General features: G+C 37.4%; 44 protein-coding genes, 1 pseudogene, 4 riboswitches and 1 other annotated feature. Of the genes and pseudogenes, 26 read left to right on the forward strand and 19 right to left on the reverse strand.

Annotated elements, in window-relative coordinates; translation table 11 throughout:
* Positions 1-600, reverse strand: a 600-nt coding sequence (locus BALCAV_RS11345; RefSeq protein WP_040323929.1) for a CPBP family intramembrane glutamic endopeptidase, incomplete at its 3' end; no start/stop codon positions are given.
* A gap of 31 nt (positions 601-631) precedes the next feature.
* Here BALCAV_RS11345 and BALCAV_RS11350 point away from each other — a divergent pair.
* Positions 632-1,063 (forward strand): SRPBCC family protein, encoded by a 432-nt coding sequence (locus tag BALCAV_RS11350; protein ID WP_003324714.1) that lies wholly within the window; start codon positions 632-634, stop codon positions 1,061-1,063.
* 57 nt (positions 1,064-1,120) lie between these two features.
* On the opposite strand, the gene BALCAV_RS11355 is transcribed toward BALCAV_RS11350, so the two are convergent.
* Both BALCAV_RS11355 and cbpB read right to left on the reverse strand, forming a co-directional pair.
* Positions 1,121-2,092: a DMT family transporter gene (locus BALCAV_RS11355; RefSeq protein ID WP_003324713.1), complete on the reverse strand. Its 972-nt coding sequence runs from the start codon at positions 2,090-2,092 to the stop codon at positions 1,121-1,123.
* A gap of 120 nt (positions 2,093-2,212) precedes the next feature.
* A riboswitch (FMN riboswitch) is annotated at positions 2,213-2,362 on the reverse strand.
* A gap of 125 nt (positions 2,363-2,487) precedes the next feature.
* The gene (gene cbpB, locus BALCAV_RS11360; protein WP_003323892.1) at positions 2,488-2,934 is read right to left on the reverse strand and encodes a cyclic-di-AMP-binding protein CbpB; all 447 of its coding nucleotides are present in this window, start codon (positions 2,932-2,934) and stop codon (positions 2,488-2,490) included.
* A 164-nt stretch (positions 2,935-3,098) separates the two neighbouring features.
* Here cbpB and BALCAV_RS11365 point away from each other — a divergent pair, with 164 nt between their 5' ends.
* The 6 genes from BALCAV_RS11365 to cysC all read left to right on the forward strand — a co-directional run bounded on the left by BALCAV_RS11365 (position 3,099) and on the right by cysC (position 7,600).
* Positions 3,099-3,335, forward strand: coding sequence for a hypothetical protein (locus tag BALCAV_RS11365; RefSeq protein WP_003323893.1), 237 nt, complete (start codon positions 3,099-3,101; stop codon positions 3,333-3,335).
* Between the two features lie 288 nt (positions 3,336-3,623).
* Positions 3,624-3,770 (forward strand): YezD family protein, encoded by a 147-nt coding sequence (locus tag BALCAV_RS21640; RefSeq protein WP_003323894.1) that lies wholly within the window; start codon positions 3,624-3,626, stop codon positions 3,768-3,770.
* A gap of 140 nt (positions 3,771-3,910) precedes the next feature.
* Complete coding sequence (locus tag BALCAV_RS11370) at positions 3,911-4,603, forward strand: phosphoadenylyl-sulfate reductase (protein WP_040323930.1); 693 nt, start codon at positions 3,911-3,913, stop codon at positions 4,601-4,603.
* 30 nt (positions 4,604-4,633) lie between these two features.
* Positions 4,634-5,779 (forward strand): sulfate adenylyltransferase, encoded by a 1,146-nt coding sequence (sat, locus tag BALCAV_RS11375; RefSeq protein ID WP_003323896.1) that lies wholly within the window; start codon positions 4,634-4,636, stop codon positions 5,777-5,779.
* Between the two features lie 27 nt (positions 5,780-5,806).
* Entirely contained in the window at positions 5,807-6,883 is a 1,077-nt protein-coding gene (locus BALCAV_RS11380; RefSeq protein WP_003323897.1) for an inorganic phosphate transporter, read from the forward strand.
* A gap of 111 nt (positions 6,884-6,994) precedes the next feature.
* Positions 6,995-7,600, forward strand: coding sequence for an adenylyl-sulfate kinase (cysC, locus tag BALCAV_RS11385; protein ID WP_003323898.1), 606 nt, complete (start codon positions 6,995-6,997; stop codon positions 7,598-7,600).
* Between the two features lie 88 nt (positions 7,601-7,688).
* Here the strand turns inward: cysC and BALCAV_RS11390 are convergent, their stop codons facing one another.
* The 4 genes from BALCAV_RS11390 to BALCAV_RS11405 all read right to left on the reverse strand — a co-directional run bounded on the left by BALCAV_RS11390 (position 7,689) and on the right by BALCAV_RS11405 (position 11,580).
* A complete protein-coding gene (locus BALCAV_RS11390; protein WP_003323900.1) occupies positions 7,689-9,479 on the reverse strand; it encodes a S8 family peptidase in 1,791 nt (596 codons plus the stop codon).
* A gap of 341 nt (positions 9,480-9,820) precedes the next feature.
* Positions 9,821-10,360, reverse strand: a complete 540-nt coding sequence (locus tag BALCAV_RS11395) for a GNAT family N-acetyltransferase (protein WP_003324345.1) — start codon at positions 10,358-10,360, stop codon at positions 9,821-9,823.
* The gene (locus BALCAV_RS11400) at positions 10,357-11,157 is read right to left on the reverse strand and encodes a divergent polysaccharide deacetylase family protein (RefSeq protein ID WP_003324344.1); all 801 of its coding nucleotides are present in this window, start codon (positions 11,155-11,157) and stop codon (positions 10,357-10,359) included. The genes BALCAV_RS11395 and BALCAV_RS11400 overlap by 4 nt, the downstream gene beginning before the upstream one ends.
* A gap of 120 nt (positions 11,158-11,277) precedes the next feature.
* The gene (locus BALCAV_RS11405; protein WP_003324343.1) at positions 11,278-11,580 is read right to left on the reverse strand and encodes a MerR family transcriptional regulator; all 303 of its coding nucleotides are present in this window, start codon (positions 11,578-11,580) and stop codon (positions 11,278-11,280) included.
* 343 nt (positions 11,581-11,923) lie between these two features.
* On the opposite strand from BALCAV_RS11405, the gene cobA reads away from it, so the two are divergent.
* From cobA to BALCAV_RS11420, 3 genes are all read left to right on the forward strand, one after another.
* Positions 11,924-13,393 (forward strand): uroporphyrinogen-III C-methyltransferase, encoded by a 1,470-nt coding sequence (cobA, locus tag BALCAV_RS11410; protein ID WP_003324342.1) that lies wholly within the window; start codon positions 11,924-11,926, stop codon positions 13,391-13,393.
* 5 nt (positions 13,394-13,398) lie between these two features.
* The gene (locus tag BALCAV_RS11415) at positions 13,399-14,085 is read left to right on the forward strand and encodes a sirohydrochlorin chelatase (RefSeq protein ID WP_052044370.1); all 687 of its coding nucleotides are present in this window, start codon (positions 13,399-13,401) and stop codon (positions 14,083-14,085) included.
* Positions 14,086-14,170: 85 nt separating this feature from the next.
* Positions 14,171-14,800 carry a precorrin-2 dehydrogenase/sirohydrochlorin ferrochelatase family protein gene (locus tag BALCAV_RS11420; RefSeq protein ID WP_003324340.1) on the forward strand — a complete coding sequence of 210 codons (630 nt, stop codon included), beginning with the start codon at positions 14,171-14,173 and terminating at the stop codon, positions 14,798-14,800.
* A 73-nt stretch (positions 14,801-14,873) separates the two neighbouring features.
* Here the strand turns inward: BALCAV_RS11420 and BALCAV_RS11425 are convergent, their stop codons facing one another.
* Positions 14,874-15,509, reverse strand: a complete 636-nt coding sequence (locus BALCAV_RS11425; RefSeq protein ID WP_003324339.1) for a hypothetical protein — start codon at positions 15,507-15,509, stop codon at positions 14,874-14,876.
* Positions 15,510-15,615: 106 nt separating this feature from the next.
* Here BALCAV_RS11425 and BALCAV_RS11430 point away from each other — a divergent pair, with 106 nt between their 5' ends.
* Both BALCAV_RS11430 and BALCAV_RS11435 read left to right on the forward strand, forming a co-directional pair.
* Positions 15,616-15,906 carry a hypothetical protein gene (locus BALCAV_RS11430; protein ID WP_003324338.1) on the forward strand — a complete coding sequence of 97 codons (291 nt, stop codon included), beginning with the start codon at positions 15,616-15,618 and terminating at the stop codon, positions 15,904-15,906.
* Positions 15,907-16,253: 347 nt separating this feature from the next.
* Positions 16,254-17,627 carry an aspartate kinase gene (locus BALCAV_RS11435; RefSeq protein WP_003324336.1) on the forward strand — a complete coding sequence of 458 codons (1,374 nt, stop codon included), beginning with the start codon at positions 16,254-16,256 and terminating at the stop codon, positions 17,625-17,627.
* Positions 17,628-18,182: 555 nt separating this feature from the next.
* Here BALCAV_RS11435 and BALCAV_RS11440 read toward each other — a convergent pair.
* The 4 genes from BALCAV_RS11440 to proB all read right to left on the reverse strand — a co-directional run bounded on the left by BALCAV_RS11440 (position 18,183) and on the right by proB (position 22,384).
* Positions 18,183-19,016, reverse strand: coding sequence for an ion transporter (locus BALCAV_RS11440; protein WP_003324108.1), 834 nt, complete (start codon positions 19,014-19,016; stop codon positions 18,183-18,185).
* Between the two features lie 127 nt (positions 19,017-19,143).
* Complete coding sequence (gene proC, locus BALCAV_RS11445; protein ID WP_003324110.1) at positions 19,144-19,971, reverse strand: pyrroline-5-carboxylate reductase; 828 nt, start codon at positions 19,969-19,971, stop codon at positions 19,144-19,146.
* Between the two features lie 10 nt (positions 19,972-19,981).
* Positions 19,982-21,229, reverse strand: a complete 1,248-nt coding sequence (locus BALCAV_RS11450) for a glutamate-5-semialdehyde dehydrogenase (RefSeq protein ID WP_003324111.1) — start codon at positions 21,227-21,229, stop codon at positions 19,982-19,984.
* 24 nt (positions 21,230-21,253) lie between these two features.
* On the reverse strand, positions 21,254-22,384 hold the full coding sequence (gene proB / locus BALCAV_RS11455; RefSeq protein ID WP_003324112.1) for a glutamate 5-kinase: 1,131 nt from the start codon (positions 22,382-22,384) through the stop codon (positions 21,254-21,256).
* Positions 22,385-22,435: 51 nt separating this feature from the next.
* Positions 22,436-22,645, reverse strand: a binding site (T-box leader).
* Positions 22,646-22,877: 232 nt separating this feature from the next.
* Between proB and BALCAV_RS11465 the strand changes: the two genes are divergently transcribed.
* Positions 22,878-23,654, forward strand: a complete 777-nt coding sequence (locus BALCAV_RS11465; RefSeq protein ID WP_003324113.1) for an SDR family NAD(P)-dependent oxidoreductase — start codon at positions 22,878-22,880, stop codon at positions 23,652-23,654.
* Between the two features lie 470 nt (positions 23,655-24,124).
* On the opposite strand, the gene BALCAV_RS11470 is transcribed toward BALCAV_RS11465, so the two are convergent.
* The gene (locus BALCAV_RS11470; protein WP_004428048.1) at positions 24,125-26,584 is read right to left on the reverse strand and encodes a YhgE/Pip domain-containing protein; all 2,460 of its coding nucleotides are present in this window, start codon (positions 26,582-26,584) and stop codon (positions 24,125-24,127) included.
* 33 nt (positions 26,585-26,617) lie between these two features.
* A complete protein-coding gene (locus BALCAV_RS11475) occupies positions 26,618-27,193 on the reverse strand; it encodes a TetR/AcrR family transcriptional regulator (RefSeq protein WP_004428046.1) in 576 nt (191 codons plus the stop codon).
* A 337-nt stretch (positions 27,194-27,530) separates the two neighbouring features.
* Between BALCAV_RS11475 and asnB the strand changes: the two genes are divergently transcribed.
* The 3 genes from asnB (at position 27,531) to bioB (ending at position 31,719) form a co-directional block, all read left to right on the forward strand.
* On the forward strand, positions 27,531-29,378 hold the full coding sequence (asnB, locus tag BALCAV_RS11480) for an asparagine synthase (glutamine-hydrolyzing) (protein ID WP_004428044.1): 1,848 nt from the start codon (positions 27,531-27,533) through the stop codon (positions 29,376-29,378).
* Between the two features lie 119 nt (positions 29,379-29,497).
* A complete protein-coding gene (locus BALCAV_RS11485) occupies positions 29,498-30,241 on the forward strand; it encodes an SDR family NAD(P)-dependent oxidoreductase (protein ID WP_004428043.1) in 744 nt (247 codons plus the stop codon).
* Positions 30,242-30,711: 470 nt separating this feature from the next.
* The gene (bioB, locus tag BALCAV_RS11490; RefSeq protein ID WP_004428042.1) at positions 30,712-31,719 is read left to right on the forward strand and encodes a biotin synthase BioB; all 1,008 of its coding nucleotides are present in this window, start codon (positions 30,712-30,714) and stop codon (positions 31,717-31,719) included.
* 195 nt (positions 31,720-31,914) lie between these two features.
* On the opposite strand, the gene BALCAV_RS11495 is transcribed toward bioB, so the two are convergent.
* Together BALCAV_RS11495 and BALCAV_RS11500 are read right to left on the reverse strand one after the other, a co-directional pair.
* On the reverse strand, positions 31,915-33,429 hold the full coding sequence (locus BALCAV_RS11495; RefSeq protein WP_004428041.1) for a SulP family inorganic anion transporter: 1,515 nt from the start codon (positions 33,427-33,429) through the stop codon (positions 31,915-31,917).
* Between the two features lie 51 nt (positions 33,430-33,480).
* Complete coding sequence (locus BALCAV_RS11500) at positions 33,481-34,071, reverse strand: xanthine phosphoribosyltransferase (protein WP_004428039.1); 591 nt, start codon at positions 34,069-34,071, stop codon at positions 33,481-33,483.
* A gap of 107 nt (positions 34,072-34,178) precedes the next feature.
* Positions 34,179-34,280, reverse strand: a riboswitch (purine riboswitch).
* Positions 34,281-34,463: 183 nt separating this feature from the next.
* Here BALCAV_RS11500 and BALCAV_RS11505 point away from each other — a divergent pair.
* The gene (locus BALCAV_RS11505; protein WP_004428037.1) at positions 34,464-34,733 is read left to right on the forward strand and encodes a holin; all 270 of its coding nucleotides are present in this window, start codon (positions 34,464-34,466) and stop codon (positions 34,731-34,733) included.
* Between the two features lie 303 nt (positions 34,734-35,036).
* On the opposite strand, the gene BALCAV_RS21645 is transcribed toward BALCAV_RS11505, so the two are convergent.
* Positions 35,037-35,129: a YjcZ family sporulation protein gene (locus tag BALCAV_RS21645; RefSeq protein WP_081939266.1), complete on the reverse strand. Its 93-nt coding sequence runs from the start codon at positions 35,127-35,129 to the stop codon at positions 35,037-35,039.
* A gap of 202 nt (positions 35,130-35,331) precedes the next feature.
* On the opposite strand from BALCAV_RS21645, the gene BALCAV_RS11510 reads away from it, so the two are divergent.
* The 8 genes from BALCAV_RS11510 (at position 35,332) to BALCAV_RS11545 (ending at position 41,947) form a co-directional block, all read left to right on the forward strand.
* The gene (locus BALCAV_RS11510; RefSeq protein WP_004428036.1) at positions 35,332-35,856 is read left to right on the forward strand and encodes a PTS sugar transporter subunit IIA; all 525 of its coding nucleotides are present in this window, start codon (positions 35,332-35,334) and stop codon (positions 35,854-35,856) included.
* A 268-nt stretch (positions 35,857-36,124) separates the two neighbouring features.
* Positions 36,125-36,673, forward strand: coding sequence for a DUF2179 domain-containing protein (locus tag BALCAV_RS11515; protein ID WP_004428035.1), 549 nt, complete (start codon positions 36,125-36,127; stop codon positions 36,671-36,673).
* 144 nt (positions 36,674-36,817) lie between these two features.
* Positions 36,818-37,939, forward strand: a complete 1,122-nt coding sequence (locus BALCAV_RS11520; protein WP_004428034.1) for an amidohydrolase/deacetylase family metallohydrolase — start codon at positions 36,818-36,820, stop codon at positions 37,937-37,939.
* On the forward strand, positions 37,893-39,011 hold the full coding sequence (locus tag BALCAV_RS11525; protein WP_004428033.1) for a DgaE family pyridoxal phosphate-dependent ammonia lyase: 1,119 nt from the start codon (positions 37,893-37,895) through the stop codon (positions 39,009-39,011). Before BALCAV_RS11520 ends, BALCAV_RS11525 begins: the two co-directional genes overlap by 47 nt.
* Positions 38,998-39,747, forward strand: coding sequence for a 2-dehydro-3-deoxy-phosphogluconate aldolase (dagF, locus tag BALCAV_RS11530; RefSeq protein WP_004428032.1), 750 nt, complete (start codon positions 38,998-39,000; stop codon positions 39,745-39,747). The genes BALCAV_RS11525 and dagF overlap by 14 nt, the downstream gene beginning before the upstream one ends.
* On the forward strand, positions 39,740-40,753 hold the full coding sequence (locus BALCAV_RS11535; RefSeq protein ID WP_004428030.1) for a sugar kinase: 1,014 nt from the start codon (positions 39,740-39,742) through the stop codon (positions 40,751-40,753). Before dagF ends, BALCAV_RS11535 begins: the two co-directional genes overlap by 8 nt.
* A 7-nt stretch (positions 40,754-40,760) precedes the next feature.
* A complete protein-coding gene (locus BALCAV_RS11540; RefSeq protein ID WP_004428028.1) occupies positions 40,761-41,474 on the forward strand; it encodes a GntR family transcriptional regulator in 714 nt (237 codons plus the stop codon).
* Between the two features lie 14 nt (positions 41,475-41,488).
* Entirely contained in the window at positions 41,489-41,947 is a 459-nt protein-coding gene (locus tag BALCAV_RS11545; protein WP_004428024.1) for a GNAT family N-acetyltransferase, read from the forward strand.
* 101 nt (positions 41,948-42,048) lie between these two features.
* Here the strand turns inward: BALCAV_RS11545 and mtnA are convergent, their stop codons facing one another.
* Both mtnA and mtnK read right to left on the reverse strand, forming a co-directional pair.
* Positions 42,049-43,104, reverse strand: a complete 1,056-nt coding sequence (gene mtnA, locus BALCAV_RS11550) for an S-methyl-5-thioribose-1-phosphate isomerase (RefSeq protein WP_004428022.1) — start codon at positions 43,102-43,104, stop codon at positions 42,049-42,051.
* Positions 43,101-44,318, reverse strand: coding sequence for an S-methyl-5-thioribose kinase (gene mtnK, locus BALCAV_RS11555; RefSeq protein ID WP_004428019.1), 1,218 nt, complete (start codon positions 44,316-44,318; stop codon positions 43,101-43,103). Before mtnK ends, mtnA begins: the two co-directional genes overlap by 4 nt.
* Positions 44,319-44,400: 82 nt before the next feature.
* Positions 44,401-44,503: riboswitch (SAM riboswitch) on the reverse strand.
* Positions 44,504-45,667: 1,164 nt separating this feature from the next.
* Positions 45,668-45,771, forward strand: a riboswitch (SAM riboswitch).
* 106 nt (positions 45,772-45,877) lie between these two features.
* Here mtnK and mtnW point away from each other — a divergent pair.
* Positions 45,878-46,276: pseudogene (gene mtnW / locus BALCAV_RS11565) on the forward strand (2,3-diketo-5-methylthiopentyl-1-phosphate enolase); the annotation flags it as partial.

The following is a 46,276-nucleotide window of genomic DNA, read 5'->3' on the forward strand; positions in this document are numbered from 1 at the left end:
CAATGGAAACAAAACAAGTAGAAATAAATTGAATACTTGATGGCAGACGATGACGGCCCATATGTTTTTTGTGCGATAGTAAAGATAATTCCAAACAAGTCCAGCTATTAAAGCAGCTAGTACGAGTAAAAGTGAACCCGATAATAGATGGACAATCCCATAACAGAGAGTAGCAATCAAAATCGCCTTTGTTACCGAAAATTTATGTAACCATTGATTTAACATAAAATAACGCCAAAAAAACTCTTCACCTGGTATGATAATAAAAAACAACCAAATATAATGATACCATTCTTTTGGTTGGACGAGTTGATACAGCTGTTCTAATGAAGAAAGCAAAGGGATGCCAGTTATAATCAGGAACTCTTTCCCGATGGCAAATAATAGGTAAATCATAATGCCACTCACAGGGGCGACTATCCACCCTTTTTTGGCTGCTTGAAAGAGGGGAGTGTCCGTACAGAACAAGGCATAGACGGTTAACAGTGCCAGCGATAATGGGAAAACAATCCAAAAATCAATTGGTTGCCAGAGAAAACTAATAAATAAAAGTACGGACGCTAAAAGAAGGCCCCAATATGTATGTTTCAAGTGACTCATCCTATCTAAATGTTAAAATCGAGGTGCGTATATGGATATAAAAGTGTTTCAGTATACAACCATTATACCAGCAAAATTTAATACAGTATGGCCCTATTTCTCTAATCCGAAAAACTTAGTTGAAATCACAAGCTTTCCGGTGATCTCACAATTAAGGCTAGAAGAGGCGGAATCTGGCACGCAAGTAGTCGAGATTGACTTTTCACTAAGTTTTCTTTCGTACACATGGCTTGCTGAAATCACAAGAGATGAGGCAAATTGTCAATTTACTGATGTAGCAATGAATCCCCCGTTTCCTTTAGGCTCTTGGAAACATACTCATACATTTAAACAACAAGGTGCTTATACGGTGATGTGCGACCGGCTTGAAATCATAACAAGGGTGCCCAGTTTTATAATAAGTAAAGGATTACAGCAAATGTTTAAAAGTCGAGAGAAAGCGATAAAACAAATATTTAACTAAAAAACACCCCCAATAAGAAATTCTTCATTGGGGGTGTTTGATAATGGCTCTTAGAATTTAAGGTGATGTCAACGGTTCAGGAATACGCTGGGTTGGTGTTGGCTGCTTTTGAATGGATAAGAAGTACATTGTTGACCAAATTAACAAAAAGCCGATAAATTGGGCAACTGAAACAACCTCATTAAATACAAGCCAATTAATAATTAAGGCGACTGTTGGGAAACTTAGCTCCGCAATGGTCGCTAATGATGCTTTTGTATTTGCTAATCCACGATAGTAGATTAAGATACTTAATAAACCAGGTATTAATGCAGATGCAGCAAGGTTAATAAAGATAATAGCTGATGCACCTGTTGTTGCTGGTAATGACCATGCTGCTCCTTGGAAGGCAACGATCATAATGAGTAATGGCAAAGCGACGATAAAGCGTAAAGCGGTAACGGTCTCGTATTTCATGTCATTTAATAAATATCTTCCCATTACAGTGGAACCGCCCCATAAGGCTGCGGCTGCAATAGAGAGTAGACTTGCCGCTTGAAAAAAGTCTCCCATTGAACCGAATGGGAAATGAAATCCAAATGTTAATAAATAAGTTCCCATTAACGCAATAATAACGGCTGTTGAAAAGTGACGTGGCAGGGCTTCTTTTAAAATAATTCTCGCCAAAAAGATCGCAAATAGTGGCTGTAATTGCTGTAATAATAAGACGACATTAATTTCTCCGTATGTTAAACCTAATGTAAAAAGAATGGTTGCTAACGCTGAACCACCCCAAGCAATAAAAATAATCGCTCCCAAATGTTTAAATTTAACCGATTTTAAGTCTGCTCGATTGGCCCATAATAATGGAACGGCGATAACTAATAATAAAACATGCTCTAATAAGACGATTTGGGCCGAGGTAAAAGTGTCTAGTAAAAGCATCCGAAATATCGGATTAATGCCCCAAAAGGCGGCTCCAATCGCTACAAACCAAAAACCTTGTTTCATTACTTTCTGTTTGTTTAAAGACTGATCTGACTGTACCATAACTCAAACTCCTTTTGTGTTTGAATATGGAATCTTAACAAAGAGAAAGCCTTCTTTTAATTAAAAGAAGGCTTACCAAATAAACGTGCTCGATTGTCATCAATCTGAACAAGCGTACTATTCGATCTCCTCCCATCCGGACTTTAACCGTCGGCCTTGGATTGTCACCAAGTCAGTCCTTAAATGACTAGCACTTAAAGAGTCGCGGGCTTAGATTTATCATAAATCATCACCGCCGGTAAGGAATTTCACCTAACCCCGAAGATTCATATTCAGTTCATATAATAATATTATCATAATACGATGTTTGTTTTTTATCAACACTTACTTTTTGGAAGTAATAAAAATACATTAAATCGCCTTCTTAAGATAAGCCAAACTTATAAAAACGTTTATTAACTTTCTTGTTTATGTAAGTATTTACTTACAAGGGCAAGAATTGACCTTCTTGTTAAGATACCTAAAAATTCTCCGCGCTCATCAACGACACATAAGAAGGGATGATTGATCGTTAAATTGAGTGCTCTTGAAAAGGTATCTTCTTTTTTGATCGTCGGTACATCGGGATTCATAACATCAGAGACTACTTGGTTAGATAAACGTTCCATTTCAAATTGTTCAACACCTAATAACGAATCTAGGATTAAAGAGTTACTTATGATGCCATGTAGCTTATACGTCGGGTCAAGGACTGGAATAACGGTATATCCAGATTTAATAAGGACGAGCAAAGCGTGTTCTAAGGGGTTTTTTAATTGTACATGAGCCACTTTTTCCATCGGTACAATTAATTCATGTAATTCTTCTGCCATTAATGTTTGATTTTTTAAATGTTGAATCATGTTATCACTTCTTTTTATTATATTTGTTGGACAGTATGCTTCTAGTTTATCGTACCGTTCTAAAAATGAGTCTGTCAAGAAATAAGGCATTAAATTGGAAGGTAAAAAAGTTCTCATATTTTTTGGAGAATTTGGCGATACTTTATAACAAATGAGGTGAGAAAATGCATTCCAAACAAACAGTAACCTATATTTGTGAGACGTATTTTTCTGGAAATCAATATTTTTATAAGAAAGAATTAATTACCTTTGATTCATGGAATAATCCGAGCTCTTTAGCATGGTCAACTCCTAGACCTATTTCTGAAAAAACTTTTAAAAGACGGAAAAAAGAAGGCTATAAAGTTATTTATACATATAATGAAAAAATTCCTGCCAAAGTTATCCCTTTTTCAAAATAATGAAACATAAAAAACTTAATAAAAGTTAAGAAAACCCATGAGCTACTTTTAAAGGTTATGGGTTTTTTATGTTGTTGAATTTAATCTGGATAAGAACGAGTAAATCAACCTATTTATTGTACCAATTAAAGTCACTAAAATTAAATTAGCCCATTTTTCGGAAAATTCACGATCGATTATTGACATTCATGCAAATGATGGATAGAATACTATTAAACTAATAAATCATATAAAAATACAAGGAATTAAATTTGTCTTTGATGGAGGTTTAATGCTAGGAGGAGTAGCATGAATAAAGCGGAAAAATCTTTAGAGCAAGTGTCGCAAACGTTAAAAGACCTTTTAGAAGGCTTGCAGTACGGTTCGATTACGATAATTGTTCAAGATGGGAAGATTATACAATTAGAAAAGAATGAAAAAGTTCGAATTAAATAATAGTTGTTGCTGACTAGACAAACTAGAGGCGGCGTTCGCATAAGGAGGAAATAGGTTCTCTCCTTTAGTGAACGTCGTCTCTTTTCGTTTATTTTTTAGAAAAAGAGGAGGAGGAAAGCTTGTTTATCTCATATGACAAGATGGAAAAGGCCGATTACGACACATTAAATAAAAGCCTGGAGAGAAAAGATAGTCTTGATATATTAAAGTGGGCCTACAGCGAATTCGGTGACGAAATTGTTTATTCCTGTAGCTTCGGTGTTGAAGGAATGGTGTTAATTGATCTCATTAGTAAAGTGAATAAAGAAGCTAAAATTATTTTTTTAGATACGGATTTTCATTTTAAAGAGACGTATGAATTAATTGATAAAGTCAAGGCTCGTTATCCAACTTTAAAAATTAATCTAATTAAACCTAATTTAACACCGGAAGAACAGGCGGAACAATATGGAGAGAAGCTTTGGAAGGTTAATCCCGACCAATGTTGTCAACTTAGAAAAATGATTCCGTTAGAAAATCAATTAAGTCAACACCGAGCATGGATATCAGGATTAAGACGTGAACAATCACCAACTCGAGCAAATACGGAATTTGTGAATAAGGATAATCGTTTTAAATCGATAAAAATTTGTCCACTAATTCATTGGACAGAGGAAGAAATCTGGATGTATGTCAAGCTACATCAATTGCCATATAACGATTTGCACGACCGTAATTATCCAAGTATCGGTTGTGAATACTGTACAAAGCCCGTTAAAGAAGGAGAAGACCCAAGAAGTGGTCGCTGGGCAGACTCTGGAAAAACGGAATGTGGATTACATCAACAACCTTAATAATGATGGAAGCTATAGGAGGAGAAATAAATGACAGCTATTCAACCGCATGGTGGAACATTAATTGAACAATTTGACGCAAATTATGATTACACATCTATTACGAAGGAAATTGAATTAGATTCTTTTGCCTTATCAGATTTAGAATTAATCGGGATAGGTGGATTTAGTCCATTAACTGGATTTTTAGGGAGTGCTGACTATCAATCTGTCGTTACAAAAATGAGGTTAGCAGATGGGACGATTTGGAGTATTCCTGTCACTTTACCTGTTCAAGAGGTAAAAGCCAATGAGCTTGAGCTTAATGAAAAGGTCAAGCTTGTTTATGAAGGTTCTGTTTTTGGAGTCATCACGGTAACAGAAATTTATCAACCAAACAAAATTGAAGAAGCATTACATGTTTATCGTACAGATGATAAAAATCACCCTGGTGTTGCGAAATTATTTGAACGTCCCGAGTTTTATGTGGCAGGACCAATTGTGTTAACGAAAAGAGTTAACCGTGGTCGTTTCCAATCATATCATCAAGACCCAAAAGAAACGAGAGCGAAGTTTGCTGAATTAGGCTGGAAAAAAATCGTTGGCTTTCAAACGAGAAACCCAGTTCACCGTGCTCATGAATATATTCAAAAGTCAGCTTTAGAGATTGTTGATGGATTATTTTTGAATCCGTTAGTAGGAGATACAAAATCGGATGATATTCCAGCCGATGTTCGAATGGAAAGTTATGAAGTTCTTTTAGAAAATTATTATCCAAAAGATCGAGTTTATTTATCTGTTTTCCCAGCGGCGATGCGTTATGCGGGTCCACGTGAAGCGATTTTCCATGCAATTGTTCGTAAAAATTATGGCTGCACCCATTTTATTGTTGGACGTGATCATGCCGGTGTCGGTGATTATTACGGGACGTATGATGCCCAATTAATTTTCTCTGAATTTGAAGAAGGGGAGCTAGATATTACGCCGTTATTTTTTGAGCATAGTTTCTATTGTAAAGCTTGTGGCAATATGGCATCAACGAAAACATGCCCACATTCAAAAGAAGATCATGTGATTTTGTCAGGGACAAAAGTAAGGGCAATGCTGAGCAATGGTGAAGTACCACCACCAGAATTTAGTCGAAAAGAAGTTGTAGAGGTTTTAATACGCGGTATGCAAGAGCGTGTTGAAGCGTAGCCGTTTGAGAAGGAAGGGTGAATCCTTATGCTGGAAATTGTAGCTTTTGCGATTGCATTATTTTTTGCGATGAACATTGGAGCGAGTGGTACAGCGGCTGCAATGGGACCAGCATACGGAAGTGGGGCAATTCCAAATAAAAAAATCGCGATGGTTCTTGTGGCTGTTTTTGCTTTTTTAGGAGCATTAGCAGGAGGAGAGGTTGTCAAGACGATCGGTGGAGGAATTATTCCAAATGAGATTGTTGATGTTCCGATTGTAATCATTATTTTAGCTTCTGCTTGTGGTACTTTATTTATTGCTAATTTAATTGGTATTCCTTTATCAACAAGTGAGGTCGTTGTCGGCTCGATTGTCGGTGTAGGGATTGCTTTTCAAGCTCTCTTTTTAAAAGAACTTCTTATTATCGTCAGCTTTTGGATCATCACTCCGTTTGTTGCCTTTTTTATGGCTTTATTAATAGGAAAAGTGACGATTTATTTAGAAAAACGCTGGCCACAGTTAAAAGGAAAAGGGAAATGGAAAAAACCACTTGTCTTTTTTCTCATTGCCTGTGGGTGTATTGAAGCATATGCAGCTGGTATGAACAATGTTGCAAATGCGGTTGGTCCATTAGTAGGGGCTGGTTTGATTGAAATTAATACGGCAGTCATTTATGGAGGATTATTTGTTGGCTTAGGGGCTATTGTCCTTGGCGGTAAAGTTTTAGAAACGAATGGTAAAAAGATTACTCAATTGTCGTTATTGCAAGGGAGCTCTGTATCTTTAACCGGTGGTTCACTAGTGATAGTCGCTTCTATATTTGGGCTACCGGTGCCGTTAACACAAATTACGACATCAGCGATTGCTGGAATTGGAACAGCAGCAAATGGTTTTCAGGTGTGGCAAAAAGGGATTATGAAACAGATTATTAAAGTATGGATTGTCTCACCGATCTTTTCATTAGTGATTGCTTATGGACTTATTTTATTAATTAGGCAGTCTGATTTTTATACGTTATTTGTGATCGTTAGTGTCTTTATTGCGACCACGGGGGCTTTTAGTTTGTATCATACGGCCCGTAAAGAAAAGCGTTCAACCTATGATGAAGGTGGAGGCATATAAAAATACGTCCACTTAAATTTTGGTGTGTTAGAAGTGGGAACTTAGGCTACTTGGTGAAGGAGAAAACCAAAGCTTAATACGAAATCAGTCTAAAAAAGAAAAGGTGAAAAAATGAGTTTAAAAGGGACAGAAAATATCGTTTGGCACGAAACAACGATTAAAAAAGCTGAACGGCAAAAACAAAAAGGACATAAAAGCAGCATTTTATGGTTTACTGGTTTATCTGGAGCAGGGAAATCGACATTAGCAAATGCATTAGAATATCAGCTTTTTCAAAAGGGACTTTCTAGTTATGTGTTAGATGGAGATAATGTTAGACATGGTTTAAATAAAGGCTTAGGTTTTAGTGATGAAGATCGAAAAGAAAACATTCGTCGAATTGGTGAGGTTTCTAAACTATTTGTGGATGCTGGGACGATCGTTTGTACCGCTTTTATTTCACCGTTCCGTGAAGATCGAGATGCGGTAAGAGCACTTGTTGAAAAAGGTGAATTTATCGAAATTTATGTTCGTTGTTCTTTAGATGCTTGTGAACAACGCGATCCAAAAGGATTATATAAAAAAGCAAGAGCAGGTGAAATTCGTGATTTTACCGGGATTAGTTCGCCGTATGAAGAACCGAATTCCCCAGAGATTATTATTGATACGGATCAATTGACAATTGAGCAATCGGTGCAACAAATATTAGATTATTTACAAAAGAAAGAGATCATTTAAGCTATTAAAAAAGGTTCGTGAGCATGTGACTCACGAACCTTTTTTGCGATACAGTTAGTTGGCTATGGTGTTGGACTACTTTACTGTACTATCTATTTTGAGAACGAATTGATTGTAAGGCAGCGGTAACATTGATCTCACCATGTCCATAGTAGGAGTCACGACCATTTGTGCCAAGATCTTCTGCCGTTTGGGTGATCACATCATACACTTCTTGATTGGTTAAGTCTGGGCGTAGTGCCCGGATTAATCCAGCTAGCCCAGCGACATGAGGGGCAGCCATTGAAGTTCCTGACATAACCGTATAATTATTATCTGGAAAAAGACTCGGAATATGTTCACCAGGTGCTGATATATCAACATGCTCACCATAGTTTGAAAAGAAGGCCCGTTTTTGATCTTGGTCGAGAGCGGCAACGGTTAATACTTCAGGGTAATAAGCTGGATACATCGGGTCTGACACATTATCATTACCAGAAGCAGCAATAATCACAACATCGTTATCATAAGCATATTTAACCGCATCATGTAAGGCATCTGAATGATAATAATCACCTAAGCTCATGTTGATCACTTGGGCACCATGCTCAACGGCCCAATAAATACCATTCGCTACTTCATATGAAGAACCTTCTCCATCATCATTTAATACTTTTACTGGTAAGATGTTGCTTTTCCAAGAAACACCGGCAATTCCGGTAATATTATTAGTCATGGCTGCGGCAACACCAGCAACATGTGTACCGTGACCATGAGCATCTGAAAAATCGCCACTTTCATCAAATGCATTATAACCATGTGAGATTTTATCCTTTAAATCTAAATGATCGGGATCAACTCCTGTATCTAAAACTGCGATTGTTACGTCCTCACCGCCTGATAAATCCCAGCCATTGCTAATCTTAATTTGACTTAAGTTCCATTGATACGGTTCAAAAAACTCATCATTAGGTTTCGTTTGTTGAACTCTGACTTGGTTAGTTGTCATTAAGTAATTCGGTTCACTAAAGGCAAGGTAGTAATCATGATTTAGGCGTTCAATCAATTGTGGGGTCGTTTCCTCATTAGATTGAACCACATAAAAAGGTCCGGAAGAGGAAATGAGTTGTACATTTTGATTGTTTAAAAACCAGTCGTTAGCATGAGCATCGTTTTTAAACTTAATCACGGCTTGATTTTCGATATAGGATTTTTGTTCAGACTCTGGCTTCGGATCTTTTGAATGAACGACAATTTGCCAATCTAATTCAGGTACGGTTTTGGCTTGGTATCCATCAGGGACATCGTCTGTTGTTTCCCATTGGACTTTCGGATCATCTCCAGAGACAAAGAAGTTTCCATTAGAATCTGCTACAGAAGCCATATCTTTTACAAATGAGCGAATGAAGCTTAAATCGACTTCACCAATGATGTTACGACCATCTGGTAATGTTTCGCCCATTAACATAAAATGTTGCTCATTTTTGATATATGGATCTGAGAATTCACTTTGCATATGGGTATGGGTTAATAAAGAGCGATCAAAAGTCGACATTTCACCAGCTTCGATAATGAGATTATCTTCTTCGTAGATGGCAAATCCGTTGAAATGAGGATGTTCAGCTAGCTCCTCGTGAAAGGCATTTTCCAAACCTTGATTCGTTAAATCATAATCAGACCAGCGATTGAGTTGTCCTGATAATTGTTTTAAAAACATAGATGTTGTTAACGATAAATCTTCGGCTAAAAGCTCATCCATTGCTGTCGAATCTAATGTTTGCGGGATTTCTTTTTCTAAAACATAATCTTGCTCATTATGATCGAGCATAAATCGTCCCATATAAAACATTCCGATTCCAAACACAGCAAGAAGTAAAAGCGTAAAAACAGTTTTTTTCATTAGTGTTCACCTCGTTATAATCATTATTAGATTTAAAATATTATTTACTCAAATTTCGCAGCGTATGATTGACCCTTAACCGTTGATAGAGATTGACTTTAGGGAGATACAATACTCAAATTGACTTTACAGGAACGGTTCAATCGTTGACAGTCTGAACACATCTCAAAGTAGGCTGTTGAAGGAAACTGTTCACTAAAATAAGCACTTCGGCTGTCGCTCCCAAAACCATACTCCGCGTCCTGCGGGAACCTGGCGAGCCTCCTCGGCAAGGAGCGGAGTGTCTGTTTGGGAGCGACCGCCGGAGAGTATATTATTATTTTCTTAATGCGAAAGTTGAGTTATTTAATAAAATAGGCCATTAAAATTTCGTCGTCATAATGGTCGTCAACAAATACTTGGTCTTTCTGAACACCTTCTTCTTCAAATCCATATTTTTTATATAAAGAATAAGCGGCTTGATTGGATGCAAAAACAGTTAAACATAATTTATGAAGTCTTTTTTTCTTACACCAATTTTGTGTATATTGCATGATAAAATGGCCGATCCCTTTTCCTTGAGTGTTCGGGTGGATCCATGTTCTGAATAAACCTATATGCTGTTTCATTTTTAATTCGCCAATTAAAACTCTGGCGATTCCGCTCACTTGTCCATTTACTTCGATCACGATATACATATGACCTTGTTGTTGCACATGATCGATAAAATGGTGTTCTTCTTCTAAAGAATTTACTTTTTCTTTTTGAATATATCGCTTTGCCTCTACAATGGCATTTGCGGCTTTTATTATCTCCTTTGCATCTTCTTTTATCGCAGGTCTTAGATGAATAACGGAACCATCTTTCCCTTCAAAGGTTTGATGATCAGTAAAAGAAGTCAAGGTGCACTTCCTCCTTCATACTGAATATGGTGTAGTTGATGGGTGATAGGTGCTTCGAGAAGTTCAGATAAATAAACAAGTCGTAATTGGTTTTGTTTCATCTTCTTCCAACCATTTTCAACAGCTGAGAATGTCTCATTTCCTTTTATACCGACATGTCCAATTCCGACCGCCTTCCCTTTACTTTTTGAGAGTTTCATGAGCTTATCGATTTGTAGTTCAACTTCCCTTTGAGAAGAGAGGCTATCATCGATAAAAATATCGCGTGCGATAAAAGGTATGTTTAGTTCTTTTGCTAGTGCCTGTATAACAGATTTTTCACTTGTTCCACTGTCAAGGAAGTACAGCTGGTGCTCATTGGCGATTTCCATGACAATCCTCATAATATGCTCATTTTCGACGATTTTAGAACCCATATGGTTATTCATGCCAACAGCATGTGGTACGTTTTCGATTGCTTGATGGACTCTTTCTTTAATCTCTTCATCAGATAAATCAGATGTAATCGCATTTGGGCCTAACCATGAGGCTTTCCCTTTTTTAGGTTCCATCGGCATATGAATGATCACTTCTAACCCTGCTTTGTGAGCTAACTCAGCTTGCTCTGTTGCGTATTTTTGAAAGGGCATAATGGCGACAGTAATCGGTATATCTGCTTCGAGGAATTGGTCAACCCCTTTGACATCACCACCAAAATCATCGATAATAATCGCAATCTGATTATCGGAAGCTAGAACAGGGTTTGTTGTTAAAAGGATAAATAAACACATAATAAAGAAACTAATGTTTTTGAGCATGAATTACCTTCCTCCTTTTTCGTAACATTAGTTTGCCGAAAAGGCGTCATTTAAATTACAAATTCCTACGATTTCTCAAAAAAAAGACGTGCTAACGACTTAATGATCGTTTAGCACATCTTATTTACGGATATTGAAGGCGGCATTAATTTGACCACGTAGCATCCGTTCACGTACTTCTTGTTTTTTCAGGGCTTTTTGTTCCATTTTTCTAATCTCAAATGTTTGCATACCATCTTCCATTTTATTAGCGATATCAATTAAACGTTCAACATCTAAAAAGGAATATTTTCTCGTTCCACCTTTTGTTCTTTCCGGAAAGAGAAGCTTGCGCTCTTCATAATAGCGAATCTTTCTTTCCGATAACCCAGTAAGTTCACTAACAACACCGATGGTTATCACTTTTTTATCTTTATAGGACAATCCACTCCACCTCGCTGTAAAAAGTAAGAATGTTCGCATCTTTTGTAATACTATATCACATCTAATTAAAGAACGTGTTTACGCGTGTTAGATTATCTTACATTTTTTATTTTAAGTCTTTAGGAATTCTAATGTGAGATTCCCTATGTAAGGAAGAAAGGAAATAATCATAAAAAACATATGCTAAAATTTAAGAGTATTTAATAAAATAAGCTAGATTTATTATAAAAAAGTTAAAAAGGACATTGCTCAATGAATTGTTTTTGTATTATACTTTATAAAACATATAAAAAAAGTCGGATATAGTAGTTCTAGTATACAGGAAACTTCAAGGGGGAACAGGATGCGACAAAAGCAGGGGATTGTTTATTTAGTTGGAGCAGGTCCAGGTGATATTCGTTTATTAACGATAAAAGGGTTTGAAGTGTTACAAAAAGCAGATGTCGTTTTGTATGATCGTCTCATTCATCCATTGTTATTAGAATGGACAAAACCAGATGCGGAGATTATCTACTGTGGAAAATTACCTGATCGGCACCTTTTAAGGCAAGAAGCAATTAATGATCTACTCGTAAAAAAAGGTCAAGAGGGGAAAATCGTTGTGCGCTTAAAAGGGGGAGACCCAAGCGTTTTTGGAAGGGTTGCAGAAGAGGCGGATGCCTTACAAGCAGCAAGTGTGCCATTTGAAATTGTCCCTGGTATAACGGCTGGAATCGGTGCTTCTACCTATGCGGGGATTTCCGTTACACATCGTGATTATGGGGGCTCGTTTGCTGTTGTAACCGGTCATAATAAAACGGCAAGTGGTGAACCTACCGTTGATTGGCAGGCTCTTTCTAAAGGCGTTGATACGATTGCTTTTTATATGGGAGTTAAAAACTTGCCTTATATTTCAGAAAATTTACTCTTGAATGGAAAAGACCCTGACACACCGGTTTCAATCATTCAATGGGGGACATTGGGGAAACAAAAAGTGTTAAAAGCTACTTTAAAAACAGTTGCTAAAAAAGCCAAAGAGGAGAAAGTTGAAAACCCAGCTATTACATTAGTCGGGGATGTGAACCATTTAAGGCAAGGAAAGAGTTGGTTTGAAAGACAACCTTTATTTGGACAGCATATTTTATTTGCGAGAACAGATGATGAACCGAGTTCAACGGTTGAATCGTTAAGGGATTTAGGGGCAGAAGTTTTTGAATATCCACGTTTTCAAATCCGTTTCTCTGAAGATAAGCAAATTGATTATCGTTTATACGATTGCCTTTATTTCTTGTCACCTAAAAGTGTGCAAGCTTTTTTTAAACATATTACTGATATCGGGTTAGATATTCGTTTTATTCAAGCCGATTTCGTTGTTCGCTCTAAAAAGTCCGCTAAATTATTAAGCTCTTACGCGTGTTCTTCTATAACTATTGATGAGATGGAGCCAGGCAAAAAAGTTCTTGTCTTAGGGGAAGAGATGAGTGAACAAGAAAAGAGCTCTCTAAAGAAAAAATTAGGAGATTTTGATTATTTTGTTTCTTATCAAAAAGCCCTGGTTAGCCAATCCGCGGCTACATTTGAACGTTTATGGGATGAGGGGAGAATCGAAACGATCGTTTTTCCAAATGAGAAATCGGTTGTACAAATAACCGATGCATTAGCCAAAACTAAGTATACACCAACGCTTATTTCAAAACATGTCGAAGTAATCTGCTATGGTCCGATATCTTATCAGAAAGCAATAGAGCTTGGTTATGTGGGAGCTAAAGTATTAGAACATCCGAATAAAGAAGAATTAATCCAAAAACTTGGATATTCACTTGTTAAGAGGTGACAAATATGCAGGCGATATTATATGTAGGGCACGGGAGTAGGGTTCAGGAAGGGAATGAACAATTAAGAGCTTTTGTATCTAAAATTCAAGCGAGGTTTCCGCAAATCCCTATTCAAGAAACAGCTTTTATTGAATTAGAGCAGCCCACGATCCAAGAAGGGATTGAGGCCTGTCGGAAGCAAGGGGCCACACATATTGCGGTCATTCCCATTTTATTATTAAGTGCTGGACATGCAAAAATAGATATACCTAATGAGATAAAGAGTGCCATGGAGAAACACCCAACGCTTATTTTTACCTATAGTCAACCGATAGGGGTCGAAAAAATTGTTATTGATATATTAAAAGAACGGTTACTGTCCGTTGGTGTGGAGCATATTACGGGAAGACCAGACAGTGAGTCACGGGAAAATAAGGCTGTTTTATTAATTGGGCGTGGTAGTAGCGATCCAGATGCAAATAGTGATTTAATGAAGATTTCTCGCTTGTTATGGGAGTACACACCGATTAAACGTGTAGAAGTGAGCTATTTAGCTGCAACAGAGCCGACTGTTGATGAAGGGTTAGAACGATTATTAAAAGAACCAGTCGAAGAGATCATCATGTTGCCTTATCTTCTTTTTACAGGAGTTCTAATGAAAAGTTTAGAGAAGAAATTAAATCAAGTCCAAAAAACGACAGAAAAAAATTAAGCTTAGGTATGTATTTAGGTTTTGATGACAAGCTTGTTGATATTGTCTCTTTACGTGTCAGGCAAGGATTAAAGGGGGAGTCTGAGTGGCTGACTTTATCCCGGTAAATTTAAAAGTGAAAAATAAAAAGATTACGATGATTGGAGGAGGACAAGTCGCTTATCGACATACAAAACGCTTTTTAGCAGCCGGTGCGAATGTTACCATTGTTTCAGCACAGATGATTGAGCCATTTTTCGTTTTAGAAACTGAAGCAAAGCTCACATTACAAATACGTGAAGTTTTAGCGAGCGAGCGTTTTGAGACAGATTTACTCTGTTTAGCGACGGATGATGAACAATTAAACCATTCATTGTATGATAACAATCAACATCTTTCATTTATTTATTTAGCCAATGATCTTGAACAATCGGACTTGCATTTTATGTGTAAGCTTGAACAAGGACCGTTTGTTTTCGCCTGGTCAACAAATGGAGCAAGCCCGGCTTATGCAAAGAGCTTATCTGAGAAATTCAAAAAGCAATTGCCACTTGACAGAATTGAATCTGATTTACAATTTTTAGGTAAGGCAAGAGTGTTAATTAAGGGATTTCAGCTGCCGTCTAACATCCAAAAAAAGTTGTTAAAGGAAATTGCAGAGGAGTCATTTTTAAAGGATTCTAACCGAGAGGGAAATTTATTACAAAGACTTGTCGATAGTAAGGGGCATGAATAGATATAAGAAGAGCTATAATTCATTTCAAAGATTATAGCTCAATTGAGTTAAAATGATTTTTTCGTTCATTACGTTAGTCAGCTTTTAAACAAATATGTGAAGCTTTATAACTTTTATCGTTATGAAGCTTTTTATGGACGTTTTCTATGAATTCTTGTGTAGATGAGGTTGTTTGAGAAGCTGATGTTGTGACTAAATTTAATAACTTCTCTTTCCATGATTGAGAAGGGTCGACAACAGTTACAGCTAGTTGCAAAATATCTGTTGATAAAGGAGAAGGCTCTTTTAACGTTAGAAAATTAGGACAGAGTGAAGAAAGCGGGCTAGCAAGTATGATTTTAAATTGATATTGTTGGCTTTTTTGTTCATATTGAACATGATATGTGACAAGACTTTGCTCATACATTTCGATTTCATTTTGGCTATAAAACCAATAAAAAGAAACTTGAAGAACGATAAATGGGGGATTAAGGGCCTTCATTTGAGCCTCAATAAATTGTTGTAATGCCTCTAAAGATAACAATTGGGATTGAAAAAAGAGGTGAAAATCATTTAATATGTCTTTTTGATTTAGCTCGTGCTCCCTTTGTATTTGTATGGTCACTTCAGCAGTAGCTGTTTGAATGGTTGGATCCAGTTCGGATTCAAACATGAGTGGATAGTAAAAGTGAATGACCTTACGATCCTTTCTTTTTGAATTTGTCTCCATGTTGATTTCTCCTCTACTCTTTTATTTCTCTAATCAAATTGCTTGCAGGAAAGGTTCCTTCATATTACACTACAATGGATTACTAGACAAGAAAGTAGGAAATGTCATGAAAAAAACAATCGTTTCTGCTATTATCGTATTTATTTTATTAGTGGTTGGGGGATTTACGATACCTGTCATTTCAGAAACAGCTTCAGATAGCCGTGTTGTCATTGATCATACTTTAATGGAATACAGTGCCCCTGCTTGTTTTGATCAAGCAGAATTTACGAATAATCTTGATGAAGTATCGATTCAATCAGCGATTAACTCAGGCTATGTAGCAGAATCAACGTGTACAACTGAAGAAATGCCGATGGAGAAAAAGCCACTATTTGTTGTTTGGTTTACAGCTTAATTCTTTGCTTGTAGCGTCAGTTTGTTGACTAAGTCTCGTTTCAGGAGACAGTCAACAAGCTTTTTTTATATTGGAAAAGTATTAGAATAAAGCAATCAGACTTAAGAACACTGAAAAAGTAAATTTTATTTTCTAAGTGGAAGTCATGTCTGAAATGGACAAGTAAGAATAGGCGAACAATGTGGAAGGATTCTAGGCTTTGATTCTCTCATTCACGTTGAGTGGATGAGAGCCAAAAATGGCACCTTCAACCCTTTGTAACACCTTTTGCGAAAGAGTTTACGATGTGATATAGTTAGAATGTTCAAAAAATTAAAAAGAGAGAGATTGATTAGGAGCTGGAGAGAATGAAAGTAGCTAAATTTGGTGGGAGTTCAGTAGCAAATGCTAATCAGATTAAAAAAGTAGCAGCGATTATTCAAGAGGACGCTGACAGGAGAATTATTGTTGTATCAGCTCCAGGAAAAAGGGATCAGGATGATACAAAGGTAACCGATTTATTAATTGATCTTGCAGATGCTTGTTTAGCAGGGCAAAATGGGGAACGAGAATTGACCGACGTTATTATTCGTTATCAATCAATCGCCGAAGAACTAGAATTGAATCTGCAAATTATCGAAACGATTGAGGCTGATTTAAGGAAACGGATTAGTCACCCGAAAGAAAATCAAGAACAATTTATGGATTTAATTAAAGCGAGTGGGGAAGACAATAATGCGAAATTGATCGCTGCTTATCTACAAAGTATTGGTCTTCATGCAAACTATATGAACCCTAAAGATGCGGGGTTATTAGTTAGTGAGCAGCCTGGAAACGCTCAAGTATTACCTGAGGCCTATGAACATTTAAAACAGTTAAATGATCGAGATGATATTATCGTTTTTCCAGGGTTTTTTGGTTATTCTAAAAGTGGAACGTTATGTACATTTCCCCGAGGTGGCTCTGACATAACAGGATCTATTTTAGCGGCAGGCGTCAAAGCTGATTTGTATGAAAATTTTACAGATGTTGATTCGGTTTTTGCGGCTAATCCAACTGTTGTGAAAGAACCGGTTAAAATAAAAAAAATGACCTACCGCGAAATGCGTGAATTGTCGTATGCAGGGTTTTCTGTCTTCCATGATGAAGCACTAATTCCAGCTTTCAAAAATAGTATTCCAGTTTGTATTAAAAACACAAATAATCCAACATCGACTGGGACGATGATTATTGCTGAACGAGAATATTTTTTAAATCCAGTCATTGGGATTGCGGCGGATGAAGGGTTTTCGGCTATTTATGTTCGCAAATATTTGATGAATAGAGAAGTCGGTTTTGGTCGTCGATTGTTACAGATTTTAGAGGATGAATGTTTATCATATGAACATATACCTTCAGGGATCGATGATACGACGATTATTTTACGACAAGATCAACTAAACCCTGAAAATGAAGAACGAATTGTGAAACGAATTTCGGCTGAATTAGATGTCGATGATGTACATATTGAGCATGATTTTGCCATGATTATGATCGTTGGAGAAGGGATGCACAATACGATTGGACTCGTTGCAAGAGCAACAGCCGCTTTAGCAAATGCTAATGTGAATATCGAAATGTTAAATCAAGGCTCGTCTGAAGTTAGTCTAGGGCTTGCCGTCAATGAAAAAGATACAAAAGCGAGCATTAAAGCTTTATATGACGAGTTTTTTGGAGGAGTAAAAGAAGAAACGGTGCAATAAGGGATAAGAAGGCTGGGATAAAACCCAGCTCTAAATTGAAAAGAGACAGGAGCAAAACTCATCTTATAAATGAAAAAGCCGGTGAAATTTTACTATGCGAGTAAAATTTCACCGGCTTTTATTATATGTTTATTGAACGGAAGTGGATGGTGATGAATGCCGTTTTACTCAGCGCTCCCGAAAATCATGCTCCGCGTCAAACACCAAGCGTTATAATCTTGGAAAGTAACTTTTTTTGGTTACACATAAAATCGCTCTTTGATTTGTGGTGTTGTAAACGCCATTTTAAAGGAAAGAAGAGCGATTTTTTCCTTTTTTGATAGAAAATGAAACTATAGCGGACGGGATGGGAGGCCGACTCCTGCAGGAGGAAAGGGCAGGTGGAAATCCACCGGCCTAGCCGGTTAGTTCCACGCCCGCCTGCGGAAAGCGTGCCCCCCATCCCGGGAGCGGTGTCTTACCTCCTACTTTATAACATTCACTTCGGAAAGGCCATTTTTCCTTTCTATAGTTACCTCTTTATCATTTTTGTTGCTCTAGATACTTTAAGTGAATTTAGGAAGAGCGATTTTGTTTTTCGATTGATTTTAAATATTGTTTGATTTCTTTTAGCTCTTCATGTAGTGAATCCATCTGTTTTTGGGCGGCTTCTTCCTTTTCTTTTACTTTATCTTTTACTTCGTCTTCATTCGCTTTTTCAACGTTATTGACGATAACTCCAATAAATAAGTTAAAGATAATGAAGGTCCCGACTAACACAAAGGCAATAAAATAAGTCCATGCCCATGGGATATCCACTAAGATCGGCCTCATTACACCACTACCCCAGGAGTCTAACGTGACAATTTGGAAGAGAGTCAGCATTGAGAGTTGGAGATTGGCAAAATATTCAGGAGCTACATTCGCAAATAACATCGTACCTAATACGGCAAATATATAGAAAATAATGCTCATTAAAATTAAAATATTTCCTAAAGCAGGAATCGTTAACATTAAGGCGTCAACGAGTCTTCTTAAAGATGGAATGACTGAAATCGCCCTTAAAACACGTAAAACTCTTAAGATACGGAGAACGGTAATGAAGTGACCCCCGACAAAAATATGACTTGAGAGGACGATGATTGTATCAAACCAATTCCAGCCCCCTTTAAAGAAATCCTTTTTTGGTGTCGTTGCCAGAAATCTTGTTAAAATTTCTAAAGTGAAAATCCACAATAAAATGACATCAAGGACATGAAATAAGGAACCATATTCGTGTCTTAAAGCAGGGTACGTTTCTAGGCCAACTAGAAGGGCATTAAATAAAATTAAAGTAATAATAATTCTTGTAAAATAACGGTGACTAACAATCTTTTTACTAAAATGAATGAGAAGGGACTGTTTTTGCATATAATGATTGTTTCTCCTTAACCAATAAAATCAATTCCACATAAAAGTATAACATGGTTTTTTCGTCGTGAAGTAAAGAAATCAACCAAATCTTCTAAAGATAACTTGGTTGATTGAGGATCTTCCCTTATTTTTTTTCACTAAATACGGCACCTAACTGTTTAGAACGTGTAATCGCTTTTGAAACGGCTTCCTCAAAGTTTTGCTGAGTATGATATTGTTCGAGTATTTGAAAGCCTGCTTCGGTTGTTCCATTTGGACTCATCACTTCTTGATATAGTTCACCTGCTGATTTGTTGGTCGCCTCTAGTCGTTTGCCTACACCGACAATCGTTTGAGTAATAAGTTTTGTCGCTTCATCTGTTGTAAGTCCAGATTGGGCTGCAACATGATAAAGTCCTTCGACGAAATAATAAAGATAGGCAGGACCACTTCCAGCGATTCCGGTAACGGCATCCATCTTCTCTTCATCTACTGTAAGAACGATTCCAACCGCTTCCAGCAGGGTTTGGACAATGTGTAGATCTTTATCAGTAGCGAATTGGCCTTTGCACATCGCTGTTGCAGAAGCACCTACAATTGCCGAAGTATTTGGCATAGTACGAATAACCGCAGCGGGTATATTTAATAATTCTTCAATAAAAATAGTTGGAATGCCAGCGAGCACAGAAATAAAAAGTTGTTTCTCTGATACAACATCTTTTATTTCGTCGATTGAATCTTTAATTCCATTTGGTTTCATCGCAAAAATAATAATGTCGGCCTGTTCGACCGCTTTTGGACGATCGTTTGTTATTTGAACATGATACGTTGCGGATAAATATTGGAGACGTTCTTGATCTTTTAAATTCGTCACAGTAATTTGGTTAGGAGCTACGACTTTTTTCTTTAAAAGGCCCACAATGATGGCTTCTGCCATGGAGCCAGCCCCTAAAAAGGTAATGTTTTTATCCAAAAGTTTTCACCTACTTTTTTATTTGTCCATTTCCAAGCACATGAAATTTAGTAGAAGTTAATGCTTCTAGCCCCATTGGTCCTCTTGCATGTAGCTTTTGTGTGCTAATTCCTATTTCTGCTCCAAAACCAAATTCAAAACCGTCTGTAAAACGAGTAGAGGCATTGTGGTATACAGCGGCTGCATCCACTTGATTTAAAAAGGCTTCCACATTTTCACTTGTTTCACTAATGATCGCTTCTGAATGGTACGTACCGTATTTTGAAATATGACGAATCGCTTCATCAACGGTAGGAACTACTTTTAAAGCAACTTTATAGTCTAAGTATTCATCGGCCCAATCTGATTCGGTTGCTAATTGGAATTGTGGAAACATGTTTTTTAATAGGGCATCACTATAAATTTGCACATTTTTTTCATTAAGAATGGCGACTAATTCATTTAAATGTTTATTGGCCCATGTTTGATGGACTAAAATCGTTTCCGCCGCATTACAAACAGAGGGACGCTGTGTTTTGGCATTTACAGCAATGGAAAGGGCCATTTCTTTGTTCGCTGATTCATCGATATAAATATGGCAATTGCCGACTCCGGTTTCTAATACAGGAATCGTTGCGTTTTGAACAACTGTTTGAATTAAACCGGAACCGCCCCTTGGGATAAGGACATCGACAAATTCATTAAGCTTAAATAACTCTGCGGCTGTTTCGCGGCTCGTATCTTCAATTAATTGAATCGCAGCTGTCGGTATCGTTGTTTTTTCTAACGCACGATGAAGAACTGCGACAATAGCTTTATTAGAGTGAATCGCTGAAGAGCTACCACGTAATAAAACCGCATTACCTGCTTTTAGGCAAAGGCTAGAAGCATCGACGGTCACATTCGGACGTGCTTCATAAACCATCCCAATGACTCCTAGTGGGACACGAACTTTCCGAATGGTTAACCCGTTAGGTCTTGTAAATTGCTCGAGTTCTTCGCCAATCGGATCGTTTAACTGGGCGACTTGTTTCAGTCCTTCAGCCATATCAGCAATTCTGGCTTCTGTTAGAGATAAGCGATCAATTAAGCCGTCATTTAAGCCATTTTGTCTACCAGCTGCTTGATCCTTTTCGTTTTCAGCTAAAATAAAGGATTGCTCTTTCACTAATTGTTGAGCCATTGAAAGCAATGCGGCATTTTTTTCTTCTGTCGTTTTGAGACCGAGTTCAGTCGTTAATTCTTTTGCTCTTTTTGCTTTTTCTCTTAATTCATTCATCTTTATTCACTCTCCTTAAAAATATTAATTAGATATTGATGAAGACTTTGTGATTGTCACCCAATGATCGCGGTGAATGACTTCTGGTTTGTTTAAATGAAGGGTTCGTTTTGCTTCCATACTGGAAAGTCCCTTAATTTGATTTAGTTCTCCGGAAGAAACATTTGATTTTCCTTTCCCAATTAATAAACCTTCTTCATTGTAAACATCAATCACTTCATTCCGGTTAAAAATACCGTCAATCTGTAATACTCCAGCTGGTAAAAGGCTTTTTCCAAGTGATTGTAGAGCAAAAGCTGCTCCGCGGTCGACGGTGATTGAACCACTACTTGTGGAGTGAAGAGCGATCCATTGTTTGTTCGTTGGCATCATCGCTTCTTCTTGAACCGAACCGATATACGTTCCATCACCATTACCCGCAATGATGTCAATTAATTTATTTGCTCCGGCACCTTTTCCGATAAAAATATTAACGCCAAGTGAGAGGGCGGTTTCGGCTGCTAATATTTTTGATTTCATTCCTCCTGTCCCTACTTTTGAGCCGCTATCACCAGCCATTGCAAGTAATTCCGGTGTTATTTCTTTCAGATGATCATATTTTTCGGCTGTAGGGTCAAGGTTCGGGTTGGCACTGTATAAGCCATTGACGTCCGTCAAAATACATAATGTATGGGCATGTATAAAGCCACTTACTAAAGCGGAAAGCATATCATTATCACCAAATGTTAATTCTTCAATTGAAGTTGAGTCATTTTCATTAATAATCGGAAGAGCCCCTCGTTTTAACAATTCACTAATGGTCGAATAGGCATTTTGGAAACGATGACGGTCCGAAAAATCATCTCTTGTTAATAAGATTTGGGCAGGAATAATCCCTTCGTTTTGAAACTTTTCAATATAACCTTGCATCAGTAAACCCTGACCAACAGAAGCTGCTGCTTGTTTTCCAGCTATTGTTACAGGTTTTGTTGGGTATCCAAGGGCAGAGAAACCCGCTGCTACAGCACCTGAAGAGATAAGAATGACTTCATGTCCTTGCTTTTTTAATCGGCTTAAAGCTTGGACATGCTCTGTTAATTTGTTGATGCTAAGTGAGCCCGATGGAGTTGTCAATGAACTGCTCCCAATTTTGACGACGATTCGTTGACGTTTCATTCTCTTCTCCTTCTTTCCTTTTAAAAATATAAAAAAGCCCTCCGATCCTATAAAAAGGACGGAAGAGCTTATCTCCGCGGTACCACCTTGTTTGACATCTAAATAGATGCCCACTCGTACCCGTAACGTGGGGAGACGGCTAGGTTTGCTAGCTGCTCAAGGACAGGTTCAATCATTTCAGGGGTCAAGGATCTTTCAGCCGATGAATCCTTTTCTCTTTAGACATGAAATTAATTTACTAATTCCTCTCAACGCGTATGTCTATAAAAATATAACATTATTGTGTAAACTTATTCTATCTCAAATGATTTTCTTTAGTATATAGTGAAGAAGGAAAACACGTCAAGCTCATAAGCGAAAAAAGGCTTTATTTAATTAAAGTAAATTCGAATCGTTTCCAATAATTAGATAAAATGAGCGGGGTTTCTGTAGTGATTAAGTGAATTTATGTTTCATTAATAAAACATTAGTATGGGATAGATAGGGGCAGAAAATGAAAAAAACGATTTGGATAACAGGTGGGACTAGTGGTTTAGGGAAAGAGATTGCCTTTCAATTATTAAAAAAAGACTATCATGTTATCGTGCTAGCTCGAAATGAAGAGAAAATAAAACAGCTTGAGGAAGAGGCGCAAGGGTTTAATGGCAGGATTTTGACCTGTCAAGTCGATATCCGCTCTGACGAAGAGGTAAAGAAGATCGTAGCTCATTTAGTAAAAAGCGGCCATCCGGTCGATGTTCTTATCAATAATGCCGGTTTAGGCATATTCGATTCCGTACTCGATGCGAAAACAGAGGATATCGTTGAAATGTTTGAAGTAAATGTACTTGGTTTGATTGCGATGACAAAGGCCGTACTCCCTTATATGATTGAAAAGAAAAGCGGCCAAATTATTCAAATTGCTTCTCAAGCGGGGAAGCTCGCAACCCCAAAATCAAGTGTATATGCGGCCACAAAACATGCTGTATTAGGATTTACGAATAGTTTACGTATGGAAGTAGAAGATGATAATGTGAATGTAAGTGCTGTTAATCCCGGACCAATTCAAACTCCTTTTTTTGAGCGAGCCGACAAAACTGGGTCATATGTGAAAAATGTTGGGAAGATGATGTTAAAACCAGAATATGTCGCCGAAAGGGTCGTGCAATTAATTGAAAAGCCAAAAAGAGAATTAAATTTACCAAGATGGATGGGCTTCGGTTCAAAGTGTTATCAACTCATGCCAACCGTGATAGAAAAGATCGCAGGTAAACAATTGAAGAAAAAATAAAATTTGTTAACACTTCAATCGCATCATTTGAAAAAGGAATGTATTAGTGGGACAAAACGACCTAAAAATGAGTTGGATGACTAGAATAACGGTCACCCAACTTTTATTAGAAATTTTTTATATTATATTCAAAAAAGAATAAGAAAATTCACAAGTGTAAAAGGAGCAATTCTCTATCTTAGTGGACGAAAACATGCGGAGACTCCCGTGGGAAGTAGTGGCAAAACCGAAATCCACTAGCGAAGCTAGTTAGTTCGGTGCCACCCCACAGGACGCGGAGCATGATTTTCGGGAACGGTGAGTAGAACACCATTCATCGCCATCCACTACGTTTCCAATAAATAGAACGAAAGCCAGTAACATTTAACTCATTGTAAAATGTTACTGGCTATTCATATCAGAGCAGGGTTTTGTCTCCACCTCTTTTCACTTTATAAAATCATTACTAATCTCATATAGAACTCATGAAATTATTTTTCAAACTGTCCGTGCTTATTAAAGGTTAATTTAAAGAAAGCTATTGTTAGCCCAAGAGATAAGACAAGCAACCCAGCTAAAAATAATAGACTCGAAATAGCAAGGGAGGTCGATTCCATAAAGATTAGTGAGCGAAAACCTAAGACAGAATAGGTCATCGGTAACCAGCCGTGGATGGATTGTAATGGAGATGATAATAATTCGACTGGAAAACTTCCACCACTACCACCGAGCTGGACAATAAGCAAAATGATCGCGACAAATCGTCCAGGATTATCTAGAATACTAACAAGCGAAAAGATAAAGGTGACAAAAACAAGTCCGGTAAACAAGCTAAAGAAAACAAAGGCGATAGGGTGGGTCGTATCAAGCCCAATGACAAATAATAAAAATAAACTAACTAATAAGCTTTGAATAATCGAAATCATCCAGACGACACCGAGTTTTCCTGTAAACCAATGTAACCAGTTTTCGTGTAGTCCAAGCGGTTTACGAAATGGGAAGATAATCGATAAAGTTAACCCACCAACATATAAACCAATCGATAAAAAGTACGGACTTAATCCTTCTCCATAAGAGTAATTTTGCTCCGTGTGCTTACTTGTTGATTGCACCGGGTGTGAGATCATTTTTTGTTGGTCATCATTTGGATCAACTTGTAAGACCGAATCTTCTAAAGACTGCATGTTATTAGATAAACGTTCTGTTCCTTCATATAAAGAAAGCAGGCCTTCTGTTAATTGATGAGTACCATCACTTGCTTCTGCTAGCTTTTCACTTAATAAACTACTCCCATCGTCTAAATCCTTTAAACCATCATTTAATGTCACAAATCCATCTATTGCTTCATTGCTCATAGCTACTGCCTCATGATAAGTAGCAGAAATAAAATTAATTCCTTTATCAAGTTCTTGCAGCTGGTTTATTAATTTCGTTTCCAGATCAACGGCATTTGAGCTGATATCAACAAAAGAAGGAACCATTTTAGTCGTTTCATCAACCTTTTGCAAGAGAGAATCAATTAAATTCTGATAGTTTTTCATAGATTGTGAGAGTGTTTCAATTAATGAAAAGCCTTTTTGTTGTTGTTCTTCTAAAGTTTGTGTAAAAGCTTCTAACAATTGAATAACATCATCAATCTGATCATTAAGCTGGGTATTGTTTTTTTCACTTTCAACGATCGATTTTTCTAAACGATTAATGGCGTTATTTTGGGCTTGTAACCCATTTTCGACACCGCTTTGCATTTGGTCATACCATGAAGTGATTTCTTCGATTTCTCGCCACTCTGGTAAGTGATCGTCCATGGTTGGCTCAAATTGATCGAGTGTTTTATTAAGCAAAAGTAAATTAGATTGGGCATCATTTAAAAGATTTTGAACGTCCGATAAATTTTGCGACGTAATGTTTTGATTATTTACTAACTGATTTGAAACTTTTTGAAGTTCCTTTAAGGTAGATTGAATGTTTTCAATCAGATCATTTATACCTACTTCGAATTGTTCAAGTTCAGAAGAAAGTGAATCTAATTGAGCAGATATGTCGGCGAGTTGTAAAGAAGTGTTGGTAAGAAAATGATAAAACTCGTCAAAATGGTCTTGCATTGGTTCTAACTCTTCAGCGAGTTTGGAAATAGGTTTTTTTTCAAGTGTTTGGATCCATTGTTGATTCTGTGTTTGAAAATCAGTTAACTTTTCTTCCATTTGCTGTAATGAGTTGGACTGTTGTAATTGTTCTTGTAATTGCTGAGCTTGAAGTAAGAACTCTGCTACTCCGCTAGAAGCCTCGTTTATACCATCACTAATTTCGTTTGAACCCGTTGATAATTGTTCAATGGCCGCTTCTAATGACTCCAAGTTGGCATAAGCCTTTTCCGTCCCTTCCATAATTTCAGCTGAACCTTCATTTAACAAGATAATCGCATCTGCCATTTGGCTAAAGACATCATTTGCGACTTTTATATAAGCAAATGTTAAGGAGCGCGAAAGTTCTTCTTCCATTGTAGAAATAGCCGTACTGGCAATTTGTGAAGTGACAAAATTGTAGTCTTCATTTATTTCGTAAAAAATCGATGGGGTGTCTGGATCTGTGTTTTGGACAGACAGTATTTTCTCAGAAAAATTAGTAGGGATTTCGACGTAGAAATAATAATCAAAGTTTGCGAGTCCTGCTTCTGCTTCTTCTTTTGAGACAAAATCAAATAAAAAAGCAGGATCCTCTCTTAACTCCGCAACAAAATCATCACCAGCGTGAATTTCTTCCCCTTCAAATTCAGCTCCTTCGTCTTCATTTACAACCGCAACAGGGAGCTGGTCAATTTGGTCATATGGGTCCCAAAAAAAACTAATCAATAGCCCACCATATAATAACGGCATAACCGCAATACCGAGCAAGGCGATAAATAGTTTTTTATCCTTCCATATTCCTTTTAATTCAGTTAAAAATCCGTTCATAATACACCTCGTTTTGTTGGTAAAAGCATAAATTTATGTTGTTTTCATTTCACTCATAAAGTGAGATTTAAAGATGGTTATAATTTCGTCTTGTTTTAATGGTTTATACGTTTCTTCATAATCAGAGACAAGTAGGATATAAGTTTTATACATTAAATAGGCCGTAACATGGCGATGGGTTGTTTGAAATTTCTTGTTTTCTTCTGCTTGTTTTAAAAGTTGATCAATGGCATCAATAATGACATTCTCGATTTCCTTTAAGGCTCTTTTGGAATTTTCAGAGGCAAATACATTCATTTCATGATGGAGTTTCGTCATAAATTTGTGCTGCTTTCTGAATGTTAAAAGCTCTGCTAAGGCCGAACTGATATTATCAAAAAGATCCTTGTTTTCAGAGATAGAGCGTTGAAAAACCTCTTGTACTTCCGCAATAATTTCTTGTAAAACGGCATTAAAAAGGTCTTCTTTATTTTTAAAGGTTGTGTAAATAGTCCCTTTTCCGACATTGGCTAATTTGGCCACTTGATCAATGGTTGTTGCTTTAAATCCATACATGGAAAAAGATTCGGCCGCGGCATCTAAAATGATTTTTCGTTTATTTTTTAACATAATAAAGTCCTTTCGATTCATAAAAATGACTATATGACTAATTCAGTCATTTTCTTGTAATGTTGTTCATTTTAGAACAGATGGGCGGAGAAAACAAGAAAAGAACTCGTAAAAAATTGCCGCTGATTATGAACAAATATGGGATGTTTTTGTGGAAGGGTTTTCAATTTGAGAGCAAATACTTGTGCGAGAAAGTGCTGAAGAGAAACCAAATCGAAACCGGAATGAAAGAAGAACGATCGCAGATGAAGCTGAATATGATATGGAATGAGGGAGCCCAGAGATAAGGTAGAAGAGAACATTAGTAGAAAATTATTCCCAAAGGGGCTGATGATATATGTGTGGTATTACAGGTTGGATTGATTGGCAACTTGATATGCGAAAAGAGAAAGAGGAAGTTTTAAAAATGGCCACGACGTTAAATAGAAGGGGACCAGATGCTTTAAATGTTTGGACGGAGCAGCATGTTGGTTTTGGGCATGCACGTCTTATTGTTGTGGATCCAGAAGGTGGAGCTCAGCCGATGCAACGTGTTGTCAAAAATAAGACTTATACGATCGTCTATAATGGAGAGTTGTACAATACAGAAGACTTGCGTACGGAATTATTAAAATTAGGTCATACATTTAATGGTCATTCAGATACAGAAGTCTTATTAAAGTCATACATTGAATGGGGATATCAGTGCTTAGAAAAATTGAATGGCATTTTTGCGTTTGCGATCTGGAATGAGCAAGATCAGAGTTTATTTATGGCACGAGATCGTCTTGGGGTTAAACCTTTATTTTATACAGTCGCTCATGGCAGGCTGCTGTTTGCCTCAGAACTCAAAGCGTTACTGGCTCATCGTGACATTGAGCCAGTCGTTGAAAGAGATGGTTTGGCGGAGGTTATTGGATTAAGCCCTTCACGAACACCAGGGCATGGAATCTATAAGAACATAAATGAATTAAGACCTGCACATATGTTGATTTATGACCGAAATGGGGCAAAAATTAGTCGTTATTGGATGTTGAAAGGCAAAGAGCATGTGCATTCTACCGAAGAAACAGCTGAACATATTCAAGCCCTATTAAAAGATGTGGTCAAAAGACAGCTTTTTGCCGATGTTCCTGTGGGAATGTTTTTGTCTGGTGGAGTGGATTCAAGTGCATTAACAGCTCTCGCTGCAAAAATTTATGAGGAACAAGGCAAAGGAAAAATCCGCAGTTATTCTATTGATTATGATGAGAATGATAAATATTTTAAAGCGAATGACTATCAACCAAATTCCGATGCTCCTTGGATTAAAAAGGTGTCTAAAGAATTAAATACAAATCATTATAATGCTGTTATTTCCATTGAAGAATTGGCTAATTATTTGGAGGAAGCTGTTATAGTACGAGATTTACCTGGAATGGCTGATATTGATTCTTCTTTGTTATGGTTTTGTAAAGAAATAAAAAATGATGTTACGGTCGGCCTCTCTGGAGAATGTGCCGATGAGATCTTTGGTGGTTACCCATGGTTCTATCGTGAGGATTTACTAAATTTAGACTTTTTCCCGTGGATGCGTTCCATTGATGAGCGTGAAGCTTTATTAAATGACAAATGGAAAAAGAAGCTTGATTTAAAAGATCATGTATATCAAAGTTATAAAGCGACTATTAAAGAAACACCAAAGTTTGCAAAGGATAATAAAACTGAGTCTCGCAGGCGTGAAATGGCCTATTTAAATATGATTTGGTTTATGAGCAATTTACTCGAGAGAAAGGACCGGATGAGTATGGGGGCGAGCTTAGAGGTCCGTGTGCCGTTCTCTGACCACCGATTAGTTGAATATGTTTGGAACATCCCGTGGGAAATGAAACAACTTGAGGGACGAGAAAAAGGCATCTTAAGAAAAGCTTTAGAAGGGGTATTATCAAATGATGTGCTTTATCGGAAAAAAAGCCCGTATCCGAAAACACATCACCCTCTTTACACAAAAACAGTGCAAGAAAAAATGAAACAAATTTTAAAGGAAAAAGATGGTCCACTCTTTGATTTTATTAATAAGGACCGTTTGCAAGAAATCGCTGATACGGGAGGGCTCCCAGCTGGAAAACCGTATTTTGGTCAGTTAATGGCTGGTCCACAGCTTCTGGCTCATTTTGTGCAAATGGATTATTGGATGAGAACATATAATGTGAAAATAGAAGGGTAAGTAAACATTAGCTCTTAAGTGCGATAATTTATGCTTAAGGGCTTTTCGGTTTACAAATGAAAGGTGCAAATTTATACTATTTGTATTTACTGGATAGACGGTCGAGGAGTGAAAAAATAATGGATAAACAAGTTGTCATCGTCACAGGAGCGGCAAATGGAATTGGAAAAGTAGTAACCAAAACGTATGCAGAAAAAGGATTTATTGTTTTTGCACTGGATGTTAATCAGGAGGATTTAGAAAAGAGTTGTCAGCCTTTAATAGAGAATCATTATGAAGTGTATTCGCTTGTCTGTGATGTTCGTAGTGAAAGTGAAATTAAACAAGCACTTACCGTCATAAAGGAGCAAGTAGAGCAAATTGATATTTTAATTAATAATGCAGGGGTATCCCGTATGAAGTCGATGTTTGAATTGACTTTAGAAGAATGGGAGGACATAATCAAAACCAATTTAACAAGTGTGTTTTTATTAACTAAAGAAGTTGCAAAGGTGATGAAAAAAAATCAACATGGTGGTCGGATTGTGAACATTGCTTCTACTAGAGCTTATATGTCTGAGCCGAATAGCGAGGCTTATGCAGCTTCAAAAGGTGGGATTATTGCTTTAACACATGCTTTAGCAGCTTCCTTACAAAAAGAGAAAATTACCGTAAATTCGATTAGTCCAGGTTGGATACATACAGGAGAAGAATCTGAGTTACGTTCAGTCGATCATGAACAACATTTTTCTAAAAGAGTAGGAACCGCCGCCGATATAGCAAGAGCTTGCCTCTTTTTAACCGATTTTGCCAATGATTTTGTTAATGGAGAAAATGTAACAATTGACGGGGGAATGACGAAAAAAATGATTTATGAACAGTGAAGAGAAAACAGTTAAAGAAGACTCGTTTAAAAGGCTCATTTAGCCTTTTGAAGGGACTTTTTTTGTTTGGAAGTATTTAGGGTGTGCTGTATTGAGGTTAGTCTTAGGTGGTGATAGGTAATGAAAATAGTGATTTGTCGAGATTAGAGTGCGAAAAAGTGGTGATAGGTAAAGAAAAAAGAGAATGGCCAGGATTAGGGTGCGAAAAACAGGTGATAAGTAATGAAAAAGCCGTGCTGATGGACTAAGTGTGCGAAAAACGAGGGATAAGTAATGAAACTCATAAAATCTTGAAACTAGGGTACGAATTCCTGTTTTATGAATAATAAAAGGCAGTACCTTCAAACTCTCTGAAACAATTGACAGAATATGAGATTAATATTATTATTTTTATATTGTTAACTAAATTTATTTACAGGTTAACAAAAAGTGGTTACATAAAAATGATTGTTTTTGAATGGGGGCAGATGATGACTAAATGGATGAAACTTTCAGAACAAGTGTTAGCTGGTGTTGAACTGACAAATGAAGAGGCACTTTCGATTTTAGATTGTCCGGATGATGACGTTTTACTTCTTATGCATGCAGCTTTTCAAATAAGAAAGTTTTACTATGGGAAAAAAGTAAAATTGAATATGATTATGAACGCCAAATCGGGTTTATGCCCAGAAAATTGTGGTTATTGTTCACAATCGTCCATTTCAAAAGCACCGATTAATTCCTATCGGTTTGTTGAGAAAGAGACGATTGTGGAAGGAGCGAAACGTGCGTATGAATTAAATATTGGCACGTACTGTATTGTGGCTAGTGGGAGAGGTCCGGCGAATAAAGAAGTTGATAAGGTAGTTGAAGCTGTAAAAGAAATCAAGGAAAAATACGGAATGAAAATATGTGCCTGTCTTGGGTTGTTAAAGCCAGAACAAGCGCAGAAGTTAAAAGAAGCGGGTGTTGACCGCTATAATCATAATATTAATACTTCCAAAAATAATCATCTAAACATTACAACCTCACATACATACGACGACCGAGTTAATACAGTGGAAACGGCCAAGGGGGCAGGCTTGTCTCCATGTTCAGGTGTGATTGTTGGGATGAAAGAAACAAAAGAAGATGTTGTTGATATGGCTTTTAGTTTAAAATATCTTGATGCAGATTCCATCCCTGTTAACTTTTTACATGCGATAGATGGGACACCACTTGAAGGGGTCGAGGAATTAAATCCACTTTATTGTTTAAAAGTGTTGGCCTTATTTCGTTTCATTAATCCAAAGAAGGAAATTCGCGTATCTGGAGGAAGGGAAGTGAATCTTCGTACGCTCCAACCTTTAGGGCTTTATGCCGCTAACTCGATTTTTGTCGGTGATTATTTAACAACTGCCGGACAAGAAGAAACAAAAGATCAGCAAATGTTAACCGATTTAGGCTTTGAGGTTGAATCTGTAGAAGAAATGAAAGCAAGTTTGGAGAAAATAAAGTAAGGAAAGCCGTCCAAAGCTATTTAGCCGGCGATGATGTGTAAAAAAGGAAGAGAAACGTCGCCAATCGCCGTTTTGGCCGGGCTTAATAAGTACAACCGCTCAAAATAGCTTAAGAACACAAAAAAAGGCTCTCCACATAAGTTCCTCTGGATGAACTTATGGAAGAGCCTTTTATCTTTGGTTTGAATAGCAAGTCTATGCGGCGTTCTTTTTCTCATGCTCATTTATTTGCTGATTTGGTTTATTCGCAAAATGTAAATAAACAAAGAATACGGCGATAAGTAGATAGCCTAACATAAAGTCTGGAGCAGCATTAAATGTCAGGGATGGGGAATGCATTAAGCCGATAAAGGATAAGAAAGCAGCAATAACAGAAAAAATGCTTGCTTTTATAAAGTCTTTATCAATAATACAAACGGTTACCGCTCCTAGGATAATCGCGGTAAACATCGCTCCTTGTCCAAGTGGAACAATCCCTTCTGAAATACCTGCGACCACTTCAGGTGCTGCGTTGTTAAATCTTGTCATCATATAGTTTCCTAAATAAGGTAGCATCGCAATCGCAACAGCTGGGTAGTATTTTTTCTCATTGGAAGAAAAGCTCGTCGCAACCATTGAAATCCCAACAAAAACAAGGATTGGGGCAATTGCAGCCATTGGAATTAGAGCAGATAATACAGCGACCGCACCCGTTAAAGCAAGGACAGCAAACACTAAAGCGTTTAAAATGCTGTATCCTCGGCCTGCGCCCATCTTTTTTGAACCGACAGTGGCGATATAAACAGTCGTTGGGAAAAGTCCACCAAAGAAAGCTCCAATAACGGTTCCCATTCCATCAACGGCTTGACATTCTCGTACGTCATAAGAGTCACCTTCAGCCGCCATAGCATCGACATTATTCATTGTTTCAACCGCATTATATAAAGAAATTGGAATTAGGACTGCAAATAATCCAACTAATGCACCAAATAGATAAGTAAAACCTTCAAAGAACGTAATCGATGGTAAAAATGGATAAAAGCCGATATGTTCAAAAGCGTTCGTAAAATCAGAAATAGATTGATAACCTAATAGAAAAGCGAGTAAAGTACCAATAATAATAGCAAATAAGGAAGTAGGGATACGAAACGGCATCGAAACTTTTCCAATAATTCCAACGATAATAATTGCTAATGCGACTAAACCAACGACTGGTACAGAAAATGTATGAAATAACATTTCACCAGCAACAAAAGTTAAAGCAACACCAGCTAATGCACCAAGTAGGGCGGCCCTAGGTAAGTTATGGCGAACCCAGTTTCCAGTGAATGAGACAGCGACCTCGATAAACCCACTAATTAAAGCGGCGGCAACACCAATTTTCCAAGCAAGTTCATGATCACCTGTAATCGCTAAAGCAGGTCCCAAAATACCAAATAAAAAAACGAACATAACCGGAGTACTAATTCCATAAGAGAGGGCTGTTACATCTGTTCGGTTTTCTTTTTTGGCTAAACGATTTGCTGAGTAAGCATAATAAAGGTTTCCAGCGATAACGGCGACAGCGGCACCTGGTATCACTTTTCCCAATACGATACTAGAAGGGAAGCCCATCCCGAGCATCGTCACGGCTATTAAAACGAAATTCGCTAAGTTGTTTTGCAGTAAAGCGAAAAAGGCATCCGTATCTTCTTTTTTGTACCAAGGGTATACGACACTCTTAGTTGACATTGAACTCTCCTCTTCATCCTGTAAAAACGATTTGGATGGTTTATATTTTTATTAGTTTGTTTTTGCTAATTCATCAACAAAATGTACTTGCCCATTTTCAAGGGAATGAATACGAGCTAATGACTCGACACGATAGCCTGCGTCAATGAGTTGTTCACGTCCATCTTGGAATGATTTTTCAATGACAATTCCAAAGCCCGCTACTTCTGCTTTAGCTTGTTTGACGATGTCGATTAAGCCTTTTGCTGCTTGTCCATTTGCCAAGAAGTCGTCAATAATTAAGACGCGATCATTTTCTTGCAAAAAATCTTTGGAAACGGTAATATCGTTCGTTTCACGTTTTGTAAAAGAATACACTTGACTGACAAAGACATTGTTATTCATTGTTAATGATTTTTTCTTTCTAGCAAAAATTAACGGGACATCTAACTTATTAGCGGCCATTAAACTTGGGGCAATCCCAGACGATTCAATCGTTAATACCTTCGTAATCTTTTCATTCTCAAATCGTTTTGCAAACTCTAAACCAATCGCAATCATTAAGTTTGTATCGACTTGGTGGTTTAGAAAATGATCTACTTTCAGCACATCGTTAGAAAGAACATTTCCTTTCTCACGAATTGCTTCTTTTAATAGTTGCATCATTTATTCCTCCTTAATAGTTTAAAAAATGAAAAAAGGTCATTTATTCACAAATAGGAATTCGTGAATAAATGACCTAAAATAAACACAGAAAATGTGTTTGATTGGGTTCATCTTTATTCACTCATAGTCAAACTATTTACGGTAGTTTGGTAGAAACTCGCAAGCCTTATTCTTGCTATTATATGAGTATGTCTTTTTAAAACTTATAGTGGTAAGTATAGTGCAAATGCTGTGACAAGAAAAGGTTTTTTTGCATCTACTAAAATAAAAAGAGTAATAAGAAAATTCATAAATGTTTTAAAGGAAGTATAAAAAATGTGATGAAAAAGTCTCAGTCAACATATGATTTTAAATAAGCTTGTCCAAATAAAAATAAATGAGGTGAAGCAATGGAGACGATTTTGATTTTCGCAACGATCTTAAGCCCGATTATTTTAGCGATGATTGAGTTGATCAAAAAAACGGTGACGATACCGAAAAATTATATTCCCGTCTTATCTTTTATCGTTGGTTTAGTCATTGGTGCACTTGCTTATCCTTTTACCGATTTAGATTTGGCTCTACGATTATGGGCTGGTGGAATTGCTGGTTTATCTGCTACTGGTCTGTTTGAAATTGGTAATGACAGGAAAGGACATACGCGGGAGCAAAAGGAATAAATCTATATTTAATGTTTGCATTGAATTTATACTCCCTTTACAAAAGTCAAATATAATAAAAAGACAAATCCTAAAAGGAGTGATTTCTTTGGATATAGCTCAAGGAACAATGATTGGTTTCTTTTGGGCAACATTATTAAGTGCACCTTTTTGGTTCGTCCTTTATTTATTTTTTCTTTTAGTCGTTGGATCATAATAAGTAAACGTATTGAAACTCCTCAGTCATTTTATGAGGGTCTTTTTTTTGTGAAAGAAAAAAATAAAGACCCTATAAATATAGGGCCGGTTTCACTCACTTTTTTATTAGCCGATGTAAGCAGAGCCTACAATGACTAAAAGAATGAATAAGACAACGATAAATGTAAATCCGAATCCACCTTCAAAACCGTAACCCATTATCTTTCAGCTCCTTTCTAAACTCTTCCCTACAGTGTATGGTCATAAGTTCAATTGGTTTGGGCATATGTCATCAATCTCATGAAATTAATGTTTCATTGCGACGTCATTTTGGGAAAAGATAATCAAAAGCTCTTCGATGAAATGCTTGTATATACATGTTATAATTGGAGGGAAAATGAGTTTAAAGAGGTGTATAAAAATGTTAAAGAAATTATTTGGTTTGGATAAAAAGGAAAATAAGAAAAATAATGAGTCAAAGAAGGCAATGAATGTGGAGATATTTGCTCCATTGTCAGGTGCTTATGTGAAAATTGAAGATGTTCCTGATCCAACTTTTTCACAAAAAATGATGGGGGATGGAATTGCGATTGAACCGAGTGATGGACAAGTTGTTTCACCTGTAAAAGGTTCCATTGTTCAAGTATTTCCAACAAAACATGCAGTAGGTATTAAAACAGATGAAGGTGTAGAGGTCCTCATCCATATTGGTCTTGAAACGGTCAAAATGAATGGTGAGGGTTTTACGGCACATGTAAAAGAAGGAGATGCTGTAGAAGTCGGCGATGCTTTGATCGATTTTGATTTAAAACTTGTCACTGAAAAGGCAAATAGTACATTAACACCAATTGTGATTACGAACCAAGAAGATTTAAAAAGTGTGCAAACCATCTCTACTACTCAAGTTGAGGCCGGAAACACAAAAGTAATCACAATTGAAGTATAATCGGTGGATTATAATGGTTCATGAGCCATTCAGACAAAAATGGAACAGATGTTGTGTTTTGCAGCACCTGTTCTTTTTTATAATTGTTTTTAAACCACCTGGATTAGGATAGTAAGAGCATTAAAAGCTGTATAAAATAAGCAAGAAAAAATAAATAGAAATTCCATAAAAAAAAGATAGTCAATCACTTCAATTTCTAGTACTCTTGAAAAAGATTTTGTCAAACAACAAAGTATTCTGAAGCGAATTAGAAAGGTGGTTATTACTGGTGGTTAGTGCATTAATTATTTTGATTGTCCAGTTATTGTATGTGCCGATTTTAACTGTTCGTACAATTATGATGGTTAAAGGAATGAAAGAGAAAGCAGCAGCGGTGGGGATATTAGAAGGAGCTGTTTACGTTGTTGCTTTAGGTTTGGTCTTTGCTGATTTATCAAATTATTTAAATATGATTGCCTATGCCGTCGGTTTTGGGGTTGGTTTATATATAGGAGCAATAATTGAAGAGAAATTGGCTATTGGTTATGTGACACTTGAAGTTAATATTATGAATCGAAACGATAAGCTCGTTCACCGCCTTCGGGAAGTAGGTTTTAGTGTATCCACTTCAGAGGTAGAAGGAATGAACTCAATTCGCTATTTATTAGCTTGTACAGCTAGAAGAGACCGTGAGAAGGAATTTATTAAGATTGTTAGTGAGTATGAACCAAGTGCCTTTATCGTTTCCTTTGAACCACGTAATTTTAAAGGTGGATATATAACAAAAGCGATGAAATCTCGTCGTGAGAAGTTTTTGAAAAAGTCAAAGCAGTCATAAATAATTTTTATTTTTAAAACTTTTTTCATGAAATCTCATAAACATTATAATGTTATATTTACAGACAGCAATAACTATGCTAACTTAACATTATAATGTTATATTTTTATGAGTGGGATTTTGTCCAGTGAAAAGGGTGAGTAGATGGAGAGACGATTCGTATTACAAGATGTACAAATGCTAAATGGAAAAAGATTAGATATCGTCATTGAGCAAGGATATATTGTAGAACTAACAGAGGCAAATACAGCACAAGGAGAATGTATCCCATGTCATGGTTGCTATGTATCAAGTGGTTGGATTGATATGCATGTTCATGCTTTTTCTGAATTTGACCCATACGGTGATGTAGCTGATGAGGTTGGGATTAAACAGGGGGTTGCAACGATTATTGATGCCGGAAGCTGTGGGGCAGATCGTTTTGATGACTTTTACGAACAAGTGAGTGAAGCGAAAACGAATGTTTTGGCGTTTTTAAATATCTCTAGTATTGGTTTAAGTCGAAAGGATGAATTATCTAATTTAGCTTGGATTGATCGTGAAAAGGCAAGACTAATGATTACAAAATATAAAGAGATAATCGTTGGTTTAAAAGCACGGATGAGTCAAAGTGTCGTCTGTGAAAATGGAATTGAGCCGCTTTTAGTTGCAAGAGAAATAGCAAAAGAAAATCATTTATCATTAATGGTTCATATAGGTTCTGGTCCTCCTAAGATAGAAGACATCTTATTACATTTAGAAAAAAAGGATATTTTAACCCATTTTTTAAACGGAAAAGATAATAATTTGTTCGATGAGCACGGTCGACCTTTGCCATTACTAATGGAAGCGGTTGATAAAGGAGTCCATCTAGATGTTGGACATGGTGGAGCAAGCTTTTCTTTTAAAGTGGCTGAATTTGCGAAAAGGGCAGGAATTCAGTTTCAGACGATAAGCTCTGATATTTATCGTCAAAATCGATTAGAGGGTCCAGTATTTAGTCTTGCAAAAGTGATGACAAAGTTTATCGCTCTTGGATACTCCTTGCAAGAAGTCGTCGATGGCGTGACTATTCAGGCTGCAACATGGCTAAATCGTCCTGAATTAGGTCGAATTCAAGTTGGTGATAAAGCTCATTTAACTTTATTTTCACTTGTAAATGGACCAGTTGAATTAATCGACTCACAAGGGGAAGTGAGAATCGGTTTAGAAGAAATTGTTGCCAAAGGGGTGGTTGTCAATGGGGAGTACTATCCATGCGAAGTACGGACTAAAACGAGTCATTAATGCAAGTGGTCGAATGAGTATATTAGGCGTTTCGGCCCCGACAGATACGGTCATGGAAGCGATGAAACAAGGGGGACAAAAGTACGCTGAAATGTCTGAATTAAACAAAAAATCAGGGGCATATACAGCGGAACTTATTGGAGCAGAAGCGGCGCTCATCGTTAATTCTGCTTCGAGTGGAATCGCTCTTTCTGTTGCTGCCCTTGTTACTAAAGGCAATAAACGAAAAAGTGAAAAGCTCCACCAAGAGAAAAATGAACAAAATGAAGTGATTTTGTTTAAAGGGCATAATGTTCATTACGGAGCACCTGTTGAGACAATGATTGCCCTTGGTGGTGGTAAAATGATTGAAGTCGGGTACGCAAACGAAGGAAAAAAGGAACATATTGTTGAGGCTGTCACAGAGAATACCGTAGCTATTATGTATGTTCAATCCCATCATGCAGTCCAGAAAAACATGCTTTCTGTTTTAGAGGTGGCTGAAATCGCGAAAGAACTTCAGTTGCCGTTAATCGTCGATGCTGCGGCTGAAGAAGACTTACATAAATATGTTCGTTGTGCAGACATTGCGATTTTTAGCGGCTCAAAAGCTATAGAGGGCCCGACGTCTGGCATTGTTGCGGGAAAAAAAGAGTTTATAGCGTGGGTTCAAGTTCAAATGTCTGGTATTGGAAGAAGTATGAAGGTTGGCAAGGAGTCTATTTTTGGTTTGTTACAAGCGTTAAGTGAGTACAAAAATAAAACCGACAGGAGTCATGAGGAAAAAGAAAGTTTGCAACCACTACTAGCTTTAAATCAAATAACAGGTGTATCTGTAAGCATCGTTCAAGATGAAGCAGGAAGAGCGATTTATCGAGCGAGACTAAAGGTGAACCCTAAGGAAAGTGAATTTACAGCGCTTGAAGTTATCGATCAATTAAAAAATGGAGAAGTAGCTATTTACACCCGTGATTATGGAGCGAAGCAAGGCTTTTTTGACTTAGATCCACGCTCTTTTCAAGATGATGATGTGCCTGTTTTAGTGGAGCGATTGAGTGAGATTTTAGGGGGAAATAAGTATGAAAATAAATAAACGATTTTATAAAGAGCGTGTAGCCCTAAATGTACTAGCAAATAATATCGAAAATGCAAAAGCCGTTTTTGATGCTGCAGCTGGATTTGTTGTAGTCGGTGTGCTTTCCAAAAACTACCCAACGGTTGAAGAAGCGGTTATCGATATGAAAAAATATGGGCAAGCAATTGATGATGCGGTCTCAATTGGCCTAGGTGCGGGTGATAATCGTCAAGCAGCTGTTGTTGCTGAAATCGTCAAACAGTATGGGGGAAGTCACATTAACCAAGTATTTCCTGCAGTAGGTATGACCTCTGCTAATCTATGTGAACCGAGTTGGATTAATAGCCTCGTTTCGCCAACCGGAAAAGTTGGTTATGTAAATATATCGACGGGACCTCATAGTGCAGCAGCTGATGAGGCGGCGATCGTTCCTGTTGAAGCGGCGATTGCACTAGTGAAAGATATGGGGGGACATGCATTAAAATACTTCCCAATGAAAGGATTGTCTACAAAGGAAGAATTTCGAGCTGTTGCCAAAGCTTGTGCTAAAGAAAGGCTATGCCTTGAACCGACGGGAGGAATTGATTTAAATAATTATGAAGAAATTTTATCAATTGCTTTAGAAGAGAAGGTAGAAAAAGTCATTCCACACGTGTATTCTTCTATTATTGATCCAAACACAGGCGAAACGAATGTGGAAGATGTGAAGAGATTGTTAGAGATAACAAAAAGGGTGGTTGCCGAGCATGATTAAAGTAGCGGCTTTTGGGGAAGTGATGATGCGCTTACAAACACCTGATCTGCAACTGTTAAAACAAGCAAATAATTTAGAAATGTCTTTCTCTGGTACTGGAGTTAATGTTGTATCAGCTTTAACCAATTTTGGACATCATGGTTTCCTTGTTTCAAAATTGCCTTTGAATGCAGTTGGTGAAGCAGCTAAGTCCTATTTACAAAAACTTGGTATTCAAACTCAATATGTGGTCAGAGGGGGAGACTATCTAGGAATCTATTTTTTAGAAAAGGGTTTTGGGGCCAGACCGAGTCGTGTTACTTATACAAATCGACTTGATAGTTCCTTCAACAAAGGAAGAATGGAAGATTATGATGTTGAGAACATCATAAAGGAAATCGACCTGATTCATTTTTGTGGGATTACATTAGCTATGAATGAACAAGTTAGAGAACAAGTCATCCTTTTAGCAACCGCTGTTAAACAAGCTGGTGGAAAGGTTATCTTTGATTGTAATTATCGTGCTTCTTTGTGGGGTGAAAATGGTTATAAAAAGGCAAAAAACTACTATGAAAAGATGCTTTCTTTGGCGGATCTTGTTATGATGAATGAAAGAGATGCTTTCTCCATTTTAGGAATGGAGACAATTCACTCAGAACGGAAAGACCAGCTATGTGAATTAATACCAAAAGTGGCCGCTCTGTATGATATTGAATTAATTGCCGGTACGCACCGAGAAATACATGGAGATAATAGCCATTCTCTTACTGGTTTTATGTACTTAGAGCAATCGATGACTTTTTCTAAAACATTAACGTTTGCTGTTCACGACAGAATTGGAAGTGGCGACGCCTTTACAAGTGGAATTATCCATGGTTACTATAAAGGCTTTTCACCAGATAAGACCGTTGCTTTTGCAACTACAGCAGGGATGATAGCCCATTCAATAGTTGGTGATACGCCGATGTCTTCTGAATATGATATTTTTCAAATCATGTCAGAGTCGGTGGGCGATGTAGAAAGGTAGAGAAGAAATGAATATTAGTAGAAAAAAAGGACCATTATACTTACAAATTAGGAATGTGATTAAGGATCGTATTTTACATGGTGTATACCCAATTGGCGAGAATATCCCTTCAGAAATTCAATTAGAAGAAGAGTTTGATGTGAGTAAAATTACGGTACGAAATGCGATCAAGGAACTAGTACAAGAAGGATATTTGGAAAAAAAGAGTGGAAAAGGAACTAAGGTGATTCGTAACACCTCTGCCTCAAAACTTTCAAAAGGGAAACGTTTTACGGAGGTTTTAGTAGAAAAAGGGCATAGAATAAAGAAAAAGGTATTAAAATCAGAAATTGTTCAAAATGAAATTGGTTCAGAACCACATCGGTTATTTGGGAAAGAATGTGTAAGAGTAGAGCGATTGTATTATTTAGATAATACGCCCTATATTCATTTCACTCACTTTTTATCGATTGAGTTAGCAGACTTTGATGAGGCTGATTTAAACGATCAATCACTCTATGAATTATTAGCGGAGCATGAGCTTGTTTTAGATAAATTCCGAGATGAATTTGCCGTTTGTCAATCACCAACTCATATTGCTGCATTATTAGAAATTGTTGTGGATACACCTTTATTAAAACGTTTGAGGTATTCCATGGATGAAGACGGTGAAGTAACTGAATTCAGTGAAGGTTATTATAATACGAATTTACAATTATATGTTGTAAATTACGATGCGTAAATTTGGAGGCGAAAATGGGAGATTTATTAGTGCCACTTTATTCATTACCAGAGCTTGAACAGTCAAACAATCAAACTTGGAAGATTCGGAAACCACTGCCACCTGAAAAGCATATTGTCATGAATTGGGTGAGGACCAATTTCTCAGAACAATGGGCAAGTGAAGTGGATGTTGCATTAGCTCAAACGCCGTCTTCTTGCTTTATTGCGGTAGAGGGGGAAAAGATTGTTGGGTTTGCTTGTTTTAATGTAACAGCTTTAAATTTCTTTGGACCAACTGGTGTCGCAGAATCAGCTCGCGGGCGAGGGATTGGTTTGCAATTGCTCATTCAAAGTTTAGATGAGATGAAACGGATCGGCTATGCTTATGCTATTATTGGTGGAGCAGGCCCCGTTGATTTTTATAAAAAAGCAGTAGGGGCTATTGAAATACCAGGTTCAAATAATGGCATCTATGTGGGAATGCTTAAGTAGGGTTCTAGGGGATTTCCAGCTCATATAAGTGCTGTATACGAAAAAAAGGCGATACGAATGGGAGATTACCCTAGTATCGCCTCTCTTTATTTGTCAGTTTATTAAACTTGTAAAGTCTCAATCTCATTGGAATATAATCTTGTTAATTCCGTTTGATAATCTCCTCTGACAACGCCATATTCGGTAATAATCCCCGTAATTAATTCTGATGGTGTGACGTCAAAAGCCGGATTAAATACTTTAGTAGCAGCTGGAGCAATGGCTTTTCCTTGGAGATGAGTAATTTCCTCGGCTGCTCTTTCTTCAATCGGAATATCATCACCGGTTAATGTATTGAGATCAATAGTCGAAAATGGTGCGGCAACGTAAAACGGAATGTCGTGAGCTTTTGCGAGTAAGGCTAAGCCATATGTTCCAATTTTGTTCGCGGTATCGCCGTTTGCTGCGATTCGGTCTGCCCCCACGATCACGGCATTGATTTCCTTCGTTTTTAACGTATGGGCAGCCATACTATCCGTAATGAGGGTCACATCAACACCTAGTTGCTGCAATTCCCAAGCTGTTAAACGAGAGCCTTGTAAGACGGGTCTTGTTTCACAAGCAAATGCTTTTAATGTCAAACCTTTTTCCTTTGCTAAATAAAACGGAGCAAGGGCTGTGCCATATTTTGCGGTAGCAATCGCTCCTGCATTACAAATTGTCATCACGGTATTGCCATCTTTTAGTAAAGATAAACCATTTTCACCAATACGTCGGCATGTTTGGACATCCTCTTTTTGAATTGCTAGTGCTTCAGCAACAGCTAAATCTTTTGCTTCTGCAACACTTTGCGCTCTTTTCACCTTTTTAACGATACGATCAATAGCCCAAAAAAGATTGACAGCGGTTGGTCTGCTACTAGCTAAATAATCTCTTTGTTTTTCAAATTCATCTAAAAAAAGTTCTAAATGATTGGATTGTTTGGAGCGTGCCCATAAAGCTAATCCAAAAGCCGCGACGATGCCGATGGCGGGGGCTCCTCTCACTTTTAAATACGTAATGCTTTCCCAGACATGTTCTATTGTTGTTAAGTGTTCATAAATGATCTCATTAGGTAGTTGCTGTTGATCAAGAATGACAATGGCATCATTTTTCCATTCAACGGATTGTATGGTCATGAGTAGGCTCCCTCCACGGTTGAGACAAGTTCTAAAACTCCCCCAATTTGTTTTCTCTCTAAGATGAGTTTACGACCAAGGTTAATGATGCTCGTTTGTACACGTAAACGAATTTCGGCTGATTCGATGCTATCGACATCAAGAACATGGGCTAAGCCGATCATCCGACGAATCATTTTGCAACCAGTAAAACCAAGTGCATCCTGCCAAATATCAGTTAAAACCTCCTCGACATACCCTTCTAATTCAGAAAAGGGTTCAATTGATTTTGCTAACCAAAGCTTTTTAAACTCACTAGTAAAAATATCCCATGTTTTTTCAATAGTATCAAGTAAATAGTTCTGTAAATCTTCTTTTTGTTCTGAATCTTGTTGATGTCCTTCTTGAGCGATTAAGTTCATAATAAGATTGGCTAAAAAGGCACCAATGTCAAAACCAAATGGTCCGTAAAATGAAAACTCTGGATCGATGACTTTTGTTTCGGTTTCAGATACAAAAATACTCCCTGTATGTAAATCGCCATGAATTAAGGTTTCAGACTTTGTAAGGAAAAGATGTTTTAATTTTGCGACTTCTTTTTTTAGTTCTTTATCTTGCCAAAGCTCGTGCACTCGGGGTGTTAAGTGTTCCTCAAAATTATTCGTTTCGCAATTGAAATAAGGATCAGTGAATACAAGATCTTCTGTTATTTTACATAACTCAGGGTTCGAATATGTAACAGCTAATTTTTTGGCTGCTTGTGGATTTATGCCAAAGGTTGATGTTGTAAAAAGGGTATGAGCTAAGTATTTACCAATATGTTCTGCAACAAGAGGGTATTGGTTTCCTGCAATTAATCCAGCTCTTAAAATTGTTAAATGGCTTAAATCCTCCATAACCGTTAACGCTAAATCGGGATCTAAATGAAAGACTTTTGGTACTAATTCAGGTACAACTTTTGCAGCTTCTTTTAAAGCGGATGCTTCAATTCGAGCTCTATCCAATGTGAGCGGCCAACTTTCACCCACAACTTTCGCGTATGGGAGGGCCTGCTTAATAATAAATGAACGTCCTGTCGTTTGACTAATAATATGGAAAACATAGTTTAAATTTCCGTCTCCGATTTCGGCAACAGTGGTTTCTTCGTCTGTTTTGATAAGGCCAAGATTGATTAAATAAGATACGGCTGTTTTCGTGTTTAATTCTTCATATTGTTTTTTTGTTTGAACGGTCATTGCACATTGCTCCTTTAATAAATAATAAAAAAACCTCTTTCTGATTGACAGAAAGAGGTGAATAGGTGTGAGACATCCGCCTCTCTTATCTATCAGACATAGTCTGTTGGATGTAGCACCGTGCCAATAAGGTCGGTTGCTGCGGTGTCATCGGGCCAATTCCCTCTACCTACTCAGGATAAGAGTTATTTTGTTGAATTTTCAAAAGATATAGAAAAGAATTCTTGAAAATAACTATAAGCGATTTAGTTATATGACGTCAAGTGCTTTTTTTGTATATAAAATTACTCAACTTTCGCAGCGTATAATGGACCCTTAACTGTTGATAGTGATTAACTTTAGGGCGATACAAGATTCAAATTGACTTTACAGGAACGGTTCAATCGTTGACAGTCTGAACACATCTCTTCGTAGGCTGTTGAAGGAAACTGTTCACTAAAATGAAGAGCTTGGGTGGTCGCTACCAAACAGAAACCAGACATGGGAGTGATTTATGTTCTACTTGTTTCATGCCCTTCGGCTATCGCTCCCAAACAGACACTCCGCGTCCTTGCCGAGAACCTCATGAGCCTCCTCAGCGTTTCACGCTTGCGGGGTCTCATTGGACGGTTTATTCCTGCGGGAGTCTCCGTGTCTGTTTGTCCGCTTGATAATAGAATTGAATCTAGGTTCGGTTCTCCTCATGGAATAAAAAAACAGACAATACTTCAAAATACAGTAGCTTGAGAATGATTTTTCTCCTTCCATGACTCATTCCGTTACAGTTGTAAATAAATCCGTGTTGATGCTCTGTACGTTAGCTAGACTAGCGAGCTTATTTCGATTGGAATCCTGTCTTTTCATAACTAACAAAGTGAAGAAGAAGGTCCTTCTGCGTTAGAAATAGCTGATTGAGAATGGCCATATCATCAAGCCTCTCCCCTACACTTAGCGGACAAAACCATACGTAGACTCCCGCGGGAATAAACCGTGGAGCGAGACCCCGCAAGGCTTGCCGAGGAGGCTCGCCAGGTTCCCGCAGGACGCGGAGTATGGTTTTGGTAGCGACAGCCGGAGGGTCTATAATATTTTCTTAATGCACAGTTTATCCGTTTGGTGTGATAGTGCGTTCTCGCTTTTCAAACGTGTCAAGGGCATTTGTTTAAGAGCTTCTATTCGCTCTGCCAACTAGTTGAACGGTTTTTCTCGATGCGAAAGTTGAGAAAAGAGTGAATCATAAACTGTGGAAATGAAATTAATGATCGAATAAAAATAATATTAAAAAAAGATTGACAATTCGATGGGGCGACTGGCATTATATAGAACAAGGAATTTATATTTCAGACTAAAACGGTCAGATAATCAAATATCTCTTATCAAGAGCAGGTGGAGGGATGAGCCCTATGAAACCCGGCAACCGGTTTATAAAAAACACGGTGCTAATTCTTACAGTCATCCGATTGATAGATGAGAGAGTGAATGAATGATTCACCTCTCCTTATCTATAATGGAGAGGTTTTTTGTGTTAGTGATCTTATAGAAAAAAGCTATGATTTGGGAAAAGAGAGAGGGAATAATACATGAGCTATGTAACCGCAACATATCAAATATATGATCCAAAAGGCCAGTTAGAGAAAAAAGCAGAAGGGATTGCACTAGGATTAACTGTTGGCTCATGGACGAACTTACCGAGTCTTGAACAAGAACAGCTAAAAGCTCATAAAGGTTATGTTGAACGGGTCGAGGAATTGCCAAGTGATGAAAAGTATGGGAAAAAAGGGCTCGTTACGATCACTTATCCGAGTGCGAACTTTAGTGCTGATTTACCGGCTGTATTAACGACAACTTTTGGCAAGCTATCATTAGATGGGAAAGTTAAATTAATAGATTTAGATTTTTCTCATGACTTAAAAACCTATTTTCCCGGTCCGAAATATGGGATTGAAGGGGTACGAGAAATTGTTGGCGTTCAAAATCGA

The sequence above is a fragment of the Alkalihalobacillus alcalophilus ATCC 27647 = CGMCC 1.3604 genome (assembly GCF_000292245.2).
GTDB classification, from domain to species: domain Bacteria; phylum Bacillota; class Bacilli; order Bacillales; family Bacillaceae_D; genus Alkalihalobacillus; species Alkalihalobacillus alcalophilus.

Bases quoted from the DNA above. Each gene is read 5' to 3' on its own strand.
- BALCAV_RS11510 (WP_004428036.1), top strand. From the start codon at position 35,332: ATGTTAAAGAAATTATTTGGTTTGGATAAAAAGGAAAATAAGAAAAAT.
- BALCAV_RS11485 (WP_004428043.1), top strand. From the start codon at position 29,498: ATGGATAAACAAGTTGTCATCGTCACAGGAGCGGCAAATGGAATTGGA.
- BALCAV_RS11475 (WP_004428046.1), bottom strand. From the start codon at position 27,193: ATGTTAAAAAATAAACGAAAAATCATTTTAGATGCCGCGGCCGAATCT.
- BALCAV_RS11365 (WP_003323893.1), top strand. From the start codon at position 3,099: ATGCATTCCAAACAAACAGTAACCTATATTTGTGAGACGTATTTTTCT.
- mtnA (WP_004428022.1), bottom strand. From the start codon at position 43,104: ATGACCATACAATCCGTTGAATGGAAAAATGATGCCATTGTCATTCTT.
- BALCAV_RS11520 (WP_004428034.1), top strand. From the start codon at position 36,818: ATGGAGAGACGATTCGTATTACAAGATGTACAAATGCTAAATGGAAAA.
- BALCAV_RS11400 (WP_003324344.1), bottom strand. From the start codon at position 11,157: ATGCTCAAAAACATTAGTTTCTTTATTATGTGTTTATTTATCCTTTTA.
- cysC (WP_003323898.1), top strand. From the start codon at position 6,995: ATGAGTTTAAAAGGGACAGAAAATATCGTTTGGCACGAAACAACGATT.
- asnB (WP_004428044.1), top strand. From the start codon at position 27,531: ATGTGTGGTATTACAGGTTGGATTGATTGGCAACTTGATATGCGAAAA.
- BALCAV_RS11440 (WP_003324108.1), bottom strand. From the start codon at position 19,016: ATGCAAAAACAGTCCCTTCTCATTCATTTTAGTAAAAAGATTGTTAGT.
- BALCAV_RS21640 (WP_003323894.1), top strand. From the start codon at position 3,624: ATGAATAAAGCGGAAAAATCTTTAGAGCAAGTGTCGCAAACGTTAAAA.
- BALCAV_RS11495 (WP_004428041.1), bottom strand. From the start codon at position 33,429: ATGTCAACTAAGAGTGTCGTATACCCTTGGTACAAAAAAGAAGATACG.
- BALCAV_RS11355 (WP_003324713.1), bottom strand. From the start codon at position 2,092: ATGGTACAGTCAGATCAGTCTTTAAACAAACAGAAAGTAATGAAACAA.
- BALCAV_RS11390 (WP_003323900.1), bottom strand. From the start codon at position 9,479: ATGAAAAAAACTGTTTTTACGCTTTTACTTCTTGCTGTGTTTGGAATC.
- cbpB (WP_003323892.1), bottom strand. From the start codon at position 2,934: ATGATTCAACATTTAAAAAATCAAACATTAATGGCAGAAGAATTACAT.
- dagF (WP_004428032.1), top strand. From the start codon at position 38,998: ATGAAAATAAATAAACGATTTTATAAAGAGCGTGTAGCCCTAAATGTA.
- BALCAV_RS11540 (WP_004428028.1), top strand. From the start codon at position 40,761: ATGAATATTAGTAGAAAAAAAGGACCATTATACTTACAAATTAGGAAT.
- BALCAV_RS11380 (WP_003323897.1), top strand. From the start codon at position 5,807: ATGCTGGAAATTGTAGCTTTTGCGATTGCATTATTTTTTGCGATGAAC.
- sat (WP_003323896.1), top strand. From the start codon at position 4,634: ATGACAGCTATTCAACCGCATGGTGGAACATTAATTGAACAATTTGAC.
- BALCAV_RS11425 (WP_003324339.1), bottom strand. From the start codon at position 15,509: ATGGAGACAAATTCAAAAAGAAAGGATCGTAAGGTCATTCACTTTTAC.
- BALCAV_RS11430 (WP_003324338.1), top strand. From the start codon at position 15,616: ATGAAAAAAACAATCGTTTCTGCTATTATCGTATTTATTTTATTAGTG.
- BALCAV_RS11465 (WP_003324113.1), top strand. From the start codon at position 22,878: ATGAAAAAAACGATTTGGATAACAGGTGGGACTAGTGGTTTAGGGAAA.
- BALCAV_RS11525 (WP_004428033.1), top strand. From the start codon at position 37,893: ATGGGGAGTACTATCCATGCGAAGTACGGACTAAAACGAGTCATTAAT.
- proB (WP_003324112.1), bottom strand. From the start codon at position 22,384: ATGAAACGTCAACGAATCGTCGTCAAAATTGGGAGCAGTTCATTGACA.
- BALCAV_RS11450 (WP_003324111.1), bottom strand. From the start codon at position 21,229: ATGAATGAATTAAGAGAAAAAGCAAAAAGAGCAAAAGAATTAACGACT.
- BALCAV_RS11545 (WP_004428024.1), top strand. From the start codon at position 41,489: ATGGGAGATTTATTAGTGCCACTTTATTCATTACCAGAGCTTGAACAG.
- BALCAV_RS11470 (WP_004428048.1), bottom strand. From the start codon at position 26,584: ATGAACGGATTTTTAACTGAATTAAAAGGAATATGGAAGGATAAAAAA.
- BALCAV_RS21645 (WP_081939266.1), bottom strand. From the start codon at position 35,129: ATGGGTTACGGTTTTGAAGGTGGATTCGGATTTACATTTATCGTTGTC.
- BALCAV_RS11535 (WP_004428030.1), top strand. From the start codon at position 39,740: ATGATTAAAGTAGCGGCTTTTGGGGAAGTGATGATGCGCTTACAAACA.
- BALCAV_RS11500 (WP_004428039.1), bottom strand. From the start codon at position 34,071: ATGCAACTATTAAAAGAAGCAATTCGTGAGAAAGGAAATGTTCTTTCT.
- BALCAV_RS11350 (WP_003324714.1), top strand. From the start codon at position 632: ATGGATATAAAAGTGTTTCAGTATACAACCATTATACCAGCAAAATTT.
- BALCAV_RS11415 (WP_052044370.1), top strand. From the start codon at position 13,399: ATGCAGGCGATATTATATGTAGGGCACGGGAGTAGGGTTCAGGAAGGG.
- BALCAV_RS11370 (WP_040323930.1), top strand. From the start codon at position 3,911: ATGGAAAAGGCCGATTACGACACATTAAATAAAAGCCTGGAGAGAAAA.
- mtnK (WP_004428019.1), bottom strand. From the start codon at position 44,318: ATGACCGTTCAAACAAAAAAACAATATGAAGAATTAAACACGAAAACA.
- BALCAV_RS11505 (WP_004428037.1), top strand. From the start codon at position 34,464: ATGGAGACGATTTTGATTTTCGCAACGATCTTAAGCCCGATTATTTTA.
- BALCAV_RS11435 (WP_003324336.1), top strand. From the start codon at position 16,254: ATGAAAGTAGCTAAATTTGGTGGGAGTTCAGTAGCAAATGCTAATCAG.
- bioB (WP_004428042.1), top strand. From the start codon at position 30,712: ATGACTAAATGGATGAAACTTTCAGAACAAGTGTTAGCTGGTGTTGAA.
- cobA (WP_003324342.1), top strand. From the start codon at position 11,924: ATGCGACAAAAGCAGGGGATTGTTTATTTAGTTGGAGCAGGTCCAGGT.